The sequence below is a fragment of the Pseudoalteromonas sp. Of7M-16 genome, assembly GCF_022347805.1.
GTDB classification, from domain to species: Bacteria; Pseudomonadota; Gammaproteobacteria; order Enterobacterales; family Alteromonadaceae; genus Pseudoalteromonas; species Pseudoalteromonas luteoviolacea_F.
In genome coordinates this window covers 57672-115342 of the sequence record NZ_JAKRFY010000022.1, presented here as the reverse complement: position 1 = coordinate 115342, position 57671 = coordinate 57672, and the positions used below count along the sequence as shown (strand labels likewise).

Genomic DNA, 57671 nt, shown 5'->3' with positions numbered 1-57671 from the left:
TTATCCAAAGACACAAACTGCTCTAGCAGTTCAGCTAAGCGACTATTTTGTGAAGCAGCTTCACGCAGCGACCTTACACCTCCAAAACCCTGCGCATCAGGTAACTTTGCCGCCCGCTCTGAAATAGGGAATTTTTCAACAAATACGGAATTAAAGGAGTTACTGGCAAAGAATAGCGCCGAAACATCACCCCGTTGACCATCAGACCAAGTAAAGGAGCTCTCATATTCGATTCTATTACCGGACTGAGAATTTGAGACCCTAACATAATCATATGAGATGGAGTCTATCCCCCACTCAGTCAGGTATTTGAGCTCCCCCTCTTGGCTAATACCATCTTGGTTAAGATCTTGCCAAATTTGTAAACTAAAGTAGACGTCATCTTGAGCATCAATTTTGCCGTCTCCATTGGTGTCATAACTTTTCAACGCACTAAAGCCATGCTCTGCAATTTGATCAGGTTGCCCAGCCAATCGAGTATTATCTCCAAACAACTCTAAGCCGTTATCTATCTGACCATTATTGTTCAGATCAAGGACTAAAAACCCATCCTCCTTTGATATCCAGCCAGTACCCTGCTTTAATCCACTCCCATCATGGTCAAACAGTACACCAGCGTCTACGTGAATGGTTTGAACACCGTCACCGTTTAAATCTAAAATCAACGGATCTCTCAGCCGCAAGTTGTCATTGATTTCTTCAAATTCAGTTTTTATTTCTGCAAGACATTGCTCAAGGTTTTCGCTAAAGAGCATTCTAAAATCCGGATCGAATGTCGCCGCCTCTAGCCCCAATGAATCACCGAGTCCACTTAATATATTATTTACGTAGTCAACACTTTGTAAATAACGCTCAAGTTGAGTTTTTTCAACTTTTACTATGCGATTACCGTCTTCGTCAGTCTCATACGTGAGATCATACAAGCTCTCATAAATAGCTTCAATATCCGAAAACTTATCTTTAAGTAAGTTAAATATGTTAAGTCGTTGAAAGAAATCGCCGTTTTTTAGCACATCCTCGATAAACTCATGGGCCTCATCGGCTCTGCGCTTTTGCTCAGACCAAAGTCGCTCGGCTATAACCCCGTCGCCATTTAGGTCATTCGGTGCAAGGCTATTAAATGCAATCTCCCAAAATACGCCGGCTACATCGCCATCAACCAGCGCTGTAGAAATCGCCTTCCCAATCATGCCTTTCGCGCCACCATTGTATACCATGGAAAGAATTCCACCTTTTTGGCGCTCACTTAGTCCATTCCATACCTCTTGAATATCGTCAGTAGTCAGGTTGGTTTTATGCTTAGCGTTATATTCTCTTTGTATTTCATGAATCGTATTGGTTTCGTATTCGCGAATCAATTCCTCAAAAATAGGGGTCATTTCGGTTAAATTGTTAAATTCAAAGCTGTCTCTGAGGGAGTCTTTAATGGCCTGATCTTGTACTTGCCCTTTGTAAGTAGCGAGCTGACTTTCAATACTCTCTATTTTGGTATCTATATTGGATGCCGTCCAATCCTCTTCAGCTATTTGTAAAATATCCTTAACTAGCGCATTGTGGTTATCCTCACCAATATTATCTTCGGTGTACCCCATTTGGTTGAGTATTTTTTCTACTATATCTTGTTGTTTTAGATTAAAGCCAACCCCCATAGTGGGGATCCCTTTGTGATCTAAATATACTGCATAATTTTTGCCTTCCACATCCAACATAGATCTTAATAGTGCTTCATAATCTCGTTCCATCATTTATTACAATCCTTTTTCAGTAGTTATACCAATAGTCGCATCGCTTTTTGCGTTCAAAGTGTGCTTTTTTTCCTATTTTTTTATCAAATTCATACAATGCAACGCGATTTTTACCTGTCCAGTCATTAGTTGTGTTTTTGCTCCTTAATCTACTAATATAGATTGAATAAGAGCCGCCCCTAAATTGAACAAGTTCTCCTGAGCCCAATGAGCGTTTGGTGAGGTTTACATCTGTGGATGTATACCCTTTAAACACCCCCGCATTCTTTGCAAAGGCCAGTTTTTTCTCATCGCTTAATGTCATCCAGTTATCTCTAAATGCATTGGCATATGTAAAATAGTCGCCTTTGGGCAACATGTAACAACTCGCAGAAGGTTGAGTCACCTGAATCACCGGCTCTTGTTTACCATCTATGGTTAACACACCCGTATAAATACGATAAAAACCTAGCTGATATCGGTTTGCTCGCTGCGCTTTGACTTTTTCATAAGGCACTTTAAAATTACGGAGGTTATAGTATTTTCTATCCATTTTTAAAGTTTGATCTGCGGGTACTTCAGTAAATTTAACCGCTTCAAACCCAGAGTCTGTTAAATTAGGTAAACCACACGACTTCAGCTCCTCCCTAGGCGTACGATTTAACACCTTTAAAAATGCTTCACATACCGTGTAACCTTGGCCTTTTGTGATCCTAAAATTTGGTAATGGCGCTTTTTGTCCATTTATCTCCCAAATACGCGCTTGATACACCTTTATTAAGCATTTTGAAGTCTGGCATTTGTTACGTACCTGCTTTAGCCAATTACGCTGCTTTACCAAATACTGTTGCCTTTTTACACCATACAAGGACGCCCGCTTGTTGCGATATGCAATCCCCATATCTTCATCTAACTGAGACAGTGCACTGTCACTACAAATGAGCTTTTCAACCTTTGTGGCTGCTTTTTGGCAGTCAAACCCCGCAGCCATCCCGTGACTGCTAAGCAACAATAAGGTCACGCCATATATCACTTTATTCATTGTTTTCACTCCTTCATTGCATGCTTTATCTTTCTCTGGCACCTTCATCGACACTTTGAATAATTGGGGATAATAAAAACTCGATAATACGTCGATAACCTGTCTTCACTTCTGCGGTGGCAGCCATTCCAGATGACAACGCAACTGTGCGTCCATCAATCAACATTGATTGTTTTTCTATCGAAACTTTAATTGGAAAAACTAAGCCATGAACGTCATGCTCTATGGCATCCATTGACACATCAATAACTTTACCTTCTATAACGCCATATCGCGTAAATGGAAAACTCTCTATTTTAACTTCTACCACTTGCCCGTTGAAAACAAACCCGATGTCCTTATTTAACAATCCAGCATCAACTATAAGCGTGTCATTCATGGGCACAATCCGCATCAGCTCTTGTGCAGGAGTCACAATTTGACCAATTGTAGTCACACTTAATGCCTCAACAGTGCCAGAAACAGGTGCCACCAATCGCGTTTTTTCCTCTAAAAATGTACTTTTTGCTAGCTGCTGCTTTAGCGTTGCTTGACGAGATAAAGCATCATTGAGTTCTATAAGAGATTGTTTTCTGAAGTCCGTTAACAATAGAGCATACTGCGCTTTTGCTTGGTTAACTTGAGATTTCAATTCACGAACTGTAGCTTGCTCAATTGGTAGCTGCCCAGCAAGATCAAGCGCTTCTTGTTTAAGAGCTAAATATTGCTCTCTAGCAACAAGTTTCTCATTTTCAAGTACTTTTAGTGATTGTGTTCGCTCTTCAATTAAAGGCAGCATAGTTTGAATTTTTTTGACACTTAACTGTGCTCCTATCAATTGAGCCTCCAAACTCCCTATCACAGACCAAGCTGCACGCCGGCTTTGCTGAAACTCCTTTATTTGGCTTAAAAGCAAGTTGTAATCTGTATCATTGTGTACACTTTTTTGAGTAACAGAACTTATTTGCCCCTCATCATTTTCAGAAACTTGTTGTGCAAATAGTAATAACTCTCTTAAGCGATCAACCTGAGCATTAACATGGTCAAGTTGAGCCGTTAAATCTTGCTTGTCCGCAAGTGTAATAGCGGGGTCTAACTCTAATAAAACTTGACCTGCTACCACTTGACTGCCCTCTTCAATATGAACTGCTAAAACAGCTCCAGTTTCGATAGGCTGGATCACTTGTACTTGTTGTTGCGGAACAAGCTTCCCTTGCGCTGACGCCACAATATCTATTCTGCCCCAGCATAACCAAACAATGGCTATAACAAGAAAAATGACCAGGGACCACATAATACTGCGTGCCCACCGAGGCGCTGGCGCGGCTTGAATTTCCAACGCAGCAGGCAAAAACTCAAAATTAACTTTATTCGATTTAGCCATTTTCACGTTCCTGACTTGATGTGGTACTTCGCCTTATCGGCACTTTTTGTGAAGGAGCACCTCCCTGCAAACGGCATAAATAAGTATAGTGTCCACCTTTTTTCAGTAAGGTCGAGTGATCTCCTTGCTCTATTAAACGGCCTTTGTCGAGTACCAAAATATTGCTAGCACCTCGCACTGCTGAAAGTCTGTGAGCAATAATGAATACAGTACGCCCTTTACATATCTTTGCCATATTACGTTGAATGATGTGCTCAGACTCGTAATCAAGTGCACTGGTCGCTTCGTCGAAAATTAAAACTGCGGGATTGCTCAACAGAGCTCTTGCAATAGCAATTCGCTGCCTTTGTCCCCCGGATAATAAACCACCTTGTTCACCTATCTGTGTGTCATAGGCATGAGGCATTTCCAATATAAATTCATGTGCACCTGCCAATTTTGCAACCTCAATGACGTGCTCAAGCGAGGCTGAAGGATCAGATAATGCGATGTTTTCTCGAATACTTGCGTTGAGTAAAAAGTTTTCTTGCAAAACCACGCCCACATTTTGTCTGAGCCAGTCTGGGTCAATAAGGCTGGTATCTACACCATCAACTAGCACTCTGCCCGATTGAGGTAAATACAAACGTTGGATGAGCTTAGTTAACGAGCTCTTACCAGAACCTGAACGTCCAACAATGCCAGTTACTTCACCAGAGTTTACCTTAAAACTAAGATTTTCTAGTACTTTTGGACGCTCTGGTGTATAGCCAAAGTTGACATGGTCAAAGCATATTTCGCCTTGAAGATCAGGCAAAGAGATCTTATTTCCGTTACTTTGCTCCGTTGGTGTATTGAGAATATCACCCAATCTTGCCACCGAAATTCTGGCTTGTTGAAAGTCTTGCCATAGATTTGCAAACCGCATGATTGGAGCTGATACTCGCTGAGCTAGAATATTAAACGCGATGAACTGCCCAATTGTCAGATCACCGTTGGTAACCGCGATTGCGCCAAAATAAAGTATTAGTAATCCAGTGACTTTAGTGATTAAACTGGCAAGCTGGCCATATATATTGTTTAGCTGTGTCGCTGAAAAAGAAACTGACACATAATTTGCCAATTTGTCATTCCACTGACTGCGCATTTGTGGCTCTACTGCCGAAGACTTAATCGTCTCAACGCCGTTGACCGATTCAACCAAAAAAGCATGATTTTCAGCACTACACTGAAACTTTTTCTCTAACGTAACTCGCAGCTTAGGACCAAGCAATATGGCAATAATGCAATAAAATGGCAAACTGCCCACTACAATCCATGCCAACAATGGCGCGTAATAAAACATGACGCTAAAAAATACAAGTGTAAAAAACAAATCCAAAACAACAGTTAAGGAGGAACCTGTCATAAATTCACGCACAGAATCTAGTTCTTTAAGCCTTGCAACAGTATCTCCTACCCGCCTTGACTTGAAATATGATATGGGTAATGCAAGCATGTGCTGATAGAGTTTACTTCCCAACTCTACATCAATACGATTTGTAGTATGGCTAAATAGATATGTTCGCAAACCACTTAGAATAACTTCGAATATAATGACTGCAAGAAACCCTACGGCAAGTACATCTAACGTAGTCATCCCCTTGTGTACCATTACTTTATCAATGGCCACTTGAAAAAAAATAGGTGAGGCGAGAGCAAGTAGTTGAATAAAAAACGAAGCAGATACCACATCACAAAAATATGTTTTATAACGTATTAGCGCAGGTACAAACCATTTAAATCCAAATGCTTCATTTTGAGCTAAAATGCCTTTTCTTGGAGTGAGCAAGATATATTCACATTCTGATATTTTATCAACGTCAGCAATACTCATAGTGCGTTGCTGCTCACTGTTGTAGCTATCGTGAACAAGAGCCTGTCCATTTTTAATACTTACAATAATAAAATAGTGTCCGCTCGTATGCTTAGCGAGTATTGGAAAAACTCCTTTTTCAAGTGTTTTGAGAGATGCACGGTATTCTTTGGCTTTAAACCCACACGCCTTCGCAGCTCTTAACAATTGGATTGTTGCTAGTTCAGGGTGCGACTGCACCTCTGCAGTATATTCATGAATCAAATGTGCTGAATCAATGGGCTTTTGATGTAACCGGCCTATTATAGATAGTGCTTTTATCCCTGATTCAAATAGTCTAGTTTTATTGCTATCTGTCATTAACTTTCTTAGAAAAGGAGTGTGACAATCTACAACTCACTTTCCATGTGTCTTTTGTCGATTCGCAGAAGATATACATAAAGCAGTTAAAATTCAAATAAATTCTAAACAATAAGCTAGATATAAAAGAATAATTTAACTTAAATAATATAAAAATATTTATAGACCAACTTAACCTACATGCAGGTCCCCACAACGAAAGTGCCCCTTCTAATTTCAAACCATAGAATACGCTTGTTATCGAGCGAATATATTAAATAGCAAAGAGGTCTTGTGGCGTCACTGACATACAAAAAAATTAAATTATTTATTATGTATCAAGCGAGCATATTTAGTCACTTTTAACTCCAGCATCATTACTCTCTTAAACCTGCTTTAGCTATGGTAAGCGTGATAACTCTAAGATATGGGTAACAGACTGCCTTGTTACTCAATTAACTGGAATTCTGACTCTTAATATGACAAGTATTAAAAATATCGCAGCCCTAGCTCCACGACTAAAAAATTAACAACTGATCTGCTGCCCAAACAAACATTGATATAACTCGGTAATGTGGCTCTGTGGGCACGCTATGAAAAATGGTAAATGCAGAACAATATGATGGATAAGGCCGTTGAGATAAACACGCCACCTTACTAATTAAAACTAACCTGACACTTCTTTCGGTATTTAATTTGCAACTTGGAGCACCAGAAGACTTTGCTAACTCACTCCTTAATTTAGTCACCTTACTAAATCTGCTTATGTTAGCGAGCTAAAGTATTGAATGTTCTATACCGAACCAACAATACGGTAGTTTATCAATACTGTTTTCGACAATATCGGCCTAAAAGCTAAGGTCAGGTACAAAGCAAACCCAAACTTAACGTAAGCTGCATTTAGCCATAGCAGCCGATTGTCACAATATTATTAGCACCAATAGATGCGTGAATGTATCTTATGTCACGAAATACTGGATAATTTGCTTCGCACATTAAGACGAAACGTTAGCCGAATGGTAGAAGGTTGTGCTTATGAATAGACTTGATTGCAATGATGAAATTGTTGCCAAAGACTCCTAGCGCTCTCCTCCAAGGGAAGTAACCAATGTGGGAGAAGAGAACTCGAAATTAAATAGCACTAAAAGTGCTATTTAATTTGAAAAGTTAAACAATAAATCTATGTGTTTAACTTAATTAAAATTGCTCTGAACTTGCGTTTAATTGCTCTTCAGTTACATCATGTGTGAACGGCGTGATCACAGGACCGCTGCCATACCAGAACATGCCGTATGCACAAGAGTTTAAGTTTTCCCATGTACCATCTTTGTAAAGAACACGTGTTGCACATGCTTCTGCACTGCCACTTGGCTCTCTTGTGCTATTGCTAAATACACAGTATTGTCCTTTTCTGCAATCCCAACGGCCAGAAGTACCACTATAATTCCACGTTACTTCTGCGATTGGCTTACTCGACGTGAGCCTAAATATGACCTCGGTCGCAGGTGAGCTAGCTTGGCTAGAGCAAAACTGAGGCGTAAACTCTTGAGGTGTAGGTGTACCACTTATCAAACATTCAACCACAGCGGCTTGTGCTGATACACTGGCCATACCCAAACCCAATGCTGCAAGTAAAGTAAGTTTTTTCATTTTACAAATCATCCTTTAATATTTTTTTAATTCATTGCTTTTTATTTAGCCACCAAGCCAATATCACAAAATGCAAATATAAATTTTAAAAAGTGAAATCTAATTAACTCCAAAAGTTAAAATCACGAACTTAAAAAACTGCAATTGCGCTATAAGGCTCAATTTTTATAGCCCCTCATTACTACTCACCATATTTTTTCCAGTGTGCAGAAACAGAGACCGAAATAAAATGACACCACCACTGCGAAAAAGTCAACCAAAGCAACAGTAAATTGAAAAATATAAGGTTTTAAAATATAAGATAATATGATATGCAATTGATTTATCAGAACATAAATCTCAAAACAAAAACCTACAGTAATTTAACAAGGTTCTCAATGAATAATCCCAATTTATGCAAAACAATATCTTCGAGTGAAACAGCATCACTATAAGATTACTCGTTATAAAAAAGTGACTTACGGGCGACTGTTTAGTGCCGCGAAATAACTGTGAATTACATGGCGAAAGGTGGCCTTCTAGGCGGCACTTAATGAGGTTGCAAATTGCTCGACTAAGATAGGCTCAATTTTGGCGAGAAGAGCAAAAGACAATTCAAGCCTATTACGAATAGCTTAATGACTTTTAATCGATAAGCTATTCAGTAGTTTAGGACAATGATTTAAAGCGTTTTTTGACTGACAAGTGTCGACAAAAGTAGCGACGATAATAAAACATTCTTCAAAATTTAAATCCCTATTTTAATTGAATACTGTTAGTTCTATCCACTACGGATATTAAATTAATCATTTTCAATAAGTTATGTAGAAAGCAACGATATAACCGCACAACCAGCCAAGCTCGACACCTGTAATGAGAACAGTTATCATTACCATGATATTCAATTGAATATCGGTTTCTGGAATTTATTAGAACATCGGAATTTTCATGATAAAAACAATGCACTTAAAAGCAGCTCTATTGCTAACTACTTCAACGTTGTTGATGCAAGGTTGCGTTACCACACACCAAGATAAAACGCACTCACACAGCATTGTTACGCTGCACGATTACACTTTATACGATGCAAATAACAAGCAGCAAATCGATATTAAAAAACTCGGATCACACCTAAACAACGCCGACGTGATCTTTGTGGGTGAATATCACACCCACAGTGCTTCTCACCGCCTTCAAGCCGATTTACTACCCTTGATATATCAACAAAATCCAAACTTAATACTGAGCTTTGAGCAGTTCACACGCGATAAACAAGATGTGCTGGAGCAGTACATAAATAATGAAATTGGAGAGCAAACCTTGATAAAACAATCCAATGCGTGGGATAACTACCAAAGTGACTATCGCCCCTTGGTTGAATTTGCCAAACAATACAAACTGACAACTGTCGCAGCCAATACGCCATTGAGCGTTGTACGTTGCGTCGCGCGCAAAGGGCCGGAGTATATAAATAACTTTGATAAACAGCACCAAAACTGGGTTGCAAAAGATATCACCACCAGCTCACAGGCATATCAAGACAAGTTTATTGAAGCGATGAGTCACCATGGTTCAAAAGCTGATAAAAAGTCGGGTCCAGTGAAGTTAAGCAATAGTTTTTACGCCCAACTAGCTCGCGATAATACAATGGCAGAGTCTATTTACAATGCGCTCAAATCAAACCCAGCAAGCCGTGTTATTCATTTCAATGGGTCATTTCATAGCAACTATCATCTTGGTACTGTTGATGCGTTGAAGCGACTGGACCCGAAACTCAATATTGCTGTGGTCAGCCCGCAATTTCTCGATGATGCAATTGATTGGAGCACGGGTGATTTTATATACACCATAAAAGCACTTCCAGAACGTTATATAAAAAAAGAAAACTTAAATAAAGCTATCAAAGAAATGATGAAAAAGCGCAAAGAAACGCAATGTGAGCTGTGATCACAGGTATATGAGACTCAAGTGAATAGGCTTGAGTTTCTTTATTCTTTTTAAAGAATCAGCATTTTTCCAATGGTTAGCTTTCTATCAAAAAGCGGATATTTGGATTGTCAGATATCTCACCCACACGAAACAAACCACAGTAACACCTCATAAAAACGGCTCAATTCTTCCTGCCCGTGCGCCTTGTTTATTGTATTCGATGCTGAACTGCAAGATTACTTTGTTAAGCACAGATTAATCTGTCATTAAGATAGCAACCGACATACTGTGAGAGGATAATAAATTAAACTCTAGGAAAACAATGAAATATATAGCTGTTGTTCTGGGCGTACTACTTGCGTCAGGCTGCTCAACATCTTCTACACACAGGCCATCAGACTATCAGATGGAAACCAATGCGCCGCAATCAGCCGTGAGCTTATTTTCGAATGACGGTCCTAGTATGAGCGATGCTCAAATCAAACAAGCGCTAGCTCATCGAATTTCACTGCCTCATGTAAATCGTATCGCCATTATCAATTTATCGACCCCAAAAAATTCACGAATGCGCTCACAAGAATTCGTGCAAATAGACAATGAGATGATTACGCACTTTATTGATAAGCTGAAAAGCTCACATAGGATATACGACGCTTCTTTCCTACCAACATTATTGTTACCAGAGCAAAAAACCGTTCCCTTTTTACGAGAAGCTGCGGCCCGTTATCAAGCGGACCTTATTTTAGTTTACAAAAATGGATGTGATAACTTTAAACAGCTTCGATTTTTTGAACAAGACCGAGTGCGTTCATATTGCTCTACTGAAGCTGTGTTGATAGACACAAGAACAGGAATTGTGCCATTTACACTCACCTCAACCAAACAATATACTGTAAATAGAAATGCTGAAGAGTTAAATTTTTACGAGACCTTGAGAAAAGCAGAACTAAAAGCAATTAACGCCGGTTTAAGTGAAGTTGCCACAAAACTAACATCACATATTGAAGCCACCCCAAAACTATAAGCAACAACCAATAGAGCCAATGGCACACTTACATTGTGCCATTAAAACATCTATTAAAAATCAGGCAAGTTGAGTAAACGGTTCACTATGACTCCCATACTTTTAGCACCCCACTGACGAAGCGAAACACATTTAGTTCTAGAGAGTTTAGGGCCGCAGTGATAACTGTAGATGCTCTGCTAGTTTTGTTACTTGAAATATAGTTACTTTTTAAACTTCAATGACCGAAAAGATATTTCCACTGTTGTCATGCATATGAGTCATAATACCGCCCCAGTTTTGTTTCTCTGGTTCGTTTGAGAACAATACGCCTCGCGCACAAGCCTCGCTATAGAAGGTTTTTATGTCTTCGACGGCGAGACTAAAGCCAAGGTATCGCCCACATTCAAACTCGCCTTGTTCTTCTGGCTCCAAAATCAATTGAACGTTTTGCAGTTGCATGCCAACAAAACCTTCAGAAGGCGATCCGAATGCGGGATTTAATCCCAATTTATCTACATAAAAGGCTTGTGCATCTTTGAGGTTTTGACAGGGTATTCGAATTGCTGCAAGTTTCATTTGTGCTCCGACTGGCCAAGTTATATCAGTATCTAGTTCTGGCTAAATATAAGGTGTTATATACTATTAAGACGAAATAGTGTCAGATTCTTTAACCTGATTTGGTAACTCAATACGTGCAACAGCTCCGTCAGCATCTGTTCTACTATTTAGAGTTAATTCTCCCCCTTGTGCACGAATAATTTCTCTGCTCAGTACCAAGCCAATTCCATTACCTTGCTCTTTTGTTGAATAAAAAGGCGTAAATAAATTGTCAGTATTGCTGACCCCTTCACCATTGTCTAAAACGTCAATTTGACAACCTTCGTTTTGTAAGCTCAGTGTCAACTCCACCCTTTGAGAGCCTATTACCTCATTGGCTTGTTGTGCATTTTTGACCAGATTCAACAGTGCTTGTTCCAATTGTTCAACGTCACAAAATAGAGATAAATTTTGCCCAGTAAGCAGCTTAACGGAAACTGTGGGAAATAAGGCCTGCAAACGCAGCAACAAACCAGAAGCAGTGATGTAGCTCTTTTGTGGAACGGGTAATTGAGACAACTTCGAATAGTTAGCAACAAAGCTTAGTAAATGTTCTGAGCGCTTTTCAATCACATTCAACATAGTATCTTTGAGCGCTTCGTTCGATTGATTTGGCAGCTCTTTTAATGACTGAGCCATTGAGTAAATAGGCGTCAATGAGTTTCTAACTTCATGGTTGAGGACTCGCACGAGTTTTTGCCAAGCTTGCTGCTCATTGCGTCGCAATGATTGCTCTATGGATACGTACACCATCAATTGGTACTTTCTTTGACCTCGATACAAACTGTGTTCAACAACTTTAAATCTTTGATTTTGCTTTAAAGTTTGCCACCTACCTTGCACTTGTTCCAATTCCAACTGAGCGGTACTAAATCCTGTGATATTTTTACCATGGTAAAACGCCTCAGCCGCCCTATTGTGATGATAAACATGATAGTGGTGATCGAGCACCACTATCGGCAAGTCTAGTTCATTGATAAAATCAAAGATAAAAGTCTCATTCTGCAAATACTCTTGCCGTTTGTTTTTCATGCGCTCTGCTATCGTTTTGAGGTCAACTTTAATCTGTGCAACGCGTCCTTTTTTATACTTAGCTAGATGCCATACCGTAAACTCTTCATTTGCCAATCCGTCCAGTTGCACCGCGACGCCCTCTAAGCACCTAAATATTCGCTGGTAAGCTTTATACAATGCAAACAAACTCGGTAACAAGACAGCCAATATCAAAGTGAAAGACGTTAGTGTATCCAACGCTAAGTTAATAGAAGTCCAAACGGCAAACAGAGTGATGGTGCAAAGAGGTACGAAAAACAACCAAATTAGGCTGCTCTCCAATGAGGCTGGCTGGATTTTCATTTTTAGTCTTTTACCTGAATGTTAAACTTATCCACGCGACGATAAATTGCAGATTTACTCAAACCTAAAAACTCTCCCGCTCTAACAACATTACCATCAAAGTGATCTATCGCGTTGAGGATCAGTTTTTTTTCTGCTTGTTCTAATGTCATCAAAGGCAATGGCAATAATGTTTCGTCACTGGGTTGAATTTGCACATCTTGAGCTTGAATGACGTTAGTATCTGCCATGATCACTGCCCGCTCTAATACATGAGATAATTCCCTCATATTCCCTGGCCAATGATAAGATTTTAGCTTTTTGTGGGCTTGTTCACTCAACGCCACATCCGTACGACCATATTTATTCATGTGTTTTGCAATGAAATACTCAGCAAAAGCTGCTATTTCATCCAAACGCTCTCGCAACGGCGGCAGCTCTATCACCAAAGTATTGAGACGGAATAACAAGTCACGCCTAAACTCGCCCTGCGCGATGAGCTTATTTAAATCAGCATTGGTTGCTGAAATTACTCGAGCATTGCTGCGCTTTGATGTCGAACACCCGACTTCTTCATATTCTCCACTTTCCAGTACTCGTAACAGTTTTGCTTGCAAAGCTATGGGCAAACAACCAACTTCATCAAGAAACAAACTTGAGTCATTGGCGAGTGTAAATCGGCCAGTACGATTTTCTTTGGCATCTGTAAAAGCCCCTTTTTTATGACCAAACAACTCACTTTCGAATAAGTTTTCAGGTATCGCAGCCATGTTCACACTGATCATCTCGTGACTTGCTCGCAAACTTTCATCATGAATATATTCAGCTAGCAGGCTTTTTCCAGTACCGTTTTCACCGGTGATCAATATATTCGCTTGTGTTTTTGCAATGCGCTGCGCTTTTTCTAGAAGTTGCTTACTCTGCGTACTAAAAGCCAAAAATCGTGACTGTGTAGATGTGGTTTGCTGCGAATCTATTTGTATCGTTGCTCCTTGCACCGCTTCTAATAAACGCGCATTTTTCCAAGGTTTTTCGATAAAGTCACAAGCCCCCTTTTGCATAGCTTGCACTGCTAAGTCTATTTTGGCCCATGCCGTGATTACGATAACTGGGATGGTATAGTTGAGCGATTGAAGTTTAGATAAAAAAGCCAATCCTTCCTGTCCTGAAGTAGTATCTTGGCTAAAATTCATATCCAGCAATATCAAATCTATCTGATTTTGCTCCAAGCTAGTCATTGCAGCACTCGGGTGCTGAGCTTCTAAACAATGAAAACCATGACTTTCAAGCACGATCCGTGCACTGAGGCGAACATCAATTAAATCATCCACAATTAAAACTGTTTTCATATTTCCTTACTAATCATCAATTATTGTTTGGAAAGCGGACTTAGGATCTACGCCTAAGTCCACTACGTATTACTCTTGACGTAATGACGCCATCGGTTTCGCACCCAATATTTTGCTCATCGGGTATAAAGTTGCGAATAACGCAAATACCGCAATTCCTGTACTTACCGCCGTCAACCACAGAGGGTTAACCAACATATAGTCGCTAATTTGTTCTACAAAAAACGTGTAACCTACTACACAAAGCAGGACCGCTAAGACGAAAGCAAGTGCCAATGGGACAATAGTGTCCTGAAATAGCTCTCTATACAATCTTTTGCTTTTTGCGCCTAATGCCATACGTATGCCTAATTCATAGCGACGTAGCCCTAGGTTATAACTCAGCACACCATAGATACCAACACCCGCTAACACTAACGTAAACAATGCGAGCAAAATACATAAGTTTCGTGTGATCCGCTCCATATGTGTCATAAGCCCGTACTCTTTTTCCAAATTGGTTAAGCGCCATATGCCTGTACGTTGATCTACGCTTCGAGCCGCCGTAAACAATGTCTCTCGGCTTAAACTTTTCCCTTCTTCCATCTTGACGATATATGGAAAAGCATAAGGCTGAGATGCCCACCAAAAATGACGCCCTTGGTGTCTGCCAAATGATCTAGGGTGATTAAAGTTTTCTGTTATGCCAACCACCTCAACTGGATTGTCTGGGTCAAAGCTCATAAAAGTTTCGCCAATCAAACTTCCACCAGGCTTGAGTAAATCGTTGACCGCTTTTGTCACTAAAAACTCATGTTTTTCTCCACGCATGGCCGCTTCACTAAAGGTGCGCCCTTCAATGATTTTTAATCCAGTAACATCAAAATAGTCCATACCAACCCAAGCTTGGGGGATAAACACACTTTCGTTTCCTGCCATATCAGTAACTGTACTGGCTCGAGTATTGTACTGCACTGGACTACTGCCATGGGCCACTTTTGCGACGCCATCTATTTTGTATAGCGCCTCTCTATACGCTTCAATAAATCGATAACGCTCAGCAATGCTTTCTTCCATATCTTGAATAAATAGGTGCACCGCATAGAAGTTTTCTGTTTTACTTCCTAGTGGACGATTTAGTGTCTCTAGCGTTTTGCTAAGCACCATCGTTGCGCCAATGACCAAAGTTGAAGCTAAAAACAGCTGCACTGCAACCATCATCTTCACTGTCGTTGCGCTTACTTGGCTGACAGCCCCTTTGCCAGATGACTGAATCTGAGCACGCAATTTGGTAAAGTTAATAAGGCGACTTGTGATAAATGCAAATAGCCAAGCTAATAGAACGCATACAAGTAAAGCACTGAGCAATACCGTGCTGTCCAATGATAGATCAGAGATTAAAGGTAAAAAGCCAGTGCTTAAAGAAACAAAGAGCTTTATCCCCCATGCAGCTAAAAACAATGCCACCAGCACAGACGCAGTCATTAAAACCGAAGTTTCCAATAAAATACTTTGAAACAATACACGACGCTTTGCGCCTAAAACCGCTTGAAGAGCGAGTTGCTTGTGTTTCACAACAGCCCTTGAGACAAATAAATTACTGACATTTAAAAGTGCAATTAATAGCAAACCCGTAACACCCGCTAGCAACAAAATCGCGAGTTTGTTGTTGTCACCTAATTCAGCTTTGCGAAAACTCGTTACAATGGGCACTAAGTCAACGATGTTTGGGAAACCCTCTACCCATTGCGCTTTTATCTCTTGCAGTGATTGATGCAAATGCGTTTTTGCAGTGGCGTTGGTTTCGCCCGGTTTTAAAACACCAATTAATTTAAGTGTGCCAAATAAATTGTACCAAGGGCTTGGATCTTCCTCTCGGAAATAACGTCTATCCGCGCTAAACTTAAACCAGATTTGTGCTTTGCCATCATTGAACATAAACGGATCGGTATAATTTTGTCCAACCACACCAACAACGGTAAACTGCATACCCTCCATCGTTAGACTTTGCCCTATAGCTTGTTCACTTCCGTCAAAGTAGCGCTGCCAAATTTGGTAGGAGATCATCACCTCCTGCACTTTTTCGTCTAAAACCTGCACGTTTGCAATATGCCGGCCTAGCATCACTGGCACTCTAAATAATTCGTAGTACTCATCAGTTGCATAAGTTACATCTAATTTTGGCTGACCAGGTAAGTTAGTCACAATCTCCTGACCAGTGCTCACCGCGGCCGCTTTTTCAAATACTTGCTGTGTTTTGTACCATTGCTCTATAGACTGGAAGCTTTGATATCCTGGGCTGTTTTTGTCTGCAAATACATTGTCTTGCTCGACAATAACCAAACGCTCTTCATGCTCTACATTTAAAGGTTTGATAAAATAATTGCTGAATAAACTCATTACTACAAAGAAACATGCCAGTGTAAGTGACAGAGTCAGTATGATTGCGACAGAAAACCCTTTTGCTTGTCTAAGGGACTGAATTGCCAGTTTGAGTTGGTTGGAAAACCGAATGATATTCATGCTATTTCCCTCTTTGCTGGCGCATTATCACTGTGGTTTATTTCAGACTTAGTGTGCAACACCGATCCATCTAACAACTTAACCTGCTGTTTCGCGTAACCCGCGTAACGCGGATCGTGCGTTACCATGCAAATAGTAGTGCCTTGCTCATTCAGCGTATCGAGTATTGCCATCACCGCATCACCATTTTTAGAGTCCAAGTTTCCCGTGGGTTCATCAACTAAGAGGATACTAGGTTCTCCGGCCAATGCCCTTGCTATTGCAACACGTTGCTGCTGACCACCTGAGAGTTGATTGGGCTTATGATTGGCCCGGTGATCTATTTCGACTTGAGACAAAGCGTGATTGACGCGCTGTGTTATTTCTGATTGGCTCAAGGGCTGTTCTCGATAAATAAGAGGCAATGCCACATTGTCAAAGACAGACAGCTCATCAATTAAATTAAACGATTGAAAAATAAAGCCTATATGTAAGTTTCTCAGCTCTGCAAGGGTGTCGGCATCCAAACTCTGAGTATCCACCCCTTCAATTTTATAAGAGCCCGAACTGATATCGTCCAACAGGCCCATTAAACTTAACAGGGTAGATTTTCCACAACCTGAGGGCCCACTTATTGCAACATAGTCCCCTTTGTAAATACTTAAATTGATGTTAGTAAGTGCGTGTGTTTCAACGTTTTCACTGACGTAAACTTTTGAAACGTCTGTTAGCTCGATAACTGGTGTATTAGCCATAATTGCGTCCTTTTGAATTTATTGAGTTATTTTTATTTCTTCGAGATGTTTAAAATCGGACATGTCCGAGATCACAACTTGCTCGCCGGCCTTTACACCAGTTCGAATTTCGATGGCGTTACCGGCGAGTGTACCAAACTCTATTGGGGTTTTAACTAGTTGATTTGTTTCTTCATTGAGAACGTACAAAGCTGCAGTACTTTGTTCCGCTATGTAGCTAGGCCTTTGCAGAGATAACGCGCTAGCCTTTGTTTCTGTAATGATTCGTCCTTCAATTGACAGTTCAGGTCGAGCGTTGTCAGGCAAAGTACCTGTTAGCTCAAGCTCAATTGCAATTCGCCCATCTCTAACAACTGGGTCTATGCGATTAACACGTGCTTGAACTTCTCCACTGAAGGTGTTGATAATGCCAAGCTGACCGACCTGTACCCTACTAGCTTGTTTTTCTGGCACTTGTAGGTCAGCCAATAACGACATCTCACTGCCGACTAAAGCCAAAGGCGCACCAACTTGTACCGATTGGCCCTGTTCAATATTCACCTCTTGGAGCATACCTTCTATTCCGGCTTTAACTTGTAAATTGCGAACGTCGGCATCCGCAGCTTGGTAACTTAACTCCACTTCTCTCATTAACTCTTGTTCAATCTGCAAGCGCTGAGTGTGAAGGGCTTTGGTTTGTTGCAGCTGTAATTGTGCAAGCTTGACGCGCTCAGTAAGCTGATTTACTTCTAGTTGTGAGCGCTTATGATCAAGGGCCGATACTATTCCCTTGGCAATCAATTTTGCTTCAGCTTCTTCTCTGATCTGTGCATTGGCCAGCTCACTTTTTAGCAAAGTCAGCTGTCCTCTTTGGGTCAGCAGCGCACTATGTTGACTGAGCTTGAGCGCTTCAAAACTGGCTTTTTGTCTCGCTAGTGCAAGGCGGCTACGATTGAGGGTTTGCAACAAATCTGGATTAGAAAGGCGCATAATAACGGTATCATGACTGACACGACTGCCGGGTAAATGGAAAATTTCTTCTACTTGAGAGCGATGACTTGCTGTTATAAAGCGACTTTGCTTAGAGCGCAATTGACCGTACCCTGAAACCGCTAAGCTCAGCTGCCCGCTTTGAACTTGCGCAAAAACCAGACTCGGAGCATCTACCTCTTCGTTCTTCACATCCATAAATGCGACACCGAACAGGAATGCGCAGCTGGTGACACCGAAAACTAGCGATTTAACCGGAAATTTTCGCTGTTTATTTTTAGCAAGGGATGCTTTTATATCCATATTTGACCTTAGTGTTTGTTTTAAAACACTAAGGCGAATTACATGCCAATATTAAACTACTGATTTAATTTAATATTTTTAATTTCATAGCTAAGATCTCTTCCCATTTTTGGGAAGATAGTTTCAATTTTGGGATGGCTGGCTTGTCACAGCTTCCTATTGAAAAGTCTGCACTTCAAAAGCGTAATTCAATTACTCATGGCTTATTGCACATGCGTAGCGAGAAAACAAACTCTTAGTAGGCTTACCAAAAAGTTTCTTTATTTATACTGCAAGCTAGTCTAGCATTGCGCCCTGTTTTTTTATGGGTGGTCCAATAATGCAGTTTTCACTGCCATACGACCTACCAAGATTTGATGCTAACCTAGTAGGAAACCGATGCCTAAAATTTTTACCTCGCTCATTTGTCTGTTTAGCTCCTTACTGTGCGTATACACCGTTGAAGCGCACGAGACACCGAAGAGTACCCAGTACAAAGAAGGGGATTTTTATGTAAAACAAAAAGATAAATGGGAAACATTGAAAATAATCAATGTTGATAGTGACAACCCTGATGACACAACATTGCATGTAACTTTTTTTCAACATTCTGAAAAAAAGCCTACCGAATCAAGTGTCGAACAACTCGGGGTTTTAGTGGGCCACACGCCTTTATCAACTGAAGCGCTAGCCGAAGACTGGGAATTAATAGGAAATAAACCAGTGAAAAAAAGCGAGCTCGGCTACTTCCATGAATACTTAAAACACAGTAACTTCCAAAAATATGCACATGTTACCGGGCAAACTGTTGAAGAGCTGATCGCTTTAGCAAATACAAAATATAAAGAAGCATATTCGCTTAGTGAGCAAAAAAAGTTTAATGACGCAATATCTTTATACCTTGAAGCGCTAAATATATTTCCAATGTTTTATGAAGCCATTGATAACATTGCCTTCATTTATATGGATACTGGCGACTGTCAAGAAGCTCTCAAATACTTTGATCACTCTCTATCGATTAATCCTAGTAATGTTACTGCTCGCTACTATATGGGCCAATGTTATATTCAACTTCGAGAATATCAAGCTGCGGCGAGTCTATACAAAGACACAATGGAGCAATTCCCGAATGAGAAAGAAGCGTTTGAGAAGACTTATTTACTCTTACTTGACGTACTAAAAGAGACTGAACAATAAAGGCGCTTCAAGCCAAACACTAAAACCCCCTTTATTAATTTTATCTTTTAGTTGTGTGTTTTCTCTGAAAAGTGCAGAGCAAGCTTATTGGAGTTAACACACATAAATTCGAACTCTCCCCACTCAATACATTTTCAAATCAAAAAACATACATTATAAAAAATCACAGTTTCGAAGTTAAAAAATGAGTACTCACCTTTGAGCAGGAAAGTAAAAAAGCAAAGCTGAGATAGCTTTGCTTAGAAAATATGTTAGTTTGCCACAAGTATCCAAGCAGGTGAACGCCAGTAGTCAATATCAATATGTGTTCTGTCTCCTTCCCTTTCACCAGTTGTCAAATAACAACGATCCTGATTAGGGATATATTTACCAACTACTTTGATTTTACCATAACCGTTAATAAACTTTTCTGCCATACAGTGATAAGAATACTCACCAGAGTCGCGCGCTCCACCAGTGATTTCTTTACCTGTTAAGTTGTAACCTCGGCCTATTCTTTTCCATGTATAGCCACCGCTAGGCGCCATTAGAATTGAATAATCACTGTTACGCCAATTTTTTTTGTATTCTACATAGCAGTTGCCATCTGCACTTACTACACCCGGAACACGTCTGCCATCAATACAAACCATAGGGTCAAATTGATTACCATTTAATGGCGCTTTTACACCAGGGCCGTTGTAACCATTATTAATATAATCTTGCTGGCTAAAAGGTACGTAATTGCCCATTGTTGCTGCTTGCACGCTAACAGTGAATAAAATAGAGGCAACACCTGCCAAGTACTTAGTTGTCATAATTTTCCTTAAATACACAATAAGTAGCATGTTTAACTATGCTAATAAATTCATCCCAAAATCGGGAAAACAAAAATAACAAAACACTCAAACCAAGTAAATATATTTTATACAATATTCAAATGTTTTTTAAATTAGTTTCATTGCAAAAAAAACAATATAACTCAAATTGCAATAACTGAGGTTTACCCAATAAAATTTTGGTATTGCCTGAAAATTATAGGTGTGAAGTGACTCGTGATTATGATATTAACTGGCAGAATAAAAATATATTGCTGGCGATAAACGCGAGTTTATTATTAGATACCCCATACATATGCAAGGAGTATCTATTTAATATTTATCAAATTTCATGATATGTTTGAGTACGAAGTATATGGCAGTTAGCTGGGATTACTTACCTTCTCCATAAATTCAATTGCATTCACCGGCTGGTAGCATTCGCTTTCTGAAATGCGCCGATATACACTGTCGTGCAGTGACTCATTGGTACGCTGTCCTACACCCAATTTGCGTATTTTTTCTGTAATTTTATACACCCAGCTCATCGAATCTCTATATTCATCTAAATGATAGGGTCGATAGTAAGATAAAAATCGTTCATTAAAGACTAAGCCATGCTCAGTCGCTCTCTCTTTAATCCAATGCAGTGAGATGTTTGCAAGCCCATCTTGAGAGTACCCACCGCCTACATTACTGTGACTACCTGCAAACCATTTTTGCTCAAGAGTTTGAGTTGAACCTTCTGGTAATGTCCAAATTGCCGGCTTAAAAGGCCCACGCTTTTCATCAATTGCCAAAGCGTGATAAGCATGTTCAATGTTGTCTGTTAGACTGACATCATGAAATTGATAGCGACGATTAATTAAATCAAAGTCAAATGGCAAACCTAGCGCGCCAACTGTATCCCAAACACCTACGAACTTAATCGATACGTCTGTACACTTGTGCTCTGTTTTGAATGCATCAACTTCTGTGTCGGATGCCCTATTACGGTAGAGCCTGTAAGCCTCTGGCATATAAAAAGCGTGATCTTTGGGCAACAGCCCTATTTTATTGATAAGCCCAATCACACTTCGAATAGTATAAGCCCCTCGGCTAAAACCAAAGCCATAAATCTCATCTCCTGGCTGATAATTTAAAACCAAAAATTGATAGGCACGCAGTACATTTTGCGATAGACCGAGGCCAAAACCGCCTCCGAGAATTTTATCCATTCCCCAATGTGTACCAACGCCTTCACTATAGTACACAACTTGATGAACGCCATTTGGGCAAACTTGCTCAACACCTCTGGCCAACTTAACAACATTGGTTGGTTTTCTTTTACCACGATCATATTGCGCAGGCTTATTCCACGTCCCATCCATACACAACACTAATCTTTTCATCACTTTTCCTTTTTAAATCAGCACGATTAAGAATTGACGCTAAGATACAATTAAACTCATTGATAAAAAAGGGCAATTTTCACCTTTACCTTAAATTAAACAAACTCGCTAAGCATTCACTGCTACGCGTCTGATTCAACTACTTCGTACTCGCGAATAATGGTGATATCTCTGACAGATGGCGCAAAATATTTAGCCTTTACGACTTGATACTCTGGCGCATCAAAAAATGATGTCATGACGTTTTTATTTGGGAACCGAATAGTAAATACTCGGTTGATGTTTTGCGAGACTTCGCTTTTTAGTACTTCTTCAATACGGAAGTCATATCCGAACTCTCCACCCATTGACCTTAAAATGGGTTTCATCGCTTCACGATATTCACTATATAAGATATCGTCCTTCACATCTAAACCTACTAACATTTCATAGACTGTCATGTTTTTTCCTATTGTGTACAAATCCGGCATTACTGTTTAAACAAACTCACTGGCCTGGTAGTTTTTATTACTATTGTTGTGCTATTGCGTACCTAACTCGCTCGTCGTATTCATCACTTTGACTCTAACCAATCCTTTCATTGCGTTAAGCCTAATTGACATTAATGTTATGACACTATTTCTCGGGGGTAGATTGGAGGTGGGACCACCTCCGAAGTGTTTATTTAATAACATCTGTATCACAGAAAATCAAAATGGAAGTGATACCTTTTAACTCAGCCCCTCCTGCAATCTTTTTTGTGTCCTGTGGGGTTAAATGTGTATCTGCTACTACAAGTTTTTTTAAGTTTGCTTTTTTTAATACAGGTTTCATTTTTCTATTCCTTGTTTATTGTTAAAGTGTTGATTTATTGTGCTTTTGTTTAATTTTAAGTCAATACTATTTTGATGCTCTTTATTTTTCAACATTTATATTTGAGTTTTTCCCTATTGCTTAAGCCTATTATCATTTATCGGCTTATGTGATCTGAAGACGCAAAAGGTCAGGAGTTCAATTATTTAGGAAACAAGGCCTATCTTGAAAGAAACACACCATTACCACAATCGCTAATTTGTACTAAGTATTATTGTCACAGCCTTCACAATTGCTCCTCAATGATCTTTTATATAGTACTGTAATTGTATTTTTTTGGATAAAATCATGCTAGCGCCACTCTTTACACACGATACCCAAATTAATGATACTTCGCTCAACGTCGTTGCTCATATGCCAACAGCGAGTTTATCAACATTATTGTCTAACGAGTTTACTGCAAGGCTAAGTGATTCTGATTATATGCGGGTCGCAGTGTTGCTTGCGAAAAAAAGCTATGACGAAGGCGGCTGCCCTATTGGCGCAGTAATTGTCAATAATCAAACTAAAGAAATTGTGGGCAAAGGACACAATACACTCGTGCAAGAGTCCCATCCGTATAACCATGGTGAAACTTCTGCGATTAGAGATGCTGGCAGAATAGACTTTTCTCAGACGACCTTATACACCAGTTTAAGTCCCTGTGATGTATGTGCCACTTTGTTATATATGCGTGGATTTAACCGTGTGGTGGTTGGCGACGTGAGCAACGCCTGTGGCAATGAAGGGTTATTGAAAGAAAAAGGAATTATTGTCGACATCCTTGAAGACCAGATGGGTATAAGCCAATACGCTCAGTTTAGAAAAGAAAAACCAAACCAAGATCTGGAAGACTGGCAAGGTTTAGCGGCAATACCTAGATCGTAAGGAATACTAAACGCACCTATTTCAAATTTGATTTGTTAGGGTTCCAGATAATTTCGCTGCGATTAAACTTCAACATTCAACAATAAAAGAACAGTATTCTTTCGTTCAAGCGTTATAAACTTAAAGGTATTTATATACCTTTAAGCTACCCTCATTCACACTGCGAATAGACCTCAGTTAAACCATTTATTGAGTATTCCAATTATATCGTATTGAGCTGTGATATCTTGCGACTTAAGATGCATTAATCGTTAATTGAGTAATAGCACATGACACTTGACTCCCACATTCTATATTTTCTAATTATCAGTTGTGAAATTGCTTTTTGGGTTGCACTTTTAAGCGGTTTTGCAGTGAGGTACATGTTTGGAAAACGAAAAGCAAGCTCTGTAATTTTGGCTTGTGTACCACTGATTGATTTGCTGCTATTGATGTTTGTTATCTATGATCTACTCAATGGTAGCTACGCAACATTTGCCCATGGCCTCGCTACTGCTTATATAGGATTTACCATTGCATTTGGGCCTCTGTTAGTTGGCTGTGTAGATAAATGGTTTTCATACAAGTTTTCTCAAGGTCCGTCTCCGGTACCGACAGCTTTAACTGGCTGGCAAGCGGTCTTAGACGAACTTAAACTCTGGTTTAGATGCATTTTGGCAGTGTTGATTATTTATGTTTTGCTTATCTTAATTGTCGTTTTAGTCGACGATCCCGCTAAAACACACGCAATAACCATATGGTTTAAGATACCTGTATTTACTGTTTTGTTTTGGTTTATCTTTGGACCTGTGTGGTCCATGGTCTTTTTTAAACGGAGCTCAAACTAATTGTTGATAGTAAGTTGGTTTTACAGTTGGACGGGGGTTATCACAAAGGCGTGCTGTCAATCAGAGTTGACTAGTAATCATCTCTGATTGACAGTTCGGCATCAGCCTTTACAGGCGAATACCTTCAATATGTAGCTCTAAAGTCACATGCGTAGATGCAGGGCCAAGGTTATAATCAATCCCAAAATCTTTTAGCTTTAGCGATGTTTCACCAGAGAAGCCTACACGGTAGCCACCCCAAGGATCTTTACCTTCACCAATTTTTTCGACTGGGAAAGTAATGGTTCTTTTAACACCGTTTAACTCAAGTAAACCTGTCAGCTTTGCTTCTGTGTCACTGACTTGCTCATACTTTGTGCTTTCAAAAGTTGCTTTTGGAAACTGTTTAACGTTCAAAAAATCCTTGCCTCGAAGGTGTTTGTCACGCTCTGCATGGTTCGAATCTATACTTGCCGTATTGATCACAATGTTGATTTTTGAATCATTCGGCTTGTTTTTGTCATAGTTAAATTTGCCGTCAAAATCGTTAAACCTACCCGTCAACCAGCTATACCCTAAGTGCTTAATTTTAAAGTTGATGAAAGCATGTGCTCCCGCTTTATCTACTTTATATTCCGCGGCGTTTGCAACACCCGACATCACTAAACCAGTTGCTAAAATCGCACTAACGATACGCTTTTTCATATATAGCCCTCTAATAATTTTCTATAATTCTTAAAATAAACTTTTTATTTAGATACTTTTAATATGCGGCTTAAACCGCCATCTTTATTGATAAATTGATGTTTTAGCGCAGCCATTATATGAATAGCTACAAACCCAATTAAACCCCATGCAAGCCAAAAATGTATATCACCTACAATATCTTCTTGATTATCAAAAGACCAAGGCACTGCTGGCACTTCAAATAGCTCAAATACACTGATTGGTTTACCGTCCGCTGTTGAGATAAAGTAACCACTCAATAGCAACAGCAACATCAAAAGATATAATACTTGATGACCAATCCGCGCCGCGAGCTGTTCTAACTTAGGTCCAGGTAACTCCTGTGGCTTAGTGTTTATATATCGCCACACAAAACGGAACAACCACAGCCCCATTAATATAATCCCTAATGACTTATGCAAATCTAGTGAGCCTTTATACCACGGGTCGTAATATGTTAACTCAACCATATACAAGCCAAGACCAAACATAAAAAAGATCGCCAGAGCCATTAACCAATGCATTGCGATACTTACCCAGCCATAACTCTGATTGCTGTTTTTCAGCATATGACACCTTACTTCTTTAAGTTACTGATCTTAGGTTACCGCGAAGCAGTCGAAAAGCATAGTGCATAAAGTAAAGAACTAATGTGCAAAAAACTATATACTCAGACACTAGACGAAGTTGAATAATTTATATTTATAATTATGCAAAAATTAAATTGGGATGATTTCAAAGTTGCTCACACCGTAGCAAAAGCGGGTTCCCTTGCCAAAGCTGCGGCACAATTAAGATGCAATCATACGACCGTATTACGCCATATTAACCGCTTAGAAGACGCACTCAACGTTAAATTATTTATCCGCCATCAACGGGGTTATCAACTCACTGATGCAGGTCATATTATGACTGAAACACTGGCAGATCTTGATACCCAATTTATTGCCTTAGAAGATAAATTGCAAAGCATTCAACAAGAGTTTAGCGGGAAAATCAGGATCACAACAGTGACATCATATTCAGCAATGCTTGCTCCGGCAATGCATCAGTTTAGAAAAGCCTACCCCAAAGTTAGAATAGAACTACTGGCAACTGACGAAGTTATTCCTGCGCAAAGTGGCAATATCCATGTAGCGCTCAGAGCCGGGCCAGAGCCCAAAGAGCCAGATCTTATTGCCCGTCATGTCCTATCACTCAAAATGGCGTATTTTGCATCGCAAGATTATGTCGCAGAGCATGGTCAACCAAAACATGAAAGCGATTTTAATAACTTTCATTGGCTTATGCCTGACAAAACTAAACACCATATCCCTTTCATCAATCAGGTTATTCAACATCTGCAAAATGAAAATATTGTTTATACCAGTAACCAGTTTCTTGACATACAATCTGCCGTTGTCAGTGGCATGGGGATCGGGCCACTGTCTGATAACGACGCCAAAAGATATTCAAACTTAGTCAGACTTGATCAGTGCCCCATGCTAAGTTCAGAAAATGTTGGTGCGCTTTGGTATACTTATCATAAGGACCTTAAACAAAACGCTAAAATACGTGCGTTATATGACGTTTTGGTTCAGCACACCCGCCACCTTGCCACTGGATAGCACATAAGTTTCTGATATTGAACAGGGCTAAGAAACCCCCATCTAATGCTTCTTCACCGTGATGGCTTTGCCCTGTTCACCTGCATAAAACACGATGATTCTGACATCCTCATCGCCAATCGCTTTGCCTTTGTGCCATTGGTGGACTAATTCAACAATCGGGTCACCGGCTTTTAATATTAACTGCTCTCCACTTTGTTTGGTGACATGCAGTTCTCCGGTAATTACGACGCCTGCATTGATCACTGGATGAAGGTGCAGTGGCAACTCTGTTCCAGCGGGTATGACAATATCCAGTACCGTAATTTCTGGTTTTCCAGATGGGTATGCTGGCAACTCTGTTCCGTCCCAACTTTGCGAAGTTTTGGTTAGCGTTTTTACGCTCACTTCCTTGCTAGATACAGCTGAAGTATTGCCTAATAAAAGAATCAAAGACAAGACCGTTAAAGATGACTTAATGCTCATAATACATGCTTAATTTATTTTAATTGACCTTACTTTAATCAACCTATTTTGATTTAGCCATGAGATTTTAAATAATTACGACTAATGCCTGAAAAACAAAAAGCCCGCTAAATGCGGGCTTTAAAATTAAGTAATGTAAAAATTACGCAAGTTTGTCTGAGGCAACCTTGTATTTTGGATCCTCAATAACGTTAATTTCTACCAAATCAGACGCTTTATCTAGCAACTGCTTACAGTCTTGGCTTAAGTGACGTAGATGTAACTTTTTGCCAGCTTTTGTGTATTTCTCTGCCAGAGCATCAATGGCTTCAATTGCACTGTGATCTGCAACACGGCTATATTTAAATTCAACAATAACGTCTTCAGGGTCATTCGCGATATCAAATAGCTCCGCAAAGTTCTTCACTGAACCAAAAAATAGTGGGCCATGTAACTCGTAAACTTTAGAACCGTCGTCATCAATATAGTTGTTGGTGTAGATATGTTTTGCGTGCTCCCATGCGAACACAAGTGCAGATACAATAACACCTACACAGACCGCTATTGCAAGGTCAGTGATAACGGTTACACCTGAGACTAATACAATAACAAATGCATCACTCTTAGGAATACGCTTCATCAAACGGAAACTAGACCATTCAAAAGTCCCTAGAACCACCATGAACATAACACCAACAAGTGCAGCAAGTGGGATCATCTCAATTAAGCTGGCAGCAAATAAAATGAAACCAAGTAATAGTAGTGCTGCTGTAATACCCGATAAACGGCTACGGCCACCAGAATTAATGTTTATCATAGATTGACCAATCATGGCACAGCCACCCATTGCACCAAACACACCACACGTTACATTTGCAGCGCCCTGACCAACACATTCACGGTTACTGTTGCCGCGAGTTTCTGTGATTTCATCAATAAGTGTTAATGTCAGTAATGATTCAATTAGGCCAATAGCAGCAAGAATTAGCGCATATGGGAAAATAATTTTTAGTGTTTCAAGGTTCCAAGGTACATCAGGGATATGGAACATTGGGAATCCACCAGCTATGGTTGCATCTGCATTGCCGCTCATATCTTTTAAGTAATCGAGTACGTTGCGTGCGTCTAAATCAAAGCCAATTACAATTCCTGTTACAACTAAAATCGCTGCTAAGCTTGATGGGATCGCTGTCGTCAATTTTGGTAAAAAATGAATGATAGCCATTGTTAATGCAACTAAACCAGCCATAATATATAGCTCTGCGCCTTGCATCCACTGTAAGGTGCCCGACTCATCCATTACTTTAAATTGACCTAGTTGAGCTAAAAATATAACAATGGCCAAGCCATTCACAAAGCCTAACATGACTGGGTGCGGTACCATTCGGATAAATTTACCCAATTTAAATATGCCCGCTAAAATTTGTAGAATACCCATCAATAGCACTGTCGCGAACAGGTATTCGACACCATGTTCAATCACAAGACTAACCATTACTACTGCAAGTGCCCCGGTAGCACCTGAAATCATTCCTGGACGACCACCAAAAATTGATGTGATCAATCCGACGATAAATGCTGCATATAAGCCAACCAACGGGTCAACTTGTGCAACAAATGCGAATGCGACCGCTTCTGGTACCAGTGCTAATGCAACTGTTAAACCTGACAGCACGTCGTTCTTAGCAGAGCTTGGCGCCTTGCCTATAAGATTAAACATTTATATCCCCAAGTGTTTTTACTACGACAGAAAAGCGCTGGATCCTAACAAAATCCAGCGCTTTTAACAAACATGATACATTATAGTGTTAATTTGAGATGTCTGTATGACACTAAATGATTGGTAATGCGGTTGAGCGTTTGACGCACGTCATGGTTACGTTAGAATGAACTTCTTGCACGTATTCAAGATTAAGTAAATTATCACGGACGAACAGCTCGTAGCCTTCAATGCCTTTAGAGACAATACGCAGCATAAAGTCCATTGTACCAGCCATGGTGTAGCACTCTGTCACTTCATCATAACTCATTATCAATTTTTCGAATTCAGCAAGGTTGCTACGCCCATGATTTGACAGTTTTACATGGGCATACACCAACATATCAAACCCAAGCTGTTTTTCATCTAACAGCGCAACTTTCCCTTTTATGAATCCATCTTGTTCCAATTTAGCGATGCGCCTCCAGCACGGAGATTGTGACAACCCTACTTTGTCTGCAATTTCAGCCGTGGACAAACTCGCATCTTGCTGTAACAACGCTAGTATCTGACGATCAACTTGATTTAATGACATATTTTTCTTTATATTTTAGTGTTAAATTTTACGCTATTCACGTTGCGTTACCCAAAACGACCGCTCATAAATGGGTTATTACGCTTCTCGTACCCTATTGTGGTATCTTCTCCGTGACCACTCATTACCCGAGTTTCATCACCTAAGGTAAAGAGCTTAGTTTCAATAGCGTGCTTAAGTTGTGCGGCATCTCCCTTAGGAAAATCAGTACGCCCCACAGAACCTTTAAACAGCACATCACCAACTAGCACTGTCGCACTTGCAGGTTCATAAAAAACTACGTGTCCTGGTGTATGCCCAGGACAGTGCCTAACTTGCAATTTTAGCTCACCTAATTTTACTACTTCTCCTTCGCTTAACCAGCGATTAGGTAAGAAAGCAGTATGAGGCGCAAACCCAAACATTTGAGCTTGCATAGGTAACTCGTCTAACCAAAACTTATCATCAATATGGGGACCAATAATTTCTACATCGAGCGATTGCGATATTACCTTACTCACTCCCACATGATCTAAATGCCCATGTGTTAAAAGCACAAATTCAACTTGTAAGTTGTTCTCTTTGACAACGGCAAGAATCTTTTCCGCGTCTCCACCTGGATCTACTATGGCAGCTTTTCCCGTTAAGTCGCAAGCGATAACTCGGCAGTTTTGCATAAATGGTGTAACTGGTATTGTGAAAACTTTCATGTTACTTCTTCGCATAAAACATCAGTACAGGGTATTTTAAATACGCTTGATCATAGTATGGTGTTTTTTCGTACAGCCATTCAAGCCTTTGTTTATCACTTTTAGCAAATGCTTTATCTTCCCGGATCTTTTTATCGAATGCCAAAGCAAGCTTAGGGCTCTCTTTTAACATTTTCCTAGCATATGGCTCAAGTGCATAATTTTCAACATATTCTGTTCGTTGGAAAATACTATGAAAATCACCCCATGCAAAAAACGAATCAGGCGCTGCAGGATGAAGCAAGTGTGTAACTAACTCTGAGTATGCTTGCTTCGTTGACACTTTTGTCCAACCAGAAAGAGATACTTCACTCTCGATCAGGTGATGATTGAATGTCGCGTCAACTCTAAAACGCCCTTCAAAGGGCATTTTAGCGAAACTATAGTCATCTACTTTAAGCTGAGTTAATCCTGTCATTGCATTGCCTTCGGCGAGTTTTTCAACTTCAATCCCATGCAGTTGAAGTTTTTCAACCAATGCCGCATATTGTGGAGGAATAAAATAAGCCTCCGGCACAGATACTTTTAGCTTAACTTCTTTTTGCCAGAAAACAGGGAGTTTTTCGTAGTGGATCGGCTCGCCCAGATATTTAACTTCTTTGTGGCCTGACAGTGCACTTTGAAAGCGTTTAAATTTTATCCCTTTAAAACTTACGAAATCAGGCTCTTTACTATACTCTCTTGAAACCACCAGCTCAGTTGGGTAGAAATGTTTTTCCGATTCGACCGCTTTTTCTAACGCCTTGTGTTGCTGTGACAGTGCATCTATCACGCCGTCGATAAAAACATAAGTCCCTAACACTCTTTGCTTATAGGGCTTTAATGAATGGTTTTCTACCAAGATAGTTGGCAACCCTTTAATATCCCCCCAGCCATTTGAAAACCTCGGAGAAGCAACCCATCCAGCGAGCCCTTTTTCAAGGTTTCTCTTATCCATCACAAATACAAGTGGGCCTGGGATATGGCCAAACTTTGACAGTTTTTCGTCAATAATGGGGGTAAACTGATCTTCTAACACCTTCGCAATGGCTGGCGAGTCGCTGGCAAAACTTGGGTTAAAGCCATAAGTGACATCGTACTGATAATCAGCGCCGTCGGTTACGTGTACATCAATATATAGCGCAGGATCGTAGTCATTAATGACCTTTAAGACCGCACGGACACCTGGTGTATCTAATTTAGTGTAATCACGATTAAGGTTTAAATTTTGGGCATTGGTTCTAAAACCCATAGTCAACGGGCCACGTTGATTTATGCGGTTAAACTCACTGCTTCGTTCATGACCATCCACGTTTAAAATAGGCACAAACAAGATATTGACTTTGCTCAAGATGTCGCGGCGCTTTCCAGTCGCAATATCTCTTAGCAGCATAAACATGGCATCTTTGCCATCTATTTCACCTGCGTGAATACCCGCTTGAATTAACACCGTCGGCTTATTATTATTTTTCATCATAGCTGGCGAAAACTGGCTACCTTCTACAGCCAACAGCATATTGATGTCTCTACCTTGGTCGCTTGTACCAATCTTTATTGATTGAAACTGAGTCGGGTTTGACGCCACTAATCGCTTGATAAATGCGTTTGTCTGTTCGTAATTCGGAGACTCCAATCCGCCACTTAACTCAAAGTCTGTTGTCAGAGGCCCATCTTGTTGCATTAAGCTTTGACTTTCCCCTTGCCAAGGCTGCAATGGAGGGAGATGACTATTCAAATTAAGTGTTGCAGAAAGCAGAACAATACCTAAACTCATAAACATTCTTTGTGTCTTTTTTGTATTAAGTTGATTATATCAATATTTTATTTAACGGCTTACAATGTGCGGTGATTCAACAAAAATTCACAGTTAAACGCACTAATGCGTCGCTAATTTAAGGAAAGTTTAACTAAACCAATGAGTAAAAGCATATTAATAACGGGGTGTTCTACCGGAATAGGATTATATTGTGCAAAAACCTTGCATAAATCTGGGTACAAAGTCATTGCCTCCGTGAGAAATCCAAAACACCTTGCTCAGTTTACAGAGCTCAATATCCCTTGTGTCTTACTTGATTTGTCAGATGAGGGATCAATACAAAAAGGATTCGAACAAGCGCTCCAATTATGTGATGGCCAATTGGATGTCTTATTTAACAATGGCGCCTACGGACAACCAGGTGCCGTCGAAGATTTACCTACGAATGTGTTAAGACAGCAATTTGAAGTTAACTTTTTTGGATGGCACACCTTAACGCGATTAGCGGTCTCCCATATGAGAACTATTGGACAAGGGCGTATCGTACAAAATTCATCTGTACTCGGTTTAGTGGCATTGCCCTACCGAGGTGCCTACAACGCGAGTAAATTTGCCCTGGAGGGATTAACCGACACACTCAGAATGGAGCTTGCCGACACTGACATTCAGATCAGCTTAATTGAGCCAGGTCCAATTTTGTCGGAATTTAGGAAAAATGCACGGCAGGCTTTCGAAGCACATATTGATATTACTGCTAGCCATCACAGTGCTGAATACCAAGCGCAGTTAACCAGGTTAAAGGCACAAACAGCACCGCAAAAATTTACGCTTGGCCCTGAGGCTGTGTATGATAAGTTGCTCCACGCCATTGAGGCGCCGAAAGCCAAACCCAGATACTATGTCACTTTTCCAACTTACTTAATGGGTTATTTAAAGCGGGTTTTAAGCTCAAGTTGGCTGGATAAGCTATTGCTTAAGAATCGTTGATAGATTTTTGGGAAGCGCAATTTGCTGACCAAATTGGAAAACAGTTAATTCAAAAAACTAAAAAAGGAGCCAAAGGCTCCTTTTTAACATCGCTTTACTTAATTAAAAAATTAAGCTGCAAGACCTTCTTTTGCTTTCTCTACTAGAGCAGTGAAAGCTACTTGGTCATATACTGCGATATCAGCTAGGATCTTACGATCGATTTCGATTGACGACTTTTTAAGGCCGTTAATGAAGCGGCTGTAAGATAGGCCGTTTTGACGTGCTGCAGCATTGATACGTGCAATCCATAGTTGACGGAAAGTACGTTTCTTAGCGCGACGGTCACGGTATGCATATTGACCAGCTTTAGTTACAGCTTGGAACGCTACGCGGTAAACACGTGAACGTGCTCCGTAGTAACCTTTAGCTTGCTTTAATACTTTTTTGTGACGTGCACGTGCGATAACACCGCGTTTAACTCTTGCCATTTCTGATATCCTCTATTAAGCGAATGGTAACATACGATCGATAAGACCTAGGTCATTCTTATGAACCATAGACTTAGCACGTAGGTGTAGTTTACGCTTTGAAGACTTCTTAGTCAGAATGTGACGAAGATGCGACTGTTTACGCTTGTAACCGCCTGAAGCAGTCTTTTTGAAGCGCTTTGCAGCACCTCTGTGTGTTTTTAGCTTATAAGCCATTGCAATAACTCCAAATGATATTGCGTTTAATATATGCAAGTAGGCGGATGCGAACATCTCTTTTAAGGCCCAGCTTACACCCTGTTCCGGTGAAGCAAAATGAAAACAAAATGCTTACTTATAACCGGTTAACACAGGTGACTTGAGATTAAAAATCTAAGTACTTTGTATACCTGTGCTAAATTCTTTCAAAAATCGGCGCGAATTATGCCTGACTTATGCTTTTTTTGCAATAGGTGCCATCATCATAACCATCTGGCGACCTTCAACACGATTCGGGAAAGACTCAACTTGAGCGATCTCTTCCAAATCTGCTTTTAAGCGATTAAGCATGTCGATTGCGATTTCTTGGTGAGCCATTTCACGACCACGGAAACGGATGGTGATTTTCGCCTTGTCGCCACCTTCTAAGAACTTGCGCAAGTTACGAAGTTTAACTTGGTAGTCACCTTCGTCAGTACCAGGACGGAATTTAATTTCTTTAACCTGGATCTGTTTTTGCTTTTTCTTCTGTTCTTTTTGTAATTTTGCTTTTTCAAAAACGAACTTACCATAGTCCATTACCTTAGCCACTGGTGGCTCAGCGTTTGGACTGATTTCAACAAGGTCTAAACCTGCGCTTTCTGCTTGCGCTAGCGCATCTCTCGTAGAGACAATGCCCGCTTGCTCACCTTCAGCATCGATTAAGCGAACTTCTTTCGCTGTGATTTCATCATTGATACGATTCTTTTGAGCAGTTGTTTGCCCTTTTTTGCCGCCTCTAATGGTACGTTCCTCCAAAAAATCCAAAATTAAACGTGCGGCACTGTTGTAAATATATTTGCCGCACGGGTTTCAAAAGTTAAGCTCTGTTTTTAATTTCTTCGCTAATTTTAGCGACAAAATCGTCTACAGAGAATTTGCCAAGGTCTTCGCCCTTGCGCGTTCTTACTGCTAGCTCTTGTTGCTCAACTTCTTTATCGCCAACAACAAGTAAATAAGGTATACGTTTTAAAGTATGCTCGCGGATTTTAAAGCCAATCTTCTCATTTCTCAAGTCAGCACAAGCTCTTATTCCAAGTTTATTTAGTTTTTGCACAACTTCTTGGACATAATCAGCCTGTTTATCCGTGATATTCATGATAACAACCTGTTTCGGTGCTAACCATGTTGGGAAGAAACCAGCATACTCTTCAGTTAAAATACCGATGAAACGTTCAATCGAACCTAAAATCGCTCTGTGGATCATAACAGGTGTTTTACGCTCGTTATTTTCAGCTACATATGTAGCACCCAAACGACCCGGTAACGCAAAGTCTAGCTGCACTGTGCCACATTGCCAAGCTCGCTCTAAGCAATCGTACAATGTGAACTCAATCTTAGGTCCGTAGAACGCACCTTCACCCGGTAGGTATTCAAACTCAATGTCATTAGACTTCAGCGCTTCAGCAAGTGCTGCTTCTGCTTTGTCCCACATTTCATCTTCACCGATACGCTTTTCAGGACGAGTAGAAAGTTTTACAACAATCTTTTCAAAACCAAACGTTTCATATGTATCGTAGACCATCTTGATACAAGATGATACTTCATCCATGATCTGCTCTTCTGTACAGAATACATGGGCATCATCTTGTGTAAAGCCACGAACACGCATAAGGCCGTGTAGTGCACCTGATGGCTCATTACGGTGACAACAACCAAACTCAGCCATACGAAGCGGTAAATCACGGTATGACTTCAGGCCTTGGTTAAAGATTTGTACGTGGCCTGGGCAGTTCATTGGTTTGATAGCATATTCACGCTTTTCAGACTCTGTGGTGAACATTGCATCTGAGTATTTATCCCAGTGACCAGACTTTTCCCAAAGCCCTCTGTCCATCATCAATGGGCCTTTTACTTCTTCGTAGTCGTACTCACGTAATTTTTCACGTACAAAGTCTTCTAGCTCACGGTATATGCTCCAACCGTCGTTGTGCCAAAATACCATGCCTGGCGCTTCTTCTTGCCAGTGCCATAGATCTAGCGCTTTACCAATTTTACGGTGGTCGCGTTTTTCAGCTTCTTCTAAACGTTTTAGGTAGGCTTTTAACTGCTTTTTATCTGCCCAAGCGGTTCCGTAGATACGCTGAAGCATTTTGTTATCTGCATTACCACGCCAATATGCGCCTGCCACCTTCATAATTTTGAAGTGTTGACAGAACTTCATGTTTGGTACGTGAGGACCACGACACATGTCAACGTATTCTTCGTGATGATATAAACCCGGACGGTCATCTTTAGCAACATTCTCGTCTAAGATTTCCATCTTGTAACTTTCACCGCGAGATTCAAATGTGTCTCGAGCCTCTTGCCAGCTTACTTTCTTTTTAACAACATCGTAGTTTGTTTTTGCAAGCTGTAACATGCGCTTTTCAATAGCATCAAGGTCCTCTTGAGTTAATGAATGCTCCATGTCGATGTCATAATAAAAGCCATTGTCGATAGTTGGACCTATCGCCATTTTAGCTTCAGGGAAAAGTTGCTTAACCGCGTGGCCAATTAAGTGCGCACAAGAGTGACGAATAATCTCTAAACCATCTTCGTCCTTTGCGGTAATAATTTCAAGATTGGCATCTTGTTCAATGATGTCACATGCATCTACACGCTCACCATTAACACGGCCGGCGATCGTTGCTTTTGCAAGACCTGGGCCGATGTCTTTTGCAACATCAAGAGTAGAAACAGGGTTTTCGAAAATACGCTGACTGCCGTCAGGAAGAGTAATTACTGGCATTTTTAATCCTATTTACAGTGGTGACACCTACGCCGCGTCACATGTATCTATTATCAATTTTAAGTGTTAGTGTTGCCCATCAACGCTTTTACGAATAAGCATTGGTTATTCAGTGATATGCTAAATTTGACTGGGGTCTTTCAATCCTGGCGCTATTGTGACCTGATGCGTGACGAGTTGCAAGGAAAAGACTAAGATAAAATAGTCGTTATTAATGGAAAATTGAGGGAATTATATGGAGCAGCGAACAACATTCAAATTTGCGTCATTCAATCTTTTGAATTTTGCAGAGCCTCCGTATGCATTTTACCAACCTGAAGAAATGTACTCTGACACTCAATGGACCACTAAAACACAGTTTATCACAGGGCTGATCCAACACATTGACCCCACTGTTATCGTATTTCAAGAAGTGTTCAATCCAGACACTCTCGCATCACTGTGTGAAGATTTAGGGCTCACTCACTTTGCCACGGTGGATTCACCTAAGCCAGATGCTGTCTACTCCAATGTACTTTTTAACCCAGTTGTAGCAATCGCATCTAAACTGCCATTTAAACAGTGTAAACCGTTAGAGCCCAGCCACGAGTTGTTAGAATATTTAAATAACCTCGCCCACTTCAAATTCAACCGGACTCCGATAAAGTGTACATTTGAATTAGATGATTTTGGCTTATTAACCCTCTACGCTGTTCACTTTAAGTCCCAAAGAGTTCATTCAATGGCCCAGTTGCTCGGCGACCCCGACCAAGAAGACCCTTTCTTAACCATGCTCAACCAAACAGTCGGCGCAATGCAGTCTCAAATATCGCGCTCTCTTGAAGCCTCCATTGTGTATTACGATGCATTAAAAACACAGCGAGAAAAAAACTCAGCGACTTTAGTGATGGGTGATTTTAACGCTCATATTACAAGCCCAGCGCTGTCGTTTATGACTGAGCAATTCCCCATTGCAAGTGAATCCAGTTTGATTGAAAGCGTCGGCCTGTATGAGAGCTTTGCAATTGCTGACAATCAACCTGAACTAGGCATCAAACCCCCGACTCACTACTTTCAGGGAGAAGGTAATGTATTGGACTACATTTTAACGTCCAAAGAGTTTTCTCCTCGTCACCCTAGTTCGCAGGTCAATTCACTAACTTATCACAATTACGCCAGCCACTTGGACCCAAAAAGAGATGAAGAGGACATTAGATATTCAGATCATGCAGCAATTGCGATAGAAATTACAATTTAACAAAAAAGCTATGCTATTATCCCTGCCATTAGGTATAGATTGGAAAATACAATGAGAACATTAGGTGTTGAAATTACCGGCAGCGAAGCGATGCTTTGTCTTTTAACGAAAGAAAGTGACGTTTTTGATATTAGGGATATTCGACAAACTCGTTTCACTTTGCCAAATATTGGCCAAGATCATGAAGCAATGCGCAAGTTTCACTTCGACTTGTCAAAACTTGTGGAAGACTACCAAATTGATACTATCGCGATTCGTCAAAGAGCGCATAAAGGCAAGTTTGCAGGTAGTGCTGCTGGTTTCAAAATGGAAGCGGCTTTACAATTAATTCCAAATACAGAAGTTCACCTTTTAAATGCAACTGAAGTAAAAGAACAACTTAAGCGTAACCCTGTGCCTGTTGACTATGAAGAGACAGGTTTGAGAAAGTACCAACAACAAGCGTTTACAAACGCCTATGTACTTATCATGCGCAAAACTTACGGCCACGATGTAGAAGACGAACAAGCTTAAGTATTACGCCTTAAACGATGGTGGGTGACCTTGCTCACCGTCGAAATCTTACTCCCCCATTTACACACTTCTCTTTTTTTAAAATACACTTAAAGACATTAATTTCTGTCAATGTCCGTAATCTTATATATGGTTAATAAGACACTTGGGCATTTATAAGGACATTTAATGTATAAGTTGTTTGAAAAAATTACCAACCCATTTCCAAATCGCAATGCGGATCAACCTCCCAATTCGCTCTATGCCTTCTGTCGTCATTACAGCCGAGGCATGGAATACCCACTTATTATTATGTCTATATGTGCTGCATCGCTAGCGACGTTAGAAGTCGTGTTATTCAGCTTTATGGGAACGCTGGTAGATTGGATGCAAACCATGAGTCCATCCCAACTTTTGAGCAACAAAAGTGAGGCCTTGATTGCGATGGCTGGAATAACCGTCATTGGTATCCCAATATTGGTATTTGTGCATAGCGCATTTTTGCATCAGAGCTTACTCGGTAACTACCCCATGTCTATTAGGTGGCTTGCTCATCGCTATTTATTGAAACAGAGTATGTCGTTTTATCAAGACGACTACGCAGGCAGAATCGCAACGAAGCTCATGCAGACCTCATTGGCCATAAGAGAAGCCGTAATGAAGTTGCTAGACGTATTGGTATACATCGTGGTGTATTTTGGTGCCACATTGGTACTGATAGGCAGTAGCGACCTCTATTTATTATTGCCGCTTTTTGTTTGGTTACTGCTTTACATCGGATTACAGTTTTATTTTTTACCACGTCTCAAGCAAGTCGCTGCGGAACAAGCCAATGCTCGCTCTGAAATGACCGGACGTATTGTTGATAGCTATACCAATATCTCAACTGTAAAACTTTTTTCTTACACTCGCCGTGAGGAACACTATGCTAAAAGCAGCATGGATGTGTTCATGCAACCGGTTTACCGCCAAATGCGCCTAGTAACCAGTCTCAATGTCTGTATTCAAGCTTTGAACTATTTATTAGTTTTCACCATTGCTGCACTCTCTTTATACCTTTGGTCGCAAAACGTCATTTCTGCTGGCGAGATTGCCATTGCAATTAGTCTGTCCCTAAGACTTAATGGTATGTCTCAATGGATCATGTGGGAAATTAGCAGCTTATTTGAAAATATAGGCACAGTAGTCGACGGTATGAACACCTTGTCACGACCAGTTGAGGTAACTGATAGTCCAAATTCGAACGAGCTTATCGTGACCGCTGGCGCCATCAGCTTTGACAACGTAACTTTTGCTTACAAGCGCCATGATGAGAATTTACCTAACAATGTCTTCTCATCTCTTTCATTAAAGATTAAAAGCGGTGAGAAAATAGGCATTGTTGGGCGCTCTGGATCAGGTAAATCAACGCTCGTAAACCTGCTGTTGCGGTTTTACGATATTCAAAATGGGGCTATTTCTATAGATGGGCAAAATATCAATGATATAACCCAAGAAAGTTTAAGAAAGCAAATTGCGATGGTGACACAAGATACTGCTCTGTTGCATCGCAGTATTAGAGATAACGTTTTGTACGGCAGACCAGACGCTACTGAGCAAGAGCTAATGCAAGCCATTTCTAAGGCCCAAGCCGATACTTTTATCAAAGATCTCGAAGATAGCCATGGGAATCAAGGCTTAGAAGCACAAGTTGGTGAACGCGGCGTGAAGCTCTCTGGTGGTCAACGGCAGCGCATAGCTATTGCCAGAGTGCTGCTAAAAGATGCCCCAATATTAATTCTCGACGAAGCTACCTCTGCCTTGGACTCCGAGTCAGAGCATGCCATTCAAACCAGCTTAGATGAGCTAATGCAACAAAAAACAGTTATTGCCATCGCGCATCGACTATCAACCATAGCGCAAATGGACCGACTAATTGTGCTAGAGCAAGGCGTCATCGTCGAACAAGGTTCTCATCGAGAGTTGCTGGCAAAAAATGGCATCTATGCAAAGCTCTGGGCTCACCAAACAGGCGGCTTTATTGGCGTGGATTAACACCACCACAAAACAGTTTACACGCCTGCTCTATAAAGGTTGCAAGTTGCTGCTCATCAACTGGTGGTTGCCATCGAATTGCCATCTCCCAAAAGGTAAGCCTTTTTAAGCCACCCCAGAAAAAAGCAGCTGCAAAGTGTGCGTCATGGTCTCCCAAACACCCAGCCAATGACGCTTCTTCAAACCACACCACCATAGAATGCTCACAGTGGCTAAATTTTTCGTTGAGGCGTTTAGCCTGCGCTTCACTGCGCATAGATTCAATCATCACAATTCGAGAAAGTCTTATATAATCGGGGTCACAGAGTAAGCCAACCACACTTGATGCAAGATGTTTTAGCTGAACTTCAAAGTCATAATTTGGAATAAATTGAATTGCTGTTAGAGGCTCTATTCTCTCAATAAGTAAAATAACCACTGCATCAAACAAAGCTTCTTTGTTGGGGTAATGTTTATATAAAGTCCGTTTTGATACTTCCGCTTTTTGGCAAATCGCCTCCATAGTTGTTGCTTGCAACCCCATAAGCGCAAACTGATCTATCGCAGCACTCAGTATTGCTTGCTGCTTGGCTGACAATTGCGTCATCAATCTTTCTCTCTTTTGATAATTAACATAAGTTTAACTAAAAATCGGGACAATAAAAAGTACACGATACCGTTTATATTTATTCCAAAAAGTACACGGAGCCGTTTACCTTCAAATTAAATAAGTATACACTAGCGTTTACTTGTATAATTGTCGAGTTTATAACCTTAGCTTTGGTGTGAGGAAGGTATGACATGACAAAGTAACCACTAATTTATCCAGTGGAATATTTTATACAAGGCAGTAAGCTAAACTGTTATTATTGATTTAATGCAGCGGTTTAGAAAGCACGATATTAAATAGGATTTGGAGTGTTCATGTATCCAGCATCATTCAAAAGCAAAGTTAAACACCTCTCTTTGGCATTACTTGCCGCAGGTACATTAAGTGCTTGCTCGGAAGCACCACAGCAACAGGCCGGTTTTGGTATGCAACCTGCTAATGTCAGTGTTACACACGTTTCGACGCAAAGTGTACCATTTAACATCGAATTACCAGCAACTCTTCTAGGTGACAAAGAAGTCGAAATCCGCGCCAGAGTACCCGGGCTAATTGAGTCAAGAAACTTTGACGAAGGCCAATATGTAAAGGCGGGTCACTCACTCTTTACCATTGAACTTAAACCTTTTGAGCTTGAATTAGAAAAAGCACAAGCAGATTTGCATGCGGCAGAAGCCAATGTTGCCCAGGCAAAGCGAGAGAAAGACAGATTAGAAAGACTGAAAGATGAGCGCTCAGTATCGAAGCGAGACTTCGACAATGCAGTGTCAGCTTACGATATTTCTTTAGCAAACTTAGAATCTGCAACAGTAGCGCTCAATGAAGCAAAACTTGACTTAGAATATGCGCAGGTTAAAGCTCCGGTATCTGGCATTATTGGTCGAGAAAGAGAATCTCAAGGCAGCTATGTTTCAGGTCCAACCGTATTACTCACAGAATTAACGGACACCAGCGTAATGCGCGCGCGCTTCGGTTTTTCAGAACGCGAACAGCTCGCTATGCGAAAAGATGTTGAGCTTGGCAAGCTGACTCTACCGAATAACAATGAGTTTGACGCGACCATCATTTTGCAAGACGGCTCAACTTACTCTCAGCAAGGCAAAGTAAATTTCTCTGATGTCAGGGTTAACCGCTTCACAGGTACCTCAGAGCTTCAAGCCAGAATAGCTAACCCTAATGGTGAGCTACGACCTGGCCAGTTTGTGCGAGTACAACTGAGTGGTGCAATTAGAAATGAAGCGATTGTAGTCCCTCAAAGAGCCGTATTGGACAATGGCACAGGTAAATTCGTTTATGTGGCAGCTGATAATGAACAAGGGATGAAAGTTGCACTTCCTGCCCCTGTAGAAGTTGGAGAATGGGTGAACTTGAATGGCCAAAACATGTGGGTTATTCGTTCAGGTCTACAACCAGATCAACCAGTCATTATCGAAGGTATGGCGCGTATTTTCTTTCCAGGCATGCCAGTAAATATAGCGGCTGAAGGAGAATAAGCCCTATGTTTTCAAAATACTTTATAGATAGGCCTATTTTTGCCTTTGTGATCTCAATCGTGATTGTGCTAGCCGGCCTCGCAGCTATGCGTACCCTGCCCGTTGCGCAATACCCTGAGATCTCTCCGCCACAAGTACAGGTCACCGCCGTATATCCAGGTGCATCTGCCGATGTCCTAGAACAAACGGTTGCCGCGCCAATTGAGAATGCCATCACTGGCGTTGAAGGCATGATGTATATGGAGTCGATCAGCAGCAGTTCTGGCGCTACGACTATTACGGTGACATTTGAAATTGGCACTGATGTAGATCAAGCCGCTGTTGATGTTAATAACCGAGTTAAACAAGTCGAAGCCCGTTTGCCGGAAGAAACTCGTCGTCAAGGTGTTGTCGTTGCTAAAGGCTCTTCAAGCTTTTTACAAGTTCACGCTTTCTACTCGCCTGACAATAGTCGTTCGAGCCTGTGGACTTCCAACTACGTCACAATGAACATCTTGGATAATATTAAGCGTATCCCTGGCACAACAAATGTGCAGATATTTGGTGCGCGTGATTATGCAATGCGAGTTTGGCTAAGACCTGACATCATGAGTCAGTTGAAAGTTACCGTAGAAGAAGTGACTAGTGCTATTCGTGAACAAAACTCACAATATGCGGCAGGCAGCATTGGCGCAACACCCACTTCAGCGAGCCCTCAAGAACTGGTCTACAGTGTCACAGCACAAGGACGACTCTCAACACCAGAAGAATTCGACAATATAATCATTCGAGCTAACACTGACGGTTCAACATTACGTTTAAAAGATATTGCACGTGTTGAACTTGGCTCAAAAGATTACAACTTTAACGGTACTATCAACGGTAAAGACGCTGTACTACTTGGTATATTTTTACAACCTGGCGCAAATGCTCTAGACGTCGCGAAGGAAGTTGAAGCTGAAATTGAATCCCTCAAAGCGCAGTTTCCACAGGGTCTTTCGCACATTAATTCTTATGACACAACGCGTTTTGTTGAAGTTTCTATTCGCGAAGTATTGATCACACTGGGTGAAGCAATGGTGCTAGTTTTCCTAGTGGTTTATCTATTTTTGCAAAACTGGCGTGCAACTTTAATCCCAACACTGGCGGTGCCTGTATCACTACTTGGCACATTTGCTGGCCTCTATATGCTCGGTTACTCAATCAACACCTTAACCCTGTTCGGCATGGTATTGTCAATTGGTATCGTCGTCGATGATGCCATAGTGGTATTAGAAAACGTTGAACGGATCATGCATGAGCAGCACGTAAGCGCCAGAGAAGCAGCCTATAAAGCTATGGAAGAAGTCAGTGGCCCAGTTGTTGCCATCGTACTGGTATTGTGTTCCGTATTTATCCCGATTGCGTTTCTGGGCGGGTTAACGGGCGAGCTATTTAGACAGTTTGCGATCACGATTTCAATTTCGGTCAGTTTATCAGGTGTCGTTGCCTTGACAATGACTCCAGCACTTTGCGTACTTATCCTAAAACACGAGCATAAGCAAACTGCCCGCTTCTTCTTGTGGTTTAATGACTGGTTTACGCGTATGACAGGCAAATATGTTGGGTCGGTCAGTTTCATGATCCGCCGCGGTGCATTAGGCTTTTTACTTATGTCTGCGATGGTCGGTGCGACTCTCTTTATGTGGCAAAAAACGCCAGGCTCTCTTGTTCCTGACGAAGATCAAGGGTTTTATATCAGTGCCGTATTTTTACCTGATGGCACCTCTTTAGAAAGAACCACTGAAGTCACAAAACAAGTTATCGAAGCAGCACAGTCTAACCCGGCTAATGAGAATGTTGTTGCGTTCACAGGCTTTGATTTCTTGGGCGGCGGTTACAAAAATAATGCCGCTACGCTCTTCATCACTCAAAAACATTGGGATGAACGTGAGGTAGACACTAAATCTTTGGTTGGTGAGTTATTTATGAAAACCGCACACATCAAAGAAGCACTCGTACTGGCATTTAACCCCCCTGCAATATTTGGTTTGGGTAGCACTGGTGGGTTTGAGTTCTACTTGCAAAATAAAACCGGAGCGGATCCTGAAAAGCTAAAACAAGGCATGCAATTAATGATGAATGCCGCTCAGCAAAGTCCAATTTTAGGGGGCTTGCAAACGCTTTGGCGAGCTGATGCGCCACAGCTCAAAGTTCATATGGACAGAGAGCAAGCACGTGCTATGGGTGTCAATATCAATTCGGCGTTTAACGCGCTTGCTGCAAACCTAGGTAACTACTACGTCAATGACTTCAATAAGTTTGGTCGTTCATGGCAGGTCATTATGTCCGCCGAAGCACAATTTAGAATGACACCGCAAGATGTTGGTCGCATTTACGTTAAAAATAACCAAGGTGATATGGTTCCAATTTCAGCCTTCACGGATATTGAGTTTTCTAGAGGCCCAGAAAGCCTACACCGCTACAATAACTTATCTGCTGTAAAGCTGATGGGTAACGCAGCACCAGGATACAGCTCGGGACAAGCCATCGCGGAAATTGAACGCATCGCAGCAGAAGTGTTACCACCTGACATGACCTTTGAGTGGACGGCATCTGCTTTCCAAGAAAAGCGTAGCTCAGGCACAACTGGACTTGCGTTAGGGCTTGCGGTTGTCATGGTCTTCTTAATATTGGCAGCACTTTATGAACGATGGTCTCTGCCTATTTCTGTGCTACTTGCACTTCCTTTTGGTACTTTTGGTGCACTGGTTTCGATTTGGATTGCAGGCTTAACGAATGATGTTTATTTCCAGATTGGTCTAGTTACCCTGCTAGGTCTTGCGAGTAAAAATGCCATTCTAATAGTTGAATACGCCTTGATGAAGCATCAACAAGGTTGGAGTGCTAGTGCAGCAGCTCTCGAAGCGGCAAGGCTAAGATTCCGACCTATCATTATGACATCAATGGCCTTCATCTTAGGTGTTGTACCTCTAGTATTAAGCTCAGGAGCGGGCGCGGGGGCACGACATAGTGTGGGCACAGGCGTCATGGGCGGCATGATGGCCGCAACCTTCCTAGCAGTGTTTTTTGTTCCTCTGTTTTTCTATTGGCTAACCACCAGAAAATTGACAGAAAAGCGGTCAAAACAAGAGCTTGCCAATGAGATAGCAACACACCACAAACGAGATCATACCGATACACAGGAAGACCTCGCTTAAGTTTCAAACATAAAAAATGCCAGTAAAACTGGCATTTTTTATTTCTGCAGCTTCTCGATTACAAATCATAACACCTTAATGGCTGTAAAAACGCCAAACTATTATGTTATTATTCGCAATTATTTACTCCCAAAGGCTATCTCTTTGCGTTTTTATGTTGCTCTAGTACTGTCTCTCATTTTAATTGGCGCTCCATCGGTTTACAGCTCTACCCAAAATACTTGGCAACAAACCTACGATATACTTCGCGCAAAAAACACTCGTACTGCATTTGATTACTTAATAGAACAAGTCAAAATTACGCAGCCCAGCGCAAAACGTGTCTATATCGGAGCAACACTGACTCGAACGGCCTTAGCACTTAAGCAAGAAGCAACCTTAAACACCCTCATTGAATATGATAACAGTGAGTACGATGTTATTTTGCAACATCTCGTTATGGCCTTAATAAGTGCACATAATAATGAATACGAGCAGACTATGCTTGCTTTTAAGCAAGCTATAACACGCGCGTACACCATAGAGGATCCAGCACTCACTGCAACTGTCGAACTCTTTTATATCAATGCAAAAATCACATTAGCGAACTACATTCAACTAGGCCATCATATCCAAGAGGTGGAGCGCTATGCTAACGTACTGGAAAAACCATTCTGGGGCTTAAATGCATTACAAAATGCAAAGGCGTTGAACGCTAACTTTTTAGGGGATCATGCGTTAGCAATTGAGATGTATCAAAAAGTTATTGCCAACTCAAAATATGAAGGAAACAAGGCCCCCTATTACAATAACCTTGCCCTCACATATCTAGAAATTGGAAATTATAACGATGCCACAAAGTATTTGGAAAAGGCATTGATGCTCAGAAAAGCCCAAAAAAACCAATTTAAAGTCGCTTTGGCCATGCTCAATTTGGGGATTGTTGCCAATAAAGCAGGAAATTATGACCTCTCACTGCAATGGTTAGATAAGGCGTATCAATACTACGTACAGTTTGATAATCCCTATCGTCAAGCCTACGCTCTCGTCCAAAAAGCCAAAGTATATACCAACACGGCAAAAACTAAACTCGCCACACAAGCCTTGGAGCTCGCGCTGTCAAAAATTAGCATGTCGAATAACATTAATTTGATCACTGATATAAGACTACAGGCTGCAGAAAATATGCGTGCACTTGGCCAAATAGAGAAAGCTGTTCAGCAAGCAACACAAGCTAAAGACCTATCTCAAAACGTCAGCGACAAAACTCACCTGATCCAAAGTTTAGAACTTTTGTCAGATTTGTATGCTCAGCAATCAAACTTCGAACAAGCTTATACATTGCAAAAGCAACTCATTGCTGAAAAAGAACAATTTAATAGCCAAAGAGCGATGCAAGCAATGATTGCACTCGAGTCAGAACTTGAAGTGACTGCACAACAGTTAGAAAATATTCGCTTAGAAAAACACAATAATTTGCAATTGGACCAAATCTCTCAGTTAGAGGAGCGACAACAGTTCCAAGCAATTATAATTTTGTTTTCGCTGCTACTTCTGTTCATTAGTTTGCGCGGGTACTCAAAACACAAATACCGAGCGCAACACGACAACCTAACCGGCGCTTTGAATCGCAGTGCATTTTTATCTGTGGTCTCACGTACTAACTTGCCGGCAATTGGCAAACAGCACTGCCTTGTATTGTTCGACTTAGATCACTTTAAACAAGTCAATGATGTGTATGGACACCCAACAGGAGATCGTGCATTAAAACAAACAGCAATGCTGGCAAAAGAGTTTTTCGGTAGCAACGCACTTTTATCTCGTTTTGGCGGGGAGGAGTTCATGCTGTTTCTTCCAAACTTAGCGCGTTCAAGTTGTGTCGATATTATTGAGCAATTCAGAGTGCAACTTAGCAACACCCCAATAGAGACAGAATCTGGAGAAGAAATTAACATTACTGCAAGCTTTTCGAGTTACTACTATCAAAACTCTCCTCAAAGCCTAGACAAGATTTATAGCAAACTCGATGTAGCGCTTTATCAAGCTAAGAAGTCTGGCAGAAATCGCGTGGTGTGCGCACTCTAGCTTTTTTAACGACAAATAAGGCTTAGTGTTTATGACTCATGTCACATAGATGATAAATCAGGCTGCTTGACATTGTTATTGTTTCCTTGTGAGAAAAGGAGAAACGATGAAAATTACGCAACAAACACCCTATCAAAAGTTATCTCTACAACATTGGTTTGGCACTTATGAACATTTAAAGTAGAAAGTAAATGGTGGTTGCCCAATTCCAATTCGTTGGGCCTTGACTACCTATGACACATCACAAGGCGATGTACATAGTTAAAAACTATAATTGACTGTGTTGATATAAAAACGGGTTGAGCACTTAAATTTACTCAACCCGAAAAGGCCTATTTTAAAGGCCAAATACGACTTTTTCACTTTTCAACATTCTGCTACTCAACATAGTGAAGATAGCAAATAAGGCTAATGTGCCAAAAGATGACAATATCACTTGCATCAGAGGAAGTTCATTGCCCTTAATAACCTCAATCATGGCATACTGCTGCGCTGCAATCGGGATCCATTGTACATAGTCAGTCGCGATATCATAGGTTGTCATCATACTCAAACCTATAGGTACAAATAACACAAAAGCAACGTAAGATTGGGCCTCTTTGAACGACTTTGCCATAAAAGAGACAAACACAAGTAAACTCGCCGACATTAAAGCAATAGGTATTCCTATAAGGGTGCAAAATAGTATAAACATAACGTCTAAATTGATGCTAAAACCAAGTTGCTCCCATGGCACCATGCCATATGCGAACTTGGAAACAATCAAGACTAGCACCAGCCCTATCATCGAATAACTGGCGATAGCAGCTACTTTTGCTAACACTATTTGCGTGCTGCTCAATGGGTGGCTCAATAAAAGCGCCAATGAATTTCGCTCTCGCTCACCTGCACTGGTATCAATTGCTAAGTTCATCGCAGAATAGAATAGCGCAATGATTATAGACAGAGTTGCAATACCTAAAAACATCCCCCCTTTTGAGTCTGGCGTTGCCTGATCATGGGTTTGCACATTGATTGCACGCATAATACTTGGGTCAATACCCCGACTAATAAGCCTAAGCCCTGCGACCTCAGAATTATATCGAGCAAGTGCGGCCTCTAATCGACGAACTGACTTGATCAGTTTGTTATCAGATTTGTCGGCAACTATGGTTACTCGTGCACTGCGACCTTGTGACATATCCAGCTCATAATCTTCATCTATGATGAGTGTAATCGCTTTTGCACTACCCTCTTTACCATGGCTAATATCAAAACCTTCAAGATAACTTACAAGACTAGGCGCTGCATCTGAATTCTCTACTGTTATTTCGAGCGCTTCTGGAGAACTCAATTGCTTCAACAATATAGTAAATAGCAAACACATAACAATTGGTGCACCAATTGCGTAATAGAGACCCGCCATAACCGAGCGTTTATCTCGACTAGCATCGAGCATTTCTTTTTTGTACAGAACTTGAACGAGTTTAATCATGCAGCAAGCCCTTCATCTGATCCAATTAATGCTATAAAAGCCTCTTCCAGTGTTTCCTTTTGAGTCTGTTCACATAATGCTAGAGGAGACCCTTCAGCAACCACTTTACCGCTTGCCATAACAACAACATGGTCGCACAATGCTGCAACTTCTTGCATCACATGACTAGAAAACAAGACACAATGCCCCTGCTCTTTGAGCATAAGCAACAAGTCACGCAAAATACGTGTACTCATAACATCTAGCCCACGGGTAGGCTCATCAAGAATAATATTTGTCGGCTGATGAACAATCGCTTGGGCTAATGCAGTTTTCATACGCTGCCCTTGTGAAAATCCCTGGCTCTTGCGATCAGCAATATCACCCATTTGAAGTTTTTCAAGTACATTACTTGTTGCTGAGATCGCCTGTTGCTTTTCCATCCCACTAAGCTCTGCAAAAAATTGTATATATTCTCTGGGCGTTAAACGCTCATACAGGCCACATGGGTCGGGGAATAAGCCTAGCTGCTGCTTGGCACGCATAGGCTCAACTGCCACATCAATATTGTCTATCTTGGCAAACCCGCTATCGGCTTGAAGCAGACCAAATACAGTCCGCAAGCAAGTGGTTTTACCTGCACCATTGGGGCCCAAAAGGCCAGTTATCTTGCCATCATCTGCACGAAAACTGAGTTTATCGAGTGCCTGCACTGAGCCAATCTTTTTCTCTAAGTCGGTTACTTCAATCATTATTTTCCTCCTTTACTCTGGTTGGCTACTGGACCATTAATATTCATGAAGTACTGTTTTCGATTGTCTTTGTCCAAACAATCGGTGGTCAGCTCAGAAAACGTCAAAGTATTAATGAATTGCCCTATCACTTTGTTGGCACATGTTTGTGCTGCAACGCCGTGAGTTGCAGATGGCGCTACGAGGTGCTTTGCATTAGACAAATTAACCATAGCAAGCTCCGCCCAGCTGGGCGGCGTTGCGGGGTCTAAACCACCAGAGAGAAGTAAAATAGGTAAGTCTGTTTTTACCGGTTTATAGAATGACTCATCAACTGGCTCTACTTGCCAAATTGGACAAATGGCATCTAACGACTCAATCATCATTTTACCAAAATAGGATTGGCTATATTGAATTCGGTCGGGTTCGGTCAGGTTTGGCCAGTCTTCACCACATGTGATAGCGCTGTGCATACCCATTGCAATGCCACCTAATGTTGTTTCATTGCCAAGTAATCCAGCCAGTGGGCTATAGTTTCCACGCTTAGCCGAGTCTATTACCAGCGGGATCAATGAACGTGTAGTATGGCTATATAAAGCCATTCTTACCGCACCTCGCAGTTTACTTTCGGTGATTACAAGTTTGATCTCTTCAAAGGTGCGAGGATGTCTGACTTTTACAGTAATCGGTTTATCTTTAAGCGATGCAATAAGCTCTGCATAGTCATTGGCCAGCGTTGGATATTGCTCTAAACACGCATTGTCAGCCATGCAATCCAAAAACACTTCATTTAGCGCCCCATCTATAGCGTCACCGATCGCAACTAAACTTTGCTGCATCGGTACGACACCGTCAAGTGTTGCACTGGCGACCGACTCTGGGTATTGACGCAAATACTCTTGTGCTATGCGAGTACCATAAGATGCACCATACAGGTGCAATTTGTCATACCCAAGCGCGATTCTCACCGCTTCAAAATCGCTGGCGGCAGCTACGGTTGTAAAGTTTGATAAATCAACCTGCAGTTGCGCTTTGCACTTATTGGTCTCTTCTTGTGTAAAAGTAATAAACGAAAGGGCTTGATCGTCGAACGCAAATTGCTCTTTTATGCTGCCACTATCACATTGCAAAAGTTGAGATTTTCCTGTACCACGCTGGTCCACAAGAATAATATCTCTGTTCTCTCTTGCATACTTTAAGTTACGTGCAAATATTGCCGCCACTTCAATCGCTGATTGCCCAGGACCACCAGCGAATGCTAGAACAGCCTCTTTTGAGTGTAATTGTTTTATTGCCGGTATTACGGCGAAATGAATTTCTATTTTTTCCGAAGACGATTTTTTTGACAGTGGCTGGCTAACCGAACCACACATTAATCGGTCTTGAAGTCCTTCTACATAACACGCTTCAAGAGGCGTATTTTGTTGCGCAGTGGCTATCCCAGAACAGGCAATGGCAAGAGTCGCTAAGCCAGAACTAAACAGCTTAACAAAGTGGCTGCCGTACTTATTCATTACTGTTTTCCTTATGTAAATCAACACCTATTTTTAGATCCGTTGTTGATATTTTTTGTATTAGTGGATTAATACAGAGGGCGTTAGAATAGAGGGCCAACAGAGGCAAGTCAACTGTTCACGTTTCTAATTTAGATGCATAGAATACGCAATCATTAAAACAGATATAGCTGTGATTTTGGCTCCTCGGTAGGTTAATTTGATTGGCGTTGCTTTGAAAAGGTCTGTTCAATAAAAGGCCAGCAAATGCTGGCCTTTTTAGTTATTTTTTACGCTTTTTCTCTTCTTCAACCCACTTACCATCAACAAAGGTTGCTTTCCAGCCTGTGGCTTTTCCTTCAACTTCTGTCATGACATATTGAGTCTTCGTTTTTCGAGAGTACCTAACTACAGCCAAGTTTCCATCGTTATCCTGCTCAGGTGCATCCGCAAGATAATAAAACTTAGGAGAAATACGATCTCTAAATCTCTTCAGCTCTGCCACTTTTGGCGCGCGAGTCTCCCGTGATTTAGGGAATGTATGCGCCGCCAAGAAAATGCCTGATGCACCGTCTCTCAGGACGAAGTGTGCTTCCGACTTTTCACATTCCAATTCAGGTAGCGGAACTGGATCTTCTTTTGGTGGAGCAGGCTCACCGCTTTTCAGCAGTTTGCGCGTATTTTTACAATCTTCTTTTGTACAGCCAAAGTACTTGCCAAAACGACCTGACTTGAGCTGCATATCAGCGCCACATTTGTCACACTCAATAACAGGTCCATCATAACCTTTTATCTTGAATGTTCCCTGTTCAACAACATAACCACCACATGCGGGGTTATTACCGCACACATGGATCTTGCGTGTCTCATCTATCAGGTATGAGTCCATTGCCGTTTCACAGATTGGGCAGCGTTTTTTCTGTCTTAAGCTTTCTGTCTCTGCGTCTTCTACGTCCTTATCAATGGCTTCATCACCAGAGATCAGATTCATTGTTGTTGTGCAACGTTCTTTAGGTGGCAAGCTATACCCGGTACAACCTAAGAACACACCAGTCGATGCAGTACGAATACCCATTTTTCTGCCACAAGTTGTACAGTCAATGTCTGTCTCGACCATCACATTTTGACGCATGCCGCCTTCGGCTTCGTCTTGACCTGCCAATTCAAGCTGCTGTGAAAAATCCGCATAAAACTTATCAAGAACATGAGTCCATTCCCTTTCACCTTCAGCAATGTCATCCAAACGGCCTTCCATTTTTGCTGTAAAGTCAAAGTTCATTAGATCGTTAAAGTTCTCAACTAAGCGGTCTGTGACTATCTCTCCCATTTTTTCAGCGAAGAAACGTCTATTTTCTACACGTACATAACCACGCTCTTGGATTGTCGAGATAATCGCTGCGTAAGTAGACGGACGACCAATCCCTCTTTTTTCCAATTCTTTAACTAAGCTTGCTTCACTGTATCTAGCCGGTGGCTTAGTGAAGTGCTGTTTAGGATCAAGGCTCACTAAGTCAACGTTGTCACCTACGGCCACAGCAGGCAATGCTTGCTCTTCTTCGTTCTTTTTGCGCACTGCTGGTTGTACTTTAGTCCAACCGTCAAATCTCAGTACACGCCCACGCGCTTTCAACGTATAGTCGTTTGCACCAAGAGTGATATTTGTCAGGTCATACTCAGCAGGCGTCATTTGGCAAGCAACAAACTGTCGCCAAATAAGCTCATATAACTTCTTAGCGTCCGCATCTACGCCTTCAACATGCCCTGACAATACATTTACGTCAGACGGTCTAATTGCTTCGTGCGCTTCCTGAGCATTACCTTTGGCGCTATATTTTATAGGTGCTTTTGGCAAGTACTTATCGCCAAAGTTACCTTGAATATAGTCGCGACACATTTCAACAGCATCATTTGACAGGTTTGTTGAGTCGGTACGCATATACGTTATGTAACCTGCTTCATACAAACGTTGCGCCAACATCATGGTTTTCTTTACGCCGTAACCCAATCTGGTGCTCGCAGCCTGCTGCATGGTTGAAGTAATAAAAGGTGCACTCGGCTTACTCTTACTTGGCTTCTCTTCAACTTTAACAACAGAAAGACTTGCGCTTTCAATATCCGCAACTGCTTTTAATGCTTCTTGCTCGTTAACGGGCTTAAACGCTTGACCTTGATACTTTGTCACAGCAAAGCGAACATCGCTTGCTGCCAACTTAGTATCGGCATGAATATCCCAGAACTCTTCAGGGATAAACGCTTTAATTTCTCTTTCTCGCTCAACCAACAAACGCACAGCAACTGACTGAACTCGGCCTGCTGATAACCCACGTGCGACTTTTTGCCACAGTAGAGGTGAAACCATAAAACCTACAACTCGGTCTAGAAAACGGCGAGCTTGTTGTGCATACACCATATCAGTATTGAGCTGGCCAGGCGCCTCAAACGCTTGCGTAATCGCGTTTTTGGTAATCTCGTTAAATACCACCCGCTTATACTTTGACGCATCGCCACCGATGATCTCTTCAAGGTGCCAAGCGATTGCTTCTCCTTCTCTATCCAAATCGGTTGCGAGATAGATGTGGTCTGCATCTTGAGCAAGCTTTGTAAGCTCTTGGACAACTTTTTCCTTGCCAGGCAACACTTCATAGTGAGGCTCCCAGCCCTTCTCAGGGTCTATGCCCATTCTTGCAACTAAATTAGCGTAGTCCTTCTGTTTGCGATATGCCGCCTTCTCTTCTGGTGACATTTTACGTACTTCAGCCGGAGACTTGGTAGCAACCCCTTTGGTTTTACCCGCTCCTGACGTTGGTAGATCACGAACATGACCTACACTGGATTTCACAATGTAGTCTTTTCCCAAATACTTATTAATAGTTTTGGCCTTTGCGGGAGACTCTACGATTACTAGCGATTTGCCCATATTTGCCTATTTTGACTAATTTTGTCTGTTGTGCCCTCTTGGGCGTTATTATTTATAGGTATATCCACAAACACCTATTGTTACAAGCTTTTCATTCTAACTTTTATCTGAACAGTGATTAATTAAGCAATTATTGCTTCATTTTTACTCAATCACATCTTTGGACTTGTTAAAGAGGCGAATATAGCGGATATGTGAGGAAATTCAAGCGTTAATAAAAAAGGGCCTTAAAAAAGGCCCTTTGACTACGAAATTTTAACCATTATCTTGGATCGTCAGTGTTTTGGTTCTTTCTATGCTTTCACCAGGATTATTAGGATCTGGAATCGTGAATGTCACTATTAAGTTTCCAGAACTAATATTATTAGCGGCATTTTCTGGTGTCACCAACACAACAGCTCTGCCACGCTCAAAACCGCCACTCGCAAATATTGTACCTGTCAATTCTTGTACAGTTATAGAGCCGTTCTGAGTAGAAATACTCACCGTTGTGCCTTCCGGCAGTGAATTACCATATAGGTCAGAGTAGTAAATCTCGACTGTAACTTCTTCAGTTTGATTAGCTTCTGTGCCTAACACTATACGATTCACGTCGCAATAAGCATCATTTTCTGTGGCCTCTAGTCCGAACAAACCGTTGACTGGGACATCTGGGTCTGTATTTTCACAATCGGCACCACCAATGTGGGATTTAGCAACGACAAATCGAGCATAGACAACATCACTTGATGCAACAATTTCGAACTGTTTTCTAATATCAACGAGGTCTTTGCTACACTGACCTGCTTCCTCAGCTGTTTGACCACATAAAAGGCCATTGTAGATGCCTGTTGTCGGATCAGCAGGTAAGCCATCGTAGCGACCATTATTGTTGGCATCTAAATAAAACTCATTGTGACCACCATTACTCAGAGTAGGTTCACATGGGTCGTTTGCTTCACCATTACTTGGATCACAATCTACAGCATCAAATTGATTATTGCTGTTAAAATCAATAAAAGCTTCAGGTAAATCGTCGTTTAATGGCTGAAATTCACCGATATCAAATAAACCATTTTTGCGAGGAATGGTATCTGTTGAAGGCTTATCATGGAAGTTTTCTTGACCTTTTGCCGTCGCAAGAACCGTAACTCGGGCACCTCGTACTACGGTTCTAGTCACATCAACACCATCAATGTTTTCAGTGAACGTAGCCGGGAATGCACCGATACAAGGTACCGGTTGTCCCTGATAGGTATCACAGACGTCACTAATTTTATTGCGCCATTTATCTGCTGTAAAAGGTAACTCCCCTTGAGATCGCCACTGAACCTGACAGCGTCCTTTATCAGCAAAACACTGGTATGACTCATCTCCACCCGTGCCATCTATGTTACCAACTACTCCAGCTTCCGCTTGAACATTTGCAACAAGGTCATCTTTAGAAAGTTGATTAAACTGATCACCAAAGAACACGTTAATAGTTGTAGTTATACCGACATAATTTTGCGTATTCAGAATATACGTCTCTGGTGCCGCATCAAAACTATCTTGGTCAGGCACACCTGAAGATAAGACCACACCAGAAGAAACAGCATTGATCTGGTCATTTGCAGGGATCAGCGAATAGCCCGTAATACCAGCTGGCAGTTCACAGAACTCTAAACTTGGATCCGCCGTACATTGATCAATTTTAGACTGCCAGCACGTTGGGAACAGGTTAGTTAGAGCTGCCTGCGCGATTGTCTCGTCAGGAAGGTAACAAGCTTCCACGACCAAGCCTCCAGGTACGACACCACCTTCGATCAAAGTTTTTGCTTCACCATCATTGTCTGTATTACCTTTATAAGTATTTAGGCTTGCCTCACCCGTTAAATCCGCAAACCTGAACTCAATCTGCTTTTGTCTTAGCGGGTTATCATCTGTGTCAATCAGCTGGAATGTAATAGTTGACGTCACAGGTACACTGCCGGTTGCAGGAGGTAACCCAATAAAGCGGTTACTTGCACTAATAAACTTCAATGATTGCACAGGAGCCGTATTGACATAGAAAGCATAGTTAACCGGATCTGCGGCAGAAATACTGGCTGTTATTGTATCATTGCCATTACAACCACTAGCGCGATACGTAGAAGTGGCTACCCCAGCTTGAGTTCGTACTGGGCTATCAATTGTCGCCAATGTACCAGCAGGCTGCTGACTTGCACAGATAGTCGAAAAGCCAATGTCTACAGGCTGTTCATATAAGTCACTCAAAGCTTCATCTGTGTACACGCTAGCAGTCACGATAAAGCTATCACCGGCGTCTAATTCAGGCAGTGGTTGATCTGGGTTAGTCGACGCGGGTAAATCTGCAGACAGCTGCAAGTAAAGCTGCTGTATACCAACAGAGAAGTTTTCGCTTGCATCTTCACCGTCAAAGCTAACACTGATCGTGCCTGCACCGTCACTGTCTCCAGGCTGCAGCTTTAAGATTGCAATGCCATTTACATCCGTCAATACCTTGCCTGAGCTAGGCAGTACCTGCCCTTTATCCGTCGAAACGTCGATAATTTGGTTCTCTACACTCTCACCGGCGCTGGTCACCTTACCTAATTGAATAAATAGTTCAGGAATAACACTGGAGTCGACACTGGTTACTTCAGTACAATCACTTGGGTCAACTGGGTTGGAAGTGTCATTGCGTATCGCGTCCCAATCAGGTGCACAGTTGACTAATAGGCGAATGTCAAAACTATAATTGCCATCAATAACAACCGCATCACCTTTAGAGTTAAACACAGCCGGGTTTGTTGTGATGCCCTCATATTGCGCCGTAACTTCTCCAACGCCTGACACCGTTGTAACAAATAAATCTATTGAAGCTTTACCTTGGCTATCTGTCACCGCTCTGCCATTTTCCGGAGACATTGTTGCAACTTCATCTACCGAAAAAGTCACCAAGGCACCTTGAACCGGACTACCGTCTTCTGTAAGCACGGCGGTGACTTCTGCCCTATTATCTTTTGTCAACAAGTTGCCTTCATTAATATCTGCACCGTTGCCGTCCTTGATAGATTCAATAATCAGTAATAAGCCACCATCGCCTTGACTATTAAAATTGAAGTTGCGCGATACTTCTTCGCCGTTACTTGCAGTAAATGTCGCTGTAACTCTACCAGCTCCTTTAACGGAGTTATCTTTGAGTTGAATAGTAGCAACACCCGAGGCATTGGTTAAAACCGAACCAGATTGCGGGTCTAATGTTCCAAACGCATTGACCGTAAATTGAATTTGTTGATTTTCAAATGCAGAACCATTTTGTAACAACGTCGCGCTCAAAGTCAGTTCTGAATTACCAGACAGCTCATTGGTTTCAGTACCTGACGCATTTCTTGCAACAATTGATAACTCAAATGCCGAGTCACCAAAATCAGGATCTCCCTCTGTATAGTAAATATATTGCTGCGTCACGGTTTCAGATGTCATGGGGTCTGTATAGGTCGCTGACAGTTGTCCAACGCCATCCTC

Annotated in this window: 45 protein-coding genes (2 of these 45 cut by a window edge); 13 read left to right on the top strand and 32 right to left on the bottom strand. The window is 41.3% G+C overall.

The window, feature by feature from the left end; translation table 11 throughout:
• The 5 genes from MHN81_RS20400 to MHN81_RS20380 form a co-directional block, all read right to left on the bottom strand.
• Nucleotides 1-1745: part of a calcium-binding protein coding region (locus tag MHN81_RS20400; protein WP_275447048.1), annotated on the bottom strand (this coding region is incomplete at its 3' end). The annotated region extends 2575 nt beyond the left edge of the window; the window shows 1745 of its 4320 annotated nt.
• A gap of 16 nt (nt 1746-1761) precedes the next feature.
• Complete coding sequence (locus tag MHN81_RS20395; protein WP_239426556.1) at nt 1762-2766, bottom strand: lysozyme inhibitor LprI family protein; 1005 nt, start codon at nt 2764-2766, stop codon at nt 1762-1764.
• Between the two features lie 25 nt (nt 2767-2791).
• Nucleotides 2792-4129, bottom strand: a complete 1338-nt coding sequence (locus MHN81_RS20390) for an HlyD family type I secretion periplasmic adaptor subunit (RefSeq protein ID WP_239426555.1) — start codon at nt 4127-4129, stop codon at nt 2792-2794.
• A complete protein-coding gene (locus MHN81_RS20385; protein WP_239426554.1) occupies nt 4122-6323 on the bottom strand; it encodes a type I secretion system permease/ATPase in 2202 nt (733 codons plus the stop codon). The genes MHN81_RS20390 and MHN81_RS20385 overlap by 8 nt, the downstream gene beginning before the upstream one ends.
• Before the next feature lie 1176 nt (nt 6324-7499).
• Nucleotides 7500-7952: a hypothetical protein gene (locus tag MHN81_RS20380; RefSeq protein WP_023398324.1), complete on the bottom strand. Its 453-nt coding sequence runs from the start codon at nt 7950-7952 to the stop codon at nt 7500-7502.
• A gap of 927 nt (nt 7953-8879) precedes the next feature.
• Here MHN81_RS20380 and MHN81_RS20375 point away from each other — a divergent pair.
• Nucleotides 8880-9878 carry a ChaN family lipoprotein gene (locus MHN81_RS20375; RefSeq protein ID WP_239426553.1) on the top strand — a complete coding sequence of 333 codons (999 nt, stop codon included), beginning with the start codon at nt 8880-8882 and terminating at the stop codon, nt 9876-9878.
• A 304-nt stretch (nt 9879-10182) separates the two neighbouring features.
• A complete protein-coding gene (locus tag MHN81_RS20370; protein WP_023398326.1) occupies nt 10183-10884 on the top strand; it encodes a hypothetical protein in 702 nt (233 codons plus the stop codon).
• A 210-nt stretch (nt 10885-11094) separates the two neighbouring features.
• Here the strand turns inward: MHN81_RS20370 and MHN81_RS20365 are convergent, their stop codons facing one another.
• The 6 genes from MHN81_RS20365 to MHN81_RS20340 all read right to left on the bottom strand — a co-directional run bounded on the left by MHN81_RS20365 (nt 11095) and on the right by MHN81_RS20340 (nt 18655).
• On the bottom strand, nt 11095-11442 hold the full coding sequence (locus tag MHN81_RS20365) for a VOC family protein (RefSeq protein WP_239426552.1): 348 nt from the start codon (nt 11440-11442) through the stop codon (nt 11095-11097).
• A gap of 66 nt (nt 11443-11508) precedes the next feature.
• Nucleotides 11509-12819 carry an ATP-binding protein gene (locus MHN81_RS20360; RefSeq protein ID WP_239426551.1) on the bottom strand — a complete coding sequence of 437 codons (1311 nt, stop codon included), beginning with the start codon at nt 12817-12819 and terminating at the stop codon, nt 11509-11511.
• Nucleotides 12820-12821: 2 nt separating this feature from the next.
• Nucleotides 12822-14147 (bottom strand): sigma-54 dependent transcriptional regulator, encoded by a 1326-nt coding sequence (locus MHN81_RS20355; protein WP_023398329.1) that lies wholly within the window; start codon nt 14145-14147, stop codon nt 12822-12824.
• A gap of 69 nt (nt 14148-14216) precedes the next feature.
• A complete protein-coding gene (locus tag MHN81_RS20350) occupies nt 14217-16649 on the bottom strand; it encodes an ABC transporter permease (protein WP_023398330.1) in 2433 nt (810 codons plus the stop codon).
• Nucleotides 16646-17383: an ABC transporter ATP-binding protein gene (locus tag MHN81_RS20345; RefSeq protein WP_023398331.1), complete on the bottom strand. Its 738-nt coding sequence runs from the start codon at nt 17381-17383 to the stop codon at nt 16646-16648. Before MHN81_RS20345 ends, MHN81_RS20350 begins: the two co-directional genes overlap by 4 nt.
• Nucleotides 17384-17401: 18 nt before the next feature.
• Nucleotides 17402-18655: an efflux RND transporter periplasmic adaptor subunit gene (locus MHN81_RS20340; protein WP_023398332.1), complete on the bottom strand. Its 1254-nt coding sequence runs from the start codon at nt 18653-18655 to the stop codon at nt 17402-17404.
• A 378-nt stretch (nt 18656-19033) separates the two neighbouring features.
• Here MHN81_RS20340 and MHN81_RS20335 point away from each other — a divergent pair, with 378 nt between their 5' ends.
• Complete coding sequence (locus tag MHN81_RS20335; RefSeq protein ID WP_023398333.1) at nt 19034-19831, top strand: tetratricopeptide repeat protein; 798 nt, start codon at nt 19034-19036, stop codon at nt 19829-19831.
• 251 nt (nt 19832-20082) lie between these two features.
• Here the strand turns inward: MHN81_RS20335 and MHN81_RS20330 are convergent, their stop codons facing one another.
• The 4 genes from MHN81_RS20330 to MHN81_RS20315 form a co-directional block, all read right to left on the bottom strand.
• On the bottom strand, nt 20083-20628 hold the full coding sequence (locus MHN81_RS20330) for a DUF3421 domain-containing protein (protein WP_023398334.1): 546 nt from the start codon (nt 20626-20628) through the stop codon (nt 20083-20085).
• A 383-nt stretch (nt 20629-21011) separates the two neighbouring features.
• A complete protein-coding gene (locus tag MHN81_RS20325) occupies nt 21012-22019 on the bottom strand; it encodes a DUF2235 domain-containing protein (protein WP_239426550.1) in 1008 nt (335 codons plus the stop codon).
• Nucleotides 22020-22141: 122 nt separating this feature from the next.
• On the bottom strand, nt 22142-22459 hold the full coding sequence (locus MHN81_RS20320; RefSeq protein ID WP_023398336.1) for a DUF1330 domain-containing protein: 318 nt from the start codon (nt 22457-22459) through the stop codon (nt 22142-22144).
• Nucleotides 22460-22679: 220 nt separating this feature from the next.
• Entirely contained in the window at nt 22680-22832 is a 153-nt protein-coding gene (locus MHN81_RS20315; protein WP_023398337.1) for a hypothetical protein, read from the bottom strand.
• Nucleotides 22833-23159: 327 nt separating this feature from the next.
• Between MHN81_RS20315 and MHN81_RS20310 the strand changes: the two genes are divergently transcribed.
• Together MHN81_RS20310 and MHN81_RS20305 are read left to right on the top strand one after the other, a co-directional pair.
• Complete coding sequence (locus tag MHN81_RS20310) at nt 23160-23738, top strand: nucleoside deaminase (protein WP_239426549.1); 579 nt, start codon at nt 23160-23162, stop codon at nt 23736-23738.
• Nucleotides 23739-24100: 362 nt separating this feature from the next.
• Nucleotides 24101-24565: a hypothetical protein gene (locus tag MHN81_RS20305; RefSeq protein WP_239426548.1), complete on the top strand. Its 465-nt coding sequence runs from the start codon at nt 24101-24103 to the stop codon at nt 24563-24565.
• Nucleotides 24566-24673: 108 nt separating this feature from the next.
• Here MHN81_RS20305 and MHN81_RS20300 read toward each other — a convergent pair whose 3' ends face one another.
• The gene (locus MHN81_RS20300; RefSeq protein ID WP_023398340.1) at nt 24674-25249 is read right to left on the bottom strand and encodes a YceI family protein; all 576 of its coding nucleotides are present in this window, start codon (nt 25247-25249) and stop codon (nt 24674-24676) included.
• A 44-nt stretch (nt 25250-25293) separates the two neighbouring features.
• The gene (locus MHN81_RS20295) at nt 25294-25839 is read right to left on the bottom strand and encodes a cytochrome b (RefSeq protein ID WP_023398341.1); all 546 of its coding nucleotides are present in this window, start codon (nt 25837-25839) and stop codon (nt 25294-25296) included.
• Nucleotides 25840-25980: 141 nt separating this feature from the next.
• Between MHN81_RS20295 and MHN81_RS20290 the strand changes: the two genes are divergently transcribed.
• Nucleotides 25981-26877, top strand: a complete 897-nt coding sequence (locus MHN81_RS20290; RefSeq protein ID WP_239426547.1) for a LysR family transcriptional regulator — start codon at nt 25981-25983, stop codon at nt 26875-26877.
• Between the two features lie 42 nt (nt 26878-26919).
• Here the strand turns inward: MHN81_RS20290 and MHN81_RS20285 are convergent, their stop codons facing one another.
• From MHN81_RS20285 to MHN81_RS20265, 5 genes are all read right to left on the bottom strand, one after another.
• Nucleotides 26920-27342: a cupin domain-containing protein gene (locus MHN81_RS20285; protein ID WP_023398343.1), complete on the bottom strand. Its 423-nt coding sequence runs from the start codon at nt 27340-27342 to the stop codon at nt 26920-26922.
• Between the two features lie 142 nt (nt 27343-27484).
• A complete protein-coding gene (locus tag MHN81_RS20280) occupies nt 27485-29041 on the bottom strand; it encodes a SulP family inorganic anion transporter (RefSeq protein WP_023398344.1) in 1557 nt (518 codons plus the stop codon).
• Between the two features lie 112 nt (nt 29042-29153).
• Nucleotides 29154-29615, bottom strand: coding sequence for an Lrp/AsnC family transcriptional regulator (locus tag MHN81_RS20275; RefSeq protein ID WP_023398345.1), 462 nt, complete (start codon nt 29613-29615; stop codon nt 29154-29156).
• Nucleotides 29616-29662: 47 nt separating this feature from the next.
• The gene (locus MHN81_RS20270) at nt 29663-30304 is read right to left on the bottom strand and encodes an MBL fold metallo-hydrolase (RefSeq protein ID WP_023398346.1); all 642 of its coding nucleotides are present in this window, start codon (nt 30302-30304) and stop codon (nt 29663-29665) included.
• Between the two features lies 1 nt (nt 30305).
• Nucleotides 30306-32102 carry a M14 family metallopeptidase gene (locus MHN81_RS20265; RefSeq protein WP_239426546.1) on the bottom strand — a complete coding sequence of 599 codons (1797 nt, stop codon included), beginning with the start codon at nt 32100-32102 and terminating at the stop codon, nt 30306-30308.
• Between the two features lie 135 nt (nt 32103-32237).
• Between MHN81_RS20265 and MHN81_RS20260 the strand changes: the two genes are divergently transcribed.
• Nucleotides 32238-33065, top strand: coding sequence for an SDR family oxidoreductase (locus MHN81_RS20260; RefSeq protein WP_239426545.1), 828 nt, complete (start codon nt 32238-32240; stop codon nt 33063-33065).
• A 110-nt stretch (nt 33066-33175) separates the two neighbouring features.
• On the opposite strand, the gene rplT is transcribed toward MHN81_RS20260, so the two are convergent.
• From rplT to thrS, 4 genes are all read right to left on the bottom strand, one after another.
• A complete protein-coding gene (rplT, locus tag MHN81_RS20255; protein WP_023398349.1) occupies nt 33176-33535 on the bottom strand; it encodes a 50S ribosomal protein L20 in 360 nt (119 codons plus the stop codon).
• Between the two features lie 15 nt (nt 33536-33550).
• A complete protein-coding gene (rpmI, locus tag MHN81_RS20250) occupies nt 33551-33751 on the bottom strand; it encodes a 50S ribosomal protein L35 (RefSeq protein ID WP_023398350.1) in 201 nt (66 codons plus the stop codon).
• A 216-nt stretch (nt 33752-33967) separates the two neighbouring features.
• Nucleotides 33968-34531 (bottom strand): translation initiation factor IF-3, encoded by a 564-nt coding sequence (infC, locus tag MHN81_RS20245; RefSeq protein ID WP_080672567.1) that lies wholly within the window; start codon nt 34529-34531, stop codon nt 33968-33970.
• A 61-nt stretch (nt 34532-34592) separates the two neighbouring features.
• Nucleotides 34593-36503, bottom strand: a complete 1911-nt coding sequence (thrS, locus tag MHN81_RS20240) for a threonine--tRNA ligase (protein WP_023398351.1) — start codon at nt 36501-36503, stop codon at nt 34593-34595.
• Between the two features lie 235 nt (nt 36504-36738).
• Between thrS and MHN81_RS20235 the strand changes: the two genes are divergently transcribed.
• From MHN81_RS20235 to MHN81_RS20225, 3 genes are all read left to right on the top strand, one after another.
• On the top strand, nt 36739-37740 hold the full coding sequence (locus tag MHN81_RS20235) for an endonuclease/exonuclease/phosphatase family protein (RefSeq protein ID WP_023398352.1): 1002 nt from the start codon (nt 36739-36741) through the stop codon (nt 37738-37740).
• Between the two features lie 51 nt (nt 37741-37791).
• On the top strand, nt 37792-38253 hold the full coding sequence (locus tag MHN81_RS20230) for a DUF3010 family protein (RefSeq protein ID WP_023398353.1): 462 nt from the start codon (nt 37792-37794) through the stop codon (nt 38251-38253).
• Nucleotides 38254-38421: 168 nt separating this feature from the next.
• Nucleotides 38422-40266, top strand: a complete 1845-nt coding sequence (locus MHN81_RS20225; RefSeq protein ID WP_239426544.1) for an ABC transporter ATP-binding protein — start codon at nt 38422-38424, stop codon at nt 40264-40266.
• Here the strand turns inward: MHN81_RS20225 and MHN81_RS20220 are convergent.
• Complete coding sequence (locus MHN81_RS20220; protein ID WP_023398355.1) at nt 40250-40852, bottom strand: TetR/AcrR family transcriptional regulator; 603 nt, start codon at nt 40850-40852, stop codon at nt 40250-40252. The genes MHN81_RS20225 and MHN81_RS20220 overlap by 17 nt on opposite strands.
• Nucleotides 40853-41169: 317 nt before the next feature.
• Between MHN81_RS20220 and MHN81_RS20215 the strand changes: the two genes are divergently transcribed.
• The 3 genes from MHN81_RS20215 to MHN81_RS20205 all read left to right on the top strand — a co-directional run bounded on the left by MHN81_RS20215 (nt 41170) and on the right by MHN81_RS20205 (nt 47588).
• Nucleotides 41170-42345, top strand: coding sequence for an efflux RND transporter periplasmic adaptor subunit (locus MHN81_RS20215; RefSeq protein ID WP_239426543.1), 1176 nt, complete (start codon nt 41170-41172; stop codon nt 42343-42345).
• A 5-nt stretch (nt 42346-42350) separates the two neighbouring features.
• Nucleotides 42351-45524 carry a multidrug efflux RND transporter permease subunit gene (locus MHN81_RS20210; protein WP_023398357.1) on the top strand — a complete coding sequence of 1058 codons (3174 nt, stop codon included), beginning with the start codon at nt 42351-42353 and terminating at the stop codon, nt 45522-45524.
• A gap of 144 nt (nt 45525-45668) precedes the next feature.
• On the top strand, nt 45669-47588 hold the full coding sequence (locus MHN81_RS20205; RefSeq protein WP_239426542.1) for a diguanylate cyclase: 1920 nt from the start codon (nt 45669-45671) through the stop codon (nt 47586-47588).
• Nucleotides 47589-47925: 337 nt separating this feature from the next.
• On the opposite strand, the gene MHN81_RS20200 is transcribed toward MHN81_RS20205, so the two are convergent.
• From MHN81_RS20200 to MHN81_RS20180, 5 genes are all read right to left on the bottom strand, one after another.
• Nucleotides 47926-49062: an ABC transporter permease gene (locus MHN81_RS20200; RefSeq protein WP_239426541.1), complete on the bottom strand. Its 1137-nt coding sequence runs from the start codon at nt 49060-49062 to the stop codon at nt 47926-47928.
• Nucleotides 49059-49793 carry an ATP-binding cassette domain-containing protein gene (locus tag MHN81_RS20195; protein WP_239426540.1) on the bottom strand — a complete coding sequence of 245 codons (735 nt, stop codon included), beginning with the start codon at nt 49791-49793 and terminating at the stop codon, nt 49059-49061. Before MHN81_RS20195 ends, MHN81_RS20200 begins: the two co-directional genes overlap by 4 nt.
• Nucleotides 49793-51286, bottom strand: coding sequence for an alpha/beta hydrolase (locus MHN81_RS20190; protein ID WP_239426539.1), 1494 nt, complete (start codon nt 51284-51286; stop codon nt 49793-49795). Before MHN81_RS20190 ends, MHN81_RS20195 begins: the two co-directional genes overlap by 1 nt.
• Nucleotides 51287-51548: 262 nt before the next feature.
• Complete coding sequence (topA, locus tag MHN81_RS20185) at nt 51549-54182, bottom strand: type I DNA topoisomerase (RefSeq protein WP_239426538.1); 2634 nt, start codon at nt 54180-54182, stop codon at nt 51549-51551.
• 255 nt (nt 54183-54437) lie between these two features.
• Nucleotides 54438-57671, bottom strand: the 3' portion of a protein-coding gene (locus MHN81_RS20180) for a hypothetical protein (RefSeq protein WP_239426537.1). 1962 nt of this gene lie beyond the right edge of the window; 3234 of the gene's 5196 nt are visible here — the last part of the coding sequence; the start codon falls outside the window, past its right edge; the stop codon is at nt 54438-54440.

Excerpts from the sequence above, each read along its gene's own strand:
- MHN81_RS20395 (WP_239426556.1), bottom strand. The coding sequence starts at position 2,766 with ATGAATAAAGTGATATATGGCGTGACCTTATTGTTGCTTAGCAGTCAC.
- MHN81_RS20390 (WP_239426555.1), bottom strand. The coding sequence starts at position 4,129 with ATGGCTAAATCGAATAAAGTTAATTTTGAGTTTTTGCCTGCTGCGTTG.
- MHN81_RS20385 (WP_239426554.1), bottom strand. The coding sequence starts at position 6,323 with ATGACAGATAGCAATAAAACTAGACTATTTGAATCAGGGATAAAAGCA.
- MHN81_RS20380 (WP_023398324.1), bottom strand. The coding sequence starts at position 7,952 with ATGAAAAAACTTACTTTACTTGCAGCATTGGGTTTGGGTATGGCCAGT.
- MHN81_RS20375 (WP_239426553.1), top strand. The coding sequence starts at position 8,880 with ATGATAAAAACAATGCACTTAAAAGCAGCTCTATTGCTAACTACTTCA.
- MHN81_RS20370 (WP_023398326.1), top strand. The coding sequence starts at position 10,183 with ATGAAATATATAGCTGTTGTTCTGGGCGTACTACTTGCGTCAGGCTGC.
- MHN81_RS20365 (WP_239426552.1), bottom strand. The coding sequence starts at position 11,442 with ATGAAACTTGCAGCAATTCGAATACCCTGTCAAAACCTCAAAGATGCA.
- MHN81_RS20360 (WP_239426551.1), bottom strand. The coding sequence starts at position 12,819 with ATGAAAATCCAGCCAGCCTCATTGGAGAGCAGCCTAATTTGGTTGTTT.
- MHN81_RS20355 (WP_023398329.1), bottom strand. The coding sequence starts at position 14,147 with ATGAAAACAGTTTTAATTGTGGATGATTTAATTGATGTTCGCCTCAGT.
- MHN81_RS20350 (WP_023398330.1), bottom strand. The coding sequence starts at position 16,649 with ATGAATATCATTCGGTTTTCCAACCAACTCAAACTGGCAATTCAGTCC.
- MHN81_RS20345 (WP_023398331.1), bottom strand. The coding sequence starts at position 17,383 with ATGGCTAATACACCAGTTATCGAGCTAACAGACGTTTCAAAAGTTTAC.
- MHN81_RS20340 (WP_023398332.1), bottom strand. The coding sequence starts at position 18,655 with ATGGATATAAAAGCATCCCTTGCTAAAAATAAACAGCGAAAATTTCCG.
- MHN81_RS20335 (WP_023398333.1), top strand. The coding sequence starts at position 19,034 with ATGCCTAAAATTTTTACCTCGCTCATTTGTCTGTTTAGCTCCTTACTG.
- MHN81_RS20330 (WP_023398334.1), bottom strand. The coding sequence starts at position 20,628 with ATGACAACTAAGTACTTGGCAGGTGTTGCCTCTATTTTATTCACTGTT.
- MHN81_RS20325 (WP_239426550.1), bottom strand. The coding sequence starts at position 22,019 with ATGAAAAGATTAGTGTTGTGTATGGATGGGACGTGGAATAAGCCTGCG.
- MHN81_RS20320 (WP_023398336.1), bottom strand. The coding sequence starts at position 22,459 with ATGACAGTCTATGAAATGTTAGTAGGTTTAGATGTGAAGGACGATATC.
- MHN81_RS20315 (WP_023398337.1), bottom strand. The coding sequence starts at position 22,832 with ATGAAACCTGTATTAAAAAAAGCAAACTTAAAAAAACTTGTAGTAGCA.
- MHN81_RS20310 (WP_239426549.1), top strand. The coding sequence starts at position 23,160 with ATGCTAGCGCCACTCTTTACACACGATACCCAAATTAATGATACTTCG.
- MHN81_RS20305 (WP_239426548.1), top strand. The coding sequence starts at position 24,101 with ATGTTTGGAAAACGAAAAGCAAGCTCTGTAATTTTGGCTTGTGTACCA.
- MHN81_RS20300 (WP_023398340.1), bottom strand. The coding sequence starts at position 25,249 with ATGAAAAAGCGTATCGTTAGTGCGATTTTAGCAACTGGTTTAGTGATG.
- MHN81_RS20295 (WP_023398341.1), bottom strand. The coding sequence starts at position 25,839 with ATGCTGAAAAACAGCAATCAGAGTTATGGCTGGGTAAGTATCGCAATG.
- MHN81_RS20290 (WP_239426547.1), top strand. The coding sequence starts at position 25,981 with ATGCAAAAATTAAATTGGGATGATTTCAAAGTTGCTCACACCGTAGCA.
- MHN81_RS20285 (WP_023398343.1), bottom strand. The coding sequence starts at position 27,342 with ATGAGCATTAAGTCATCTTTAACGGTCTTGTCTTTGATTCTTTTATTA.
- MHN81_RS20280 (WP_023398344.1), bottom strand. The coding sequence starts at position 29,041 with ATGTTTAATCTTATAGGCAAGGCGCCAAGCTCTGCTAAGAACGACGTG.
- MHN81_RS20275 (WP_023398345.1), bottom strand. The coding sequence starts at position 29,615 with ATGTCATTAAATCAAGTTGATCGTCAGATACTAGCGTTGTTACAGCAA.
- MHN81_RS20270 (WP_023398346.1), bottom strand. The coding sequence starts at position 30,304 with ATGAAAGTTTTCACAATACCAGTTACACCATTTATGCAAAACTGCCGA.
- MHN81_RS20265 (WP_239426546.1), bottom strand. The coding sequence starts at position 32,102 with ATGTTTATGAGTTTAGGTATTGTTCTGCTTTCTGCAACACTTAATTTG.
- MHN81_RS20260 (WP_239426545.1), top strand. The coding sequence starts at position 32,238 with ATGAGTAAAAGCATATTAATAACGGGGTGTTCTACCGGAATAGGATTA.
- rplT (WP_023398349.1), bottom strand. The coding sequence starts at position 33,535 with ATGGCAAGAGTTAAACGCGGTGTTATCGCACGTGCACGTCACAAAAAA.
- rpmI (WP_023398350.1), bottom strand. The coding sequence starts at position 33,751 with ATGGCTTATAAGCTAAAAACACACAGAGGTGCTGCAAAGCGCTTCAAA.
- thrS (WP_023398351.1), bottom strand. The coding sequence starts at position 36,503 with ATGCCAGTAATTACTCTTCCTGACGGCAGTCAGCGTATTTTCGAAAAC.
- MHN81_RS20235 (WP_023398352.1), top strand. The coding sequence starts at position 36,739 with ATGGAGCAGCGAACAACATTCAAATTTGCGTCATTCAATCTTTTGAAT.
- MHN81_RS20230 (WP_023398353.1), top strand. The coding sequence starts at position 37,792 with ATGAGAACATTAGGTGTTGAAATTACCGGCAGCGAAGCGATGCTTTGT.
- MHN81_RS20225 (WP_239426544.1), top strand. The coding sequence starts at position 38,422 with ATGTATAAGTTGTTTGAAAAAATTACCAACCCATTTCCAAATCGCAAT.
- MHN81_RS20220 (WP_023398355.1), bottom strand. The coding sequence starts at position 40,852 with ATGACGCAATTGTCAGCCAAGCAGCAAGCAATACTGAGTGCTGCGATA.
- MHN81_RS20215 (WP_239426543.1), top strand. The coding sequence starts at position 41,170 with ATGTATCCAGCATCATTCAAAAGCAAAGTTAAACACCTCTCTTTGGCA.
- MHN81_RS20210 (WP_023398357.1), top strand. The coding sequence starts at position 42,351 with ATGTTTTCAAAATACTTTATAGATAGGCCTATTTTTGCCTTTGTGATC.
- MHN81_RS20200 (WP_239426541.1), bottom strand. The coding sequence starts at position 49,062 with ATGATTAAACTCGTTCAAGTTCTGTACAAAAAAGAAATGCTCGATGCT.
- MHN81_RS20195 (WP_239426540.1), bottom strand. The coding sequence starts at position 49,793 with ATGATTGAAGTAACCGACTTAGAGAAAAAGATTGGCTCAGTGCAGGCA.
- MHN81_RS20190 (WP_239426539.1), bottom strand. The coding sequence starts at position 51,286 with ATGAATAAGTACGGCAGCCACTTTGTTAAGCTGTTTAGTTCTGGCTTA.
- topA (WP_239426538.1), bottom strand. The coding sequence starts at position 54,182 with ATGGGCAAATCGCTAGTAATCGTAGAGTCTCCCGCAAAGGCCAAAACT.